The 56,384-nt window shown below is 65.7% G+C and carries 42 protein-coding genes; 17 read left to right on the top strand and 25 right to left on the bottom strand.

The features are described from left to right. Positions 1-257: 257 nt before the first annotated feature. Positions 258-1,136, bottom strand: a complete 879-nt coding sequence (locus AC3WJE_RS17220; RefSeq protein WP_493732045.1) for a LysR family transcriptional regulator — start codon at positions 1,134-1,136, stop codon at positions 258-260. A 102-nt stretch (positions 1,137-1,238) separates the two neighbouring features. On the opposite strand from AC3WJE_RS17220, the gene AC3WJE_RS17215 reads away from it, so the two are divergent. Continuing rightward, positions 1,239-2,444, top strand: coding sequence for an MFS transporter (locus AC3WJE_RS17215; RefSeq protein ID WP_493732044.1), 1,206 nt, complete (start codon positions 1,239-1,241; stop codon positions 2,442-2,444). Positions 2,445-2,520: 76 nt separating this feature from the next. Here AC3WJE_RS17215 and yccS read toward each other — a convergent pair whose 3' ends face one another. The 6 genes from yccS to prmA all read right to left on the bottom strand — a co-directional run bounded on the left by yccS (position 2,521) and on the right by prmA (position 10,109). Beyond that, a complete protein-coding gene (yccS, locus tag AC3WJE_RS17210; protein WP_493732043.1) occupies positions 2,521-4,701 on the bottom strand; it encodes a YccS family putative transporter in 2,181 nt (726 codons plus the stop codon). 126 nt (positions 4,702-4,827) lie between these two features. Continuing rightward, entirely contained in the window at positions 4,828-6,114 is a 1,287-nt protein-coding gene (purD, locus tag AC3WJE_RS17205; RefSeq protein WP_493732042.1) for a phosphoribosylamine--glycine ligase, read from the bottom strand. A gap of 135 nt (positions 6,115-6,249) precedes the next feature. After that, positions 6,250-7,836: a bifunctional phosphoribosylaminoimidazolecarboxamide formyltransferase/IMP cyclohydrolase gene (gene purH / locus AC3WJE_RS17200; RefSeq protein ID WP_493732041.1), complete on the bottom strand. Its 1,587-nt coding sequence runs from the start codon at positions 7,834-7,836 to the stop codon at positions 6,250-6,252. A gap of 146 nt (positions 7,837-7,982) precedes the next feature. Further along, complete coding sequence (gene fis, locus AC3WJE_RS17195; RefSeq protein WP_493732040.1) at positions 7,983-8,255, bottom strand: DNA-binding transcriptional regulator Fis; 273 nt, start codon at positions 8,253-8,255, stop codon at positions 7,983-7,985. Between the two features lie 113 nt (positions 8,256-8,368). Beyond that, the gene (locus tag AC3WJE_RS17190) at positions 8,369-9,139 is read right to left on the bottom strand and encodes a DUF3426 domain-containing protein (protein ID WP_493732039.1); all 771 of its coding nucleotides are present in this window, start codon (positions 9,137-9,139) and stop codon (positions 8,369-8,371) included. A gap of 49 nt (positions 9,140-9,188) precedes the next feature. Continuing rightward, complete coding sequence (gene prmA / locus AC3WJE_RS17185; RefSeq protein WP_493732038.1) at positions 9,189-10,109, bottom strand: 50S ribosomal protein L11 methyltransferase; 921 nt, start codon at positions 10,107-10,109, stop codon at positions 9,189-9,191. A gap of 199 nt (positions 10,110-10,308) precedes the next feature. Between prmA and AC3WJE_RS17180 the strand changes: the two genes are divergently transcribed. Next, the gene (locus tag AC3WJE_RS17180) at positions 10,309-11,250 is read left to right on the top strand and encodes a hypothetical protein (protein WP_493732037.1); all 942 of its coding nucleotides are present in this window, start codon (positions 10,309-10,311) and stop codon (positions 11,248-11,250) included. Then, positions 11,247-11,615, top strand: a complete 369-nt coding sequence (locus tag AC3WJE_RS17175; protein WP_493732036.1) for a hypothetical protein — start codon at positions 11,247-11,249, stop codon at positions 11,613-11,615. The genes AC3WJE_RS17180 and AC3WJE_RS17175 overlap by 4 nt, the downstream gene beginning before the upstream one ends. Before the next feature lie 81 nt (positions 11,616-11,696). On the opposite strand, the gene accC is transcribed toward AC3WJE_RS17175, so the two are convergent. The 5 genes from accC to AC3WJE_RS17150 all read right to left on the bottom strand — a co-directional run bounded on the left by accC (position 11,697) and on the right by AC3WJE_RS17150 (position 15,357). Beyond that, complete coding sequence (gene accC / locus AC3WJE_RS17170; RefSeq protein WP_493732035.1) at positions 11,697-13,064, bottom strand: acetyl-CoA carboxylase biotin carboxylase subunit; 1,368 nt, start codon at positions 13,062-13,064, stop codon at positions 11,697-11,699. Then, positions 13,054-13,488: a four helix bundle protein gene (locus tag AC3WJE_RS17165; protein ID WP_493732034.1), complete on the bottom strand. Its 435-nt coding sequence runs from the start codon at positions 13,486-13,488 to the stop codon at positions 13,054-13,056. Before AC3WJE_RS17165 ends, accC begins: the two co-directional genes overlap by 11 nt. Before the next feature lie 16 nt (positions 13,489-13,504). Beyond that, complete coding sequence (accB, locus tag AC3WJE_RS17160) at positions 13,505-13,987, bottom strand: acetyl-CoA carboxylase biotin carboxyl carrier protein (RefSeq protein ID WP_493732033.1); 483 nt, start codon at positions 13,985-13,987, stop codon at positions 13,505-13,507. Positions 13,988-14,104: 117 nt separating this feature from the next. Further along, the gene (gene aroQ / locus AC3WJE_RS17155; RefSeq protein ID WP_493732032.1) at positions 14,105-14,551 is read right to left on the bottom strand and encodes a type II 3-dehydroquinate dehydratase; all 447 of its coding nucleotides are present in this window, start codon (positions 14,549-14,551) and stop codon (positions 14,105-14,107) included. A gap of 317 nt (positions 14,552-14,868) precedes the next feature. Next, the gene (locus AC3WJE_RS17150) at positions 14,869-15,357 is read right to left on the bottom strand and encodes an RrF2 family transcriptional regulator (RefSeq protein ID WP_493732031.1); all 489 of its coding nucleotides are present in this window, start codon (positions 15,355-15,357) and stop codon (positions 14,869-14,871) included. 147 nt (positions 15,358-15,504) lie between these two features. On the opposite strand from AC3WJE_RS17150, the gene AC3WJE_RS17145 reads away from it, so the two are divergent. Then, the gene (locus tag AC3WJE_RS17145; protein WP_493732030.1) at positions 15,505-16,440 is read left to right on the top strand and encodes an NAD(P)/FAD-dependent oxidoreductase; all 936 of its coding nucleotides are present in this window, start codon (positions 15,505-15,507) and stop codon (positions 16,438-16,440) included. 108 nt (positions 16,441-16,548) lie between these two features. Here the strand turns inward: AC3WJE_RS17145 and AC3WJE_RS17140 are convergent, their stop codons facing one another. Then, complete coding sequence (locus AC3WJE_RS17140; RefSeq protein WP_493732029.1) at positions 16,549-16,917, bottom strand: MerR family transcriptional regulator; 369 nt, start codon at positions 16,915-16,917, stop codon at positions 16,549-16,551. An 82-nt stretch (positions 16,918-16,999) separates the two neighbouring features. Between AC3WJE_RS17140 and AC3WJE_RS17135 the strand changes: the two genes are divergently transcribed. The 3 genes from AC3WJE_RS17135 (at position 17,000) to AC3WJE_RS17125 (ending at position 21,228) form a co-directional block, all read left to right on the top strand. Next, complete coding sequence (locus AC3WJE_RS17135) at positions 17,000-17,851, top strand: aminotransferase class IV family protein (RefSeq protein ID WP_493732028.1); 852 nt, start codon at positions 17,000-17,002, stop codon at positions 17,849-17,851. A 265-nt stretch (positions 17,852-18,116) separates the two neighbouring features. After that, entirely contained in the window at positions 18,117-18,833 is a 717-nt protein-coding gene (locus AC3WJE_RS17130; protein WP_493732027.1) for a response regulator transcription factor, read from the top strand. Positions 18,834-18,909: 76 nt separating this feature from the next. Continuing rightward, on the top strand, positions 18,910-21,228 hold the full coding sequence (locus AC3WJE_RS17125) for a ligand-binding sensor domain-containing protein (protein WP_493732026.1): 2,319 nt from the start codon (positions 18,910-18,912) through the stop codon (positions 21,226-21,228). A gap of 143 nt (positions 21,229-21,371) precedes the next feature. On the opposite strand, the gene AC3WJE_RS17120 is transcribed toward AC3WJE_RS17125, so the two are convergent. Continuing rightward, entirely contained in the window at positions 21,372-22,799 is a 1,428-nt protein-coding gene (locus tag AC3WJE_RS17120; RefSeq protein WP_493732025.1) for a sensor histidine kinase, read from the bottom strand. 584 nt (positions 22,800-23,383) lie between these two features. Here AC3WJE_RS17120 and AC3WJE_RS17115 point away from each other — a divergent pair. From AC3WJE_RS17115 to AC3WJE_RS17100, 4 genes are all read left to right on the top strand, one after another. Beyond that, positions 23,384-23,728, top strand: a complete 345-nt coding sequence (locus tag AC3WJE_RS17115; RefSeq protein WP_493732024.1) for a hypothetical protein — start codon at positions 23,384-23,386, stop codon at positions 23,726-23,728. Positions 23,729-23,763: 35 nt separating this feature from the next. After that, positions 23,764-30,684: a YadA-like family protein gene (locus AC3WJE_RS17110; RefSeq protein WP_493732023.1), complete on the top strand. Its 6,921-nt coding sequence runs from the start codon at positions 23,764-23,766 to the stop codon at positions 30,682-30,684. Positions 30,685-30,748: 64 nt separating this feature from the next. After that, complete coding sequence (locus AC3WJE_RS17105) at positions 30,749-31,564, top strand: OmpA family protein (RefSeq protein ID WP_493732022.1); 816 nt, start codon at positions 30,749-30,751, stop codon at positions 31,562-31,564. A gap of 157 nt (positions 31,565-31,721) precedes the next feature. Continuing rightward, positions 31,722-32,147: a DUF4019 domain-containing protein gene (locus AC3WJE_RS17100; protein WP_493732021.1), complete on the top strand. Its 426-nt coding sequence runs from the start codon at positions 31,722-31,724 to the stop codon at positions 32,145-32,147. Between the two features lie 60 nt (positions 32,148-32,207). On the opposite strand, the gene AC3WJE_RS17095 is transcribed toward AC3WJE_RS17100, so the two are convergent. The 8 genes from AC3WJE_RS17095 to AC3WJE_RS17060 form a co-directional block, all read right to left on the bottom strand. Then, positions 32,208-33,506 carry a malic enzyme-like NAD(P)-binding protein gene (locus tag AC3WJE_RS17095; protein WP_493732020.1) on the bottom strand — a complete coding sequence of 433 codons (1,299 nt, stop codon included), beginning with the start codon at positions 33,504-33,506 and terminating at the stop codon, positions 32,208-32,210. A gap of 32 nt (positions 33,507-33,538) precedes the next feature. Next, complete coding sequence (locus AC3WJE_RS17090) at positions 33,539-33,985, bottom strand: VOC family protein (RefSeq protein WP_493732019.1); 447 nt, start codon at positions 33,983-33,985, stop codon at positions 33,539-33,541. Positions 33,986-34,174: 189 nt separating this feature from the next. Continuing rightward, entirely contained in the window at positions 34,175-35,167 is a 993-nt protein-coding gene (locus tag AC3WJE_RS17085) for a fumarylacetoacetate hydrolase family protein (RefSeq protein ID WP_493732018.1), read from the bottom strand. Positions 35,168-35,649: 482 nt separating this feature from the next. After that, the gene (locus AC3WJE_RS17080) at positions 35,650-36,405 is read right to left on the bottom strand and encodes an SDR family NAD(P)-dependent oxidoreductase (RefSeq protein WP_493732017.1); all 756 of its coding nucleotides are present in this window, start codon (positions 36,403-36,405) and stop codon (positions 35,650-35,652) included. Continuing rightward, positions 36,395-37,687 carry a histidinol dehydrogenase gene (hisD, locus tag AC3WJE_RS17075; RefSeq protein WP_493732016.1) on the bottom strand — a complete coding sequence of 431 codons (1,293 nt, stop codon included), beginning with the start codon at positions 37,685-37,687 and terminating at the stop codon, positions 36,395-36,397. Before hisD ends, AC3WJE_RS17080 begins: the two co-directional genes overlap by 11 nt. A 43-nt stretch (positions 37,688-37,730) precedes the next feature. Continuing rightward, the gene (locus AC3WJE_RS17070) at positions 37,731-38,030 is read right to left on the bottom strand and encodes an antibiotic biosynthesis monooxygenase family protein (protein WP_493732015.1); all 300 of its coding nucleotides are present in this window, start codon (positions 38,028-38,030) and stop codon (positions 37,731-37,733) included. After that, positions 38,027-39,070, bottom strand: coding sequence for an SMP-30/gluconolactonase/LRE family protein (locus AC3WJE_RS17065; protein WP_493732014.1), 1,044 nt, complete (start codon positions 39,068-39,070; stop codon positions 38,027-38,029). The genes AC3WJE_RS17070 and AC3WJE_RS17065 overlap by 4 nt, the downstream gene beginning before the upstream one ends. Continuing rightward, on the bottom strand, positions 39,063-40,013 hold the full coding sequence (locus AC3WJE_RS17060) for an NAD-dependent epimerase/dehydratase family protein (protein ID WP_493732013.1): 951 nt from the start codon (positions 40,011-40,013) through the stop codon (positions 39,063-39,065). Before AC3WJE_RS17060 ends, AC3WJE_RS17065 begins: the two co-directional genes overlap by 8 nt. 248 nt (positions 40,014-40,261) lie before the next feature. Here AC3WJE_RS17060 and AC3WJE_RS17055 point away from each other — a divergent pair, with 248 nt between their 5' ends. Then, a complete protein-coding gene (locus AC3WJE_RS17055; RefSeq protein ID WP_493732012.1) occupies positions 40,262-41,272 on the top strand; it encodes a LysR family transcriptional regulator in 1,011 nt (336 codons plus the stop codon). A 656-nt stretch (positions 41,273-41,928) separates the two neighbouring features. Here the strand turns inward: AC3WJE_RS17055 and AC3WJE_RS17050 are convergent. Next, on the bottom strand, positions 41,929-43,077 hold the full coding sequence (locus AC3WJE_RS17050) for an alpha/beta hydrolase family protein (RefSeq protein ID WP_493732011.1): 1,149 nt from the start codon (positions 43,075-43,077) through the stop codon (positions 41,929-41,931). A 105-nt stretch (positions 43,078-43,182) separates the two neighbouring features. Beyond that, positions 43,183-44,424 (bottom strand): MFS transporter, encoded by a 1,242-nt coding sequence (locus AC3WJE_RS17045; RefSeq protein WP_493732010.1) that lies wholly within the window; start codon positions 44,422-44,424, stop codon positions 43,183-43,185. Positions 44,425-44,881: 457 nt separating this feature from the next. On the opposite strand from AC3WJE_RS17045, the gene AC3WJE_RS17040 reads away from it, so the two are divergent. From AC3WJE_RS17040 to AC3WJE_RS17030, 3 genes are all read left to right on the top strand, one after another. Beyond that, entirely contained in the window at positions 44,882-46,648 is a 1,767-nt protein-coding gene (locus tag AC3WJE_RS17040) for a hypothetical protein (RefSeq protein WP_493732009.1), read from the top strand. A gap of 153 nt (positions 46,649-46,801) precedes the next feature. Then, positions 46,802-48,955, top strand: a complete 2,154-nt coding sequence (locus AC3WJE_RS17035) for a TonB-dependent receptor (protein ID WP_493732008.1) — start codon at positions 46,802-46,804, stop codon at positions 48,953-48,955. A gap of 134 nt (positions 48,956-49,089) precedes the next feature. After that, positions 49,090-51,423: a TonB-dependent receptor gene (locus tag AC3WJE_RS17030; RefSeq protein WP_493732007.1), complete on the top strand. Its 2,334-nt coding sequence runs from the start codon at positions 49,090-49,092 to the stop codon at positions 51,421-51,423. 640 nt (positions 51,424-52,063) lie between these two features. On the opposite strand, the gene AC3WJE_RS17025 is transcribed toward AC3WJE_RS17030, so the two are convergent. After that, the gene (locus AC3WJE_RS17025) at positions 52,064-53,140 is read right to left on the bottom strand and encodes a LacI family DNA-binding transcriptional regulator (RefSeq protein WP_493732006.1); all 1,077 of its coding nucleotides are present in this window, start codon (positions 53,138-53,140) and stop codon (positions 52,064-52,066) included. Positions 53,141-53,639: 499 nt separating this feature from the next. Between AC3WJE_RS17025 and AC3WJE_RS17020 the strand changes: the two genes are divergently transcribed. Together AC3WJE_RS17020 and AC3WJE_RS17015 are read left to right on the top strand one after the other, a co-directional pair. Continuing rightward, positions 53,640-54,071: an EF-hand domain-containing protein gene (locus tag AC3WJE_RS17020; RefSeq protein WP_493732005.1), complete on the top strand. Its 432-nt coding sequence runs from the start codon at positions 53,640-53,642 to the stop codon at positions 54,069-54,071. A gap of 101 nt (positions 54,072-54,172) precedes the next feature. Continuing rightward, a complete protein-coding gene (locus AC3WJE_RS17015) occupies positions 54,173-56,275 on the top strand; it encodes a TonB-dependent receptor (protein WP_493732004.1) in 2,103 nt (700 codons plus the stop codon). Positions 56,276-56,384: the final 109 nt, after the last annotated feature.

Here is a 56,384-nt window from a genome sequence, read left to right as displayed (position 1 = left end):
CGCCCTACGCTTCGCTACGGGTCCGCGGAGCCGACGGGATTTTCTGACGCGACTTCCTGTCGCGGCAGAAAACGACGTGCATCCATGCACGTCGCCCTTCGGGTTTTTCCCGTCGGCTCCGCCGCTGCGGCAGGGGCCCCCGTAAGTCAAAGGCGAAGAGCAACAGCAAAATCACGAGCAACAGCAACAGCAACAGCAACGGCCACAGCAACGGCCACAGCAACCGCAACCGCAACCGCAATGCTTGGCTGTTGGGCCTAAGTCCGTTCGGAACGCTCGCGCAGCAATGTCACGAATGCGCGTGCGGCGGGTGTGGGGTCGCGGCTCCAGCAGGCGTAGGTGAGGAAGCGGAAGGCGGGGGTGAGTTTGATCACCGTTACTTCGGCCATTACTTCGGCCATCGTGCGCGGCACGATCGCGGTGCCCAGGTCTGCGGCGACCAATTGGCGGATCAGGTCGGCGTGGGTCACTTCGTACTGCAGTCGCTGGTGCAGGCCTGCTTCGGCGAAGGCGGCGTCGACGATGCCGCGTACGCCGGCGCCGGGGATCAGTCCGGCCATCGGGGTGTCGTCGAGTTCGCGCAGGGCGACGCTGCGTCGACGTGCGAGGGAGTGGTTCGGCGCGGTGATCAGCGCCAGGCCTTCCTCGTGCAGCAGCAGACGTTGTTCGGGCAGGGCGACATGCGGGCCGACGCCGACCAGGGCGACGTCCAGTCGGCCTTCGGCGAGGTCGTGCAGCAGTGCGTCGCTCATGCCGGTGCGCAGGTGCACGTCGACCTCGGCATGCGCGTGGCGGAACTCGCTCAGCAACGCGGGCACCGAGACCGTCGTCAGCGAGGAAATCTGGCCGATGTTGATGCGCCCTCGTACCACCCCGATGGTCTGGGCCATCTCTTCCTGCAGGCGTTGCGCGGCACGCAGGGTCTGGCGTGCGTTGTGCAGGAACACCTCGCCGGCGGCGGTGACGCGTACGCGCCGGCCGTTGCGGTCGAACAGGCGCGCGCCCAGTTGCTCTTCGAGCTTGGCGATCTGGTGGCTGAGCGCGGACTGCACGGTGTGGCAGCGCGTCGCGGCGGCGGTGAAGCTGCCCTCCTCGGCCACCGCGACGGCGAACTCAAGCTGGCGCAGGCTGAACATGCGATCTCGAAATCAGATGGGTTGTGTGAAAACAATACATTGGAAAGATGGATGCAAGGTGTCCAGACTGCCGCCCATCGAACTTGCTGGTGTGGGTGTTCCATGAATACGTCTTCCTCTCCGCTTTCGCGTGGCCTGGTGCTGCTGATGGCCATGGCGACCGGACTGGCGGTGGCGAGCAATTACTACGCCCAGCCGTTGCTGGAGATCCTGGCGCGCGACTTCGGCATCCCTGTCGGCCGTGCCGGGCTGGTCGTCACCACCGCGCAGTTGGCCTATGCGGCCGGCCTGCTGCTGATCGTGCCGCTGGGCGATCGCCTGGATCGGCGCAAGCTGATCGTCGGCCTGTACGCGCTGAGCGCGGTCGGCCTGCTGATCAGTGCCAGTGCGCATGGTTTTGCGTTGTTGCTGGTGGGCACGTTGCTGACCGGTGCCGCGTCGGTGAGTGCGCAGATCCTGGTGCCGTTCGCGGCGACGCTGGCGGTGCCGCATGAGCGCGGCCGGGTGATCGGTACGGTGATGAGCGGGTTGCTGCTGGGCATCCTGCTGGCGCGGACCGCGTCCGGCCTGCTTGCCGGGCTGGGCGGCTGGCAGACCATCTATTGGGTCGCCGCGGGGCTGATCCTGGTGGTGTCGGGGCTGCTGTGGCGTGGGCTGCCGGCGCATCCGGGCCACGCCACGCTGCCGTATCTGCGGCTGGTGGGGTCGGTGCTGGCGTTGTTGCGCGACGAGCCGGTGCTGCGTGCGCGTTCGGTGCTGGGCGGGCTGCTGTTCGCCGGCTTCAGCATCTTCTGGACCACGCTGGCGTTCCTGCTGTCCGGGCCGGATTACGGCTATGGCACGGCGACGATCGGCATGTTCGGTTTGATCGGTGCGGCCGGTGCGTTGGCCGCGAACCTGTCGGGCAAGTTGTCCGACAACGGGGCCGGGCATTGGGTCACGTGGGGCGGGTTGCTGATGCTGCTGGTGTCCTGGGGGCTGCTGGTGATCGCCCCGCATTCGCTGATCGCACTGATCGTCGGCGTGCTGTTGCTCGACGTGGCGGTGCAGGGTGTGCACATCGGCAACCAGAGCGTGATCTACCGGCTGGATCCGGCGGCGCGTAACCGCATCACCTCGGCTTACATCACCTGCTACTTCATCGGTGGTGCGGTGGGCTCCAGCGTTGGCGCGGCGGCGTATGCGGCTGCGGGTTGGAATGGTGTGGTCGCGGCGGGCGCGGCATTCGCGGTGCTGGCGCTGTTGTGGACGCTGCTGACGATGCGCAATGAGTTCGTCGATGTGGTGCCCGAGGTGAAGCACTCTTAGGGCCGTTTTTCTCTTCGGGGAACTCCGGATGAAGACGGAGCCGGGCAAGCTCGGCTCTACGGCGTTCGCCGCTGGATCACGTCGTCGGGCTGTCCACGACTGCCGAGGCAGCAGCACGCAGCTTGGGCAGCAGCCGCAGCATCAGCGCCAATTGGGTGTTGACCAGTTGCTGCTTGGCCGGCAGTGCGGCGTCGGCGGTTTCCAGGCGTTCGGCCAGGGCGATTTCGGCCGGTTCGTTGCCGATCGGCAGTGGCTGGCGTTGTGACAGTGCCTGGGCGAGGCCTTCGAACATGCGCTGCAGGTAGCCGCCGGCTTCAGCGACGGTGCCGCTGGTGGCGTCTTCGGCCAACTCGCCGCGATGCGCGCCTAGTGCCGAGAGGTAGCCGAGCACAGTGCTCGACAGCGCCAGGAAGCGGAAGCCGGCGTCGAGGTTGCGGCGGTAGCGGCCGGGCTCGCGCAGCATGTTCGACAGCGCCACCGACAGCGCGGCGTCGGCGTTGTGCATGTCGCGCCGCGCGATGCGGTACGGCAGGTCGTCGCGCATGCCGCTGCGGTATTGCTCAAGCACCTGCGCCAGATAACGTGCGCAGGCGGCCAGCACGGTGGACATCACCACGTTCAAGCGCCGGCCCTGCCAGTCCGGCAGGATCAGGAACGAGGCCGCCGCGGCGATCGCGCAGCCGATCACGGTATCGATCATGCGCGGCCAGATCAGCACGAAGCCGTTGCCGATCAGGTTGAAGCAGAACAGCGCCATCACCGTGATCGCGGCGGTGGCGAGCATGTAGCGGTCGGTGCGGGTGATGAAGAACACCAGCGCGCCGAGCAGTGCCAGCAGCAGCTGCAGCTCGGTGCCGGGGAACAGCTGCATCAGCGCCCAGGTGGCGATCAGGCCGAGCAGCGTGCCGGCGATGCGCTGCGCCAGCCGCAATCGGGTCGCGCCGTAGTTGGGCCGACAAACGAAGGCGGTGGTCAGCAGGATCCAGTAGCCGTTGTCGGCGTGGATCAGCTTCATCAGCCCGTAGCCGACCGCCAGCGCGATCGCCATGCGCAGCCCGTAGCGGAACAGCACCGAGGTCGGGGTGAGCTGGCGGCCGATGCGCGTGGCCATCTCGCGCAGCGTGTGCGGCGAGGAGTCGCGCAGGTGGGTATCGACGGTCTCGCCGGAGGTGTCCGTGCGCGAGGCATCGGAGAGCCGGCGCTCGATCGTCTGCAGGTTGGTCACCAGCAGCTCCAGCGAGCCGAGCAGGCGCGTGAGCTTCGCATCGCCGCGCGCGTGCAGGAAGTCCAGCGAGGCGCGCAGGTCGGCGGTGGCCTGCTGGGTCTGCTCGCCGTACTCGAATGTCCGCCGCAGCCGGATCGCCTCGCCGAGCGCGGCGCAGGCTTTGCCCTGCAGCGCGAGCAGGCGCTGGCAGCGATACAGCACGTCGCTGTGGAAGAACGCCTCGGTCAGCGCGTCATAGGGATAGTGCGAGGAACTGGCGCGCTCATGGAATTCCTGCGCCATGTAGTACAGCCGGAAGTACAGGCCGGACTGCACGCCGGGCCGGCCCGAGCGCCCGAAGCGGCTGATGATCGCGTTCTTGGCGGCGTTCAGTGCGGCCACCACCCGCGCGTTCTGCTCGGCCAGCGCCAACCGGTGTGCGTGCAGGTCGCGCTGGTGCACCGGCTCGAACAGGTCGGCCTTCAACTTCAGGAAGCGGCCGAGTTCGAAGAACAGCCGCGCCAACCGCTCGCGCACCGGCCGGTTGGCGAACAGGATCGTCCACAGGATCGACAGCAACCCGTACCAGGTGGCGCCGAGCAGCAGCAGTCCGGCGCCCTGCCAGGCGGCTTCCGGGCTGCGGCTGCCGTGCTGGTCCATGCCGATCATCGCGTAGATCGCCAAGGCCACGGTGGCCTGGGCGATCGAGGCGTAGCGCTCGCCGAGTGCGCCGAGCAGGGTCAGCGCGAAGGTCGACAGCGCCAGGCACAGCACGAACGGCAGCGGATAGGGGAACAGCACCACCACGCTGGCCGCCGCGGCGGCGAAGCACAGCAGCGACAACAGCACCGCCTTGCTGCGACCCAGCCAGTTGTCGTCGGTCTCGGCGATCGCGCTGGCGATGATGCCGAGGAAGATCGCCGGCACCGCATGCAGTTGCTGGCGCTGCCAGCACGTGCCCATCACCACGGCCAGCGCGATGAACACGCGCAGGCCGTAACTGGCTTTCTCGTGGGCCCACAGCAGGCCTAGGCGGGATTCGAACCGGTTCATGCACGCTGCGCAGGGGGATCGGGCGAGATTATCCCGGGCGGCGTCGGCTCGCGTGAAGCGCCGATGCATTTTTGCCAGAGCCAGCCAGCCGGCCCGGACATCGTGTCAGGACCGAACATGCGTCACTCAGCCGCGTTCGCGTTCGATCGCGCGCCAGCCGATGTCATTGCGATGGAACTCGTTGGCCCAGTGGATCCTGGCGACGCCAGCGTAAGCGTTGCGCTGCGCGTCCGACACGCTCTCACCGAGTGCGGCCACGCACAGCACGCGGCCACCGGCGCTGATCACATGGCCTTGCGCATCGAGCGTGGTGCCGGCGTGGAAGACCTTGGCGTTGGCCGGTACCGCCTCGAAGCCGGTGATGACATCGCCGGTGATCGGCGCTTCCGGATACGGACTGGCGGCCATCACCACGCCCAGCGACGGTTGCGGTGTCCACTGTGCTTCGGTTGCGTGCAGCTTGCCGTCGATCGCGGCTTCGACCAGATCGACCAGATCCGATTGCAGGCGCAGCATCACCGGCTGCGTTTCCGGGTCGCCGAAGCGCACGTTGAACTCGATCACCTTCGGCGCGCCGTTCTGATCGATCATCAGGCCCGCATAGAGGAAGCCGGTGAACGGCATGCCGTCGGCGATCATGCCCTGCACGGTCGGCTCGACCACCTCGCGCATCACCCGCGCATGCACCTCGGGCGTGACCACCGGTGCCGGCGAGTAGGCGCCCATGCCACCGGTGTTGGGGCCGGTATCGCCGTCGCCGACGCGCTTGTGATCCTGCGAGGTCGCCATCGGCAGCGCATGCGTGCCGTCGACCATCGAGATGAAGCTGGCTTCCTCGCCGTCGAGGAATTCCTCGATCACCACGCGCGCACCGGCATCGCCGAAGGCATTGCCCGAGAGCATGTCGTGCACCGCAGCCTCGGCCTCGGCCAGCGTCATCGCCACGATCACGCCCTTGCCGGCGGCCAGGCCATCGGCCTTGACCACGATCGGCGCGCCCTTCTCGCGGAGGTAGGCGAGTGCCGCATCCACCTCGGTGTGCACCGCGTAATAAGCCGTCGGGATGTTGTGGCGGGCGAGGAAATCCTTGGCGAACGCCTTGCTGCCTTCCAACTGCGCGGCGGCGGCGGTCGGCCCGAAGATGTGCAGGCCGGCAGCGCGGAAGCGATCGACCACGCCAAGCACCAGCGGCACTTCGGGCCCGACCACGGTCAGCGCCACGGCTTCGTCCTGCGCCAGCTTCAGCAGGCCATCGAGATCGGTGACCTTGATCGCCACGTTGCGGCACTTGGCCTCGGTCGCGGTACCGGCGTTGCCCGGCGCGACGATGACTTCACTGACGCGCGGAGATTGAGCGAGCTTCCAGGCCAGCGCGTGTTCGCGACCGCCGGAACCGATGACCAACACTTTCATAGCAACGTCTCCGAAGGAAAGCCCCCTGAGTCAGGGGGCGATTCGCGCCGAAGGCGCGAATGGGGTGTGGGAGCGCAAGGCCGGGGCCCGTAGTTTGCGCAGCAAACTTCGGGATTGATGCCGGCGCAGCCGGTATCAATGCCTGAAGTGCCGCACGCCAGTGAACACCATCGCGATGCCATGCTCATCGGCTGCGGCGATCACTTCGGCGTCGCGCATCGAGCCGCCCGGCTGGATCACGGCCTTGATGCCGGCGGCCGCGGCTGCGTCGATGCCGTCACGGAACGGGAAGAATGCGTCGGAGGCCATCACCGAGCCTTCCACCACCAGGTTCGCGTCGGCGGCCTTGATGCCGGCGATACGGGCCGAATACACGCGGCTCATCTGGCCGGCGCCGACGCCGATCGTGCGGTTGTCCTTGGCGTAGACGATCGCGTTGGATTTGACGAACTTGGCGACCTTCCAGGCGAACAGCAGGTCGCTGAACTGCGCCTCGGTCGGTGCGAGTTTGGTCACGACCTTCAATTCATCGCGCGTCACCACGCGATCATCGGCGGTCTGCATCAGCAGGCCGGAGCCGACGCGCTTGGTGTCGATGAAGCCCTTCGACGATGCCGCGAGCGGAATGCGCAGCACGCGCACGTTGGCCTTCTTCTTGGCGTATTCCAGCGCGCCGGGCTCGTAGTCCGGCGCGATCAGCACCTCGACGAACTGGCGGTCCAGGATCGCCTGCGCGGTGGCGGTATCGAGCGTGCGGTTGAAGGCGAGGATGCCGCCGAACGCGCTGGTCGGATCGGTCGCATAGGCCAGCTCGTAGGCATCGCCGCAGGCCACGCCGACGGCGACGCCGCAGGGGTTGGCGTGCTTGACGATGACGCAGGCGGGCACGTCGAACTGGCGCACGCATTCCCACGCCGCATCGCTGTCGGCGATGTTGTTGTAGCTCAGCTCCTTGCCCTGCAGTTGCTCGAACGTCGCCAGCGAGCCGGGTGCGGGGTACAGGTCGCGATAGAACGCCGCCTGCTGGTGCGGGTTCTCGCCGTAACGCAGGTCGGCGACCTTGATGAAGCTACCGTTGGCCTGCGCCGAGAATGCAGCGCGCGTGGGCACGTCGCTCGAGGTGTCGGTGATCGCCGACAGATAGTTGCTGATCGCCGCGTCGTACTGCGCGACGCGGTTGAACGCGGCCACCGACAGTGCGAAGCGCTGCGCGGCCGAGAGCTTGCCGTCGTTGCCTTCAAGTTCGGCGAGCAGCGCGGCGTACTGGTCCGGCGAGGTCGCTACCGCCACGCGTGCGAAGTTCTTCGCCGCCGAGCGCAGCATCGCCGGGCCGCCGATGTCGATGTTCTCGACTGCGTCGGCGAGCGTGCAATCACGCTTGGCAGTGACCGATTCGAACGGATACAGGTTCAGCACCAGCAGATCGATCGGTGCGATGCCGTGTTCGGCCATCACCGCATCGTCGGTGCCGGCGCGGCCGAGCAGGCCGCCGTGCACGAGCGGGTGCAGGGTCTTGACCCGTCCGTCCATCATTTCCGGAAAGCCGGTGAGCTCGGACACGTCCTTGACCGGCAGGCCGGCCTCGCGGATCGCCTTGGCGGTGCCGCCGGTGGAGAGCAGTTCGACGCCGCGCGCGGCCAGTGCGCGGGCCAGATCGATCAGGCCGGTCTTGTCGGAAACGGACAGCAATGCCCGACGTACGGGCAGGAAATCAGCGGACATGGGGAACGGGTGGGAGCGGAGCGGGCCGGTATTGTACCGGGCCGGCCAAGCCGCCATGGCCGGTGGGCTCTTTGTAGGAGCGGCTTTAGCCGCGAACGCTTCACCGGTAAAGCCCCATCGCGGCTGAAGCCGCTCCTACAGGGGCGTTACGCCAGCCCGTATTCCTTGAGCTTCTTGCGCAGCGTGGCGCGGTGGATGCCCAGCATCGCCGCGGCGCGGCTCTGGTTGCCCTCGCAGTGGTTGAGCACTTCCACGAACAGCGGAATCTCCATCTCGCGCAGCACGATCTCGTAGACGTCATCGGCCTCGCTGCCGTCCAGGTCGCGCAGATAGCGACGGACGGATTGCGCGACGTGTTCGCGCAACGGCGACTTCGGCGCGCCTCGACTGATGTCAGGACGAGTGGTGGCAGCGTTCAAGGGGGTCCCCGAAAAAACAGTGGATCGGGATGCGGGGGAGCATCACCGGAGGGGGGGTGAGTCTAGCGCGAGCGGCGGGGGCATGCACGCGCACATTCGGCACGACCGCTCGATCAGCGGAACTCGAACCCGAACGCAGCGGTGCTGGCGGCCGGTTCGTGCACGCGGAAGGCGATCTGGGTGCCCTGACCTGGTGCAAGCGTGCCGTCGGGTGGCGCCGGCAGGCCGAGATATTCCTGCGGCGAGAACACGCGGCTGCCGATCACGCGGCCATCGGCATCGGACAGCGACAGCTGCAGCTGCGGCCAGGCCTGTGCCCAGCGCGCGTCATTGCGGAAGCTGGCCTGGACCTGCAGCACGCCGCGCTGGTCGGCGGCCGGGCGCACTTCGCGGTTGAGCATGGTGAAGGCCGTCGGTTCGTGCCACGGCGGCAAGTTGCAACGCAGCGCAGCACACAATGTCGCCAGCACCGGTCGCCAACCGGCATCGGCCGCGAGCCGGGCGCGATCAGCCACCAGCATCTGCATCGCCAGCAGCAGTGCCAGGCCCACCAGTACCGGCCATTGCCAGAACGGTGTCCTGCGCTGCACCGCGCTGGTGCGGGCGGGTCGCATGAAACTCGGTGTGCTTTCCAGCGATGCCGTTGGCCGTTGGGCGATCTGCTCGAGTGTCGGGATCTGCGCGGCGGTTGCCTGCGCATTCCATGCGTCATCGCTGTCGGAAACCGCGTCGTCGTCGACGTCGACGTGCACGGGTGTCGTGTCCACACCCATATCCGCGACGACGACCGCAGGCGTGCCCGCCTCCGGTGGCGCATCGGGCGATGGCGCGGGGCCGCGCAGGAACGCGGCCAGCGAGTGCGGAGACTTTTTCTCGTCGCTCATGCGGGGAAGGCGGTGACCGGCGCGGACAGGACGCTATTCAAACATGGCTTCAGCCACGGCGCCGGCCGTCGATGCGCATCCAGTCGCCATCCTGGGTTGCCTGCAAGTCGTCGAACCAGTTCGCATAGCGCTCCAGCAGTTCGCCCTCCTGGCCGTGCAGGATGCCCGACAGGGCAATCCGGCCACCTGCCGCGACACGCGCGGCCAGGGTCTCGGCGAGGGCATCCAGCGCCGAGGCGAGGATGTTGGCGACCACGACCGGATAGCGACGCACCGGTTCGTCCTGCGGCAGATACACCGCCAGCCGCGCGCCGACCTGGTTGCGCTCGGCATTGTCATGGGTGGCCAGCAACGCCTGCGGATCGTTGTCCACGCCGACCGCGCTGGCGGCGCCGAGCTTCAGTGCGGCCAGCGCGAGGATGCCCGAGCCGCAGCCGAAATCGAGCACGTCGCGGCCCTGCAGTTCGCCTTGTTCGGCGAGTGTGTCGAGCCAGCGCAGGCACAGCGCGGTGGTCGGATGCGTGCCCGAGCCGAACGCCAGGCCCGGATCCAGCCGCACCACCGCGGCATCGGCGCTCTGCGCGTCCTCGGGCAATTCGTGGTTCCACGGCACGATGAAGGTGCGGGCGCCGAACTGCATCGGCTGGAACTGGTCCAGCCAGGCGCGCTCCCAGTCCTCGTCCTCGACCTGACGGAACGCCACCTGTGCCCAGTCCAGGCCGGGATCGAACGCTTCCAGCGCCGCCAGCAATGCCAATGCATCGGTTTCGGCCGGGAACAGCGCGGTCAGCACCAGCGCGTTCCACAGCGGCGTCTCGCCGACGCCCGGTTCCAGGATCGCGTGCTCGTTGCTGGTGTCGGCATCGGCGTCGAGCAGGGTGACCGCCAGCGCGCCGACGTCCTCCAGCGCGTTCTCGAAACGCGGTTGGGTGGCTTCGGTGCAGTGCAGGGTCAGTTCGAGGAACGGCATGGCGGTTTCGCGAGCGGCGAGGGGGTGCACATCGTAGACGACCGCCCGGCCCGCCGCAGGGGGCACAGGCCAGCGGCGGCATCGTGTGGTAGGGTCCGCCGAAGTTCCCGACCTGTTCGGGGATACGTGCTGACCCTAGACTGGGCCCCATTGCCGCGGCGGCTGCTTTCGAAGCCGGGGCGTTTTACGAATCGATCCGATGCCTTCCGTTCGTGCCCGCAACCTGTTGATGTTGCTTGCGCCCGCCGTGCTGCTCGCGGCGGCGTGGTGGCAGCATGGGCTTTCCTCGCATCCGGGTGAGGCGATCGCCGGTGGCGAGGTGCAGATGCCCGTGCAGGATGTGCGCTATCAGGCGCCGCGGCTGCGTGCCGAGCTCCGTCGCGACGTGGCGGTCGGGGCCGGTCTGCCGCTCGATCAGCGCGCGGGCCTGGAAGCGGACGCCGATCTTTATCACTACGCGCAGCAACTGGCCGGGCGAGCGACGGGCGGCGACGCCGATGCCGGCTGGCTGCTGAGCCGGGTTTACGACTACTGCACCGGTTACGCGCTCGATCCGGCCGGTTACCAGGCCGACAGCCAGTGGATCGCGCGGCGTGAGGCCGCCGCGATGAATGCGATGCTGGCCGCGCGGACGCGCCTGGCCGCCCGCTGTGCCGGTTTCACCCCGCGGGACGGGTTGTCAGCGCAGCAGGTGCTGGGGCAACGTATTCAGGCAGCCCAGGCCGGCAGCCTGGCCGCCGAGGCCGCGTTGTTGGCCGCCGGTCAGCCTCTGGACAGCTCCACGGCCTATAAACGCAGTCTGGTCGAACGCGTATTGGCCTCGCGCGACCCGGAGGCCTATCTGGCACTGTCGCCGGCGATGGGCGCACGCGCCAGCGGCGATGACGCCTATCGCGATTACGTCGCAGGCGACCAGTACGCGGAACTGGCCTGGCAGATCGCGGCATGCCGGCTGGGACTGGATTGCGATGCAGGTGGTTCGTTGATGACGAGTTACTGCGCCAATGCCGGGATCTGTTCGCAGGACAGCTCGCAGGATTTCGAGTCTTTCGTTTACGACGCAGCAGTGCCACGGCAAGGGGCGAGCAGGATGGATGAGTTGATCACCTCCTTGGTCAAGGGAGAGGGAGTGAAGTCATGAATTACCGACGCTGGCTCTACGGTGCCAAGTTCTGGTTGATGGTGGGGCTGTTCGCGGCGTATTCGGCCGCGGCGGTGGGTATCGTGATGATCGATACCGCCGATAACCGCTATCGCGATCTTGCGCAGGTGCGGCTGACCAAGGTCGACAGCGACGAGCAGGTCCGGCGCGGTGGCGCGGCGCAGGCGGCGGCGGTGTACCGCGCGCAGAGCGGCCTGCCGTTTTCCTCGCTGCCAACCGGTTCGACCTTCCAGATCGTCTGGCCGGACGGCTCCACCGAGACGATGACGATCGTTGATCCACGCTCGCAGAACGGGATCGTGCCGGTCGTGGGCAGCCAGCAGAAGGCGCCCACGGTGCATTGACGGCACTGATTCGGCAGGCATGAAAAAGGCGGGGAATTCCCCGCCTTTTTCTTTGCCATTTTGCTTGTCTGGCGTTGAGGCTCAGACCAGTGCGATCGACTGGTTCTTGCGTTCGGCCAGGCGCTTTTCCAGGTAGTGGATGTTCTGGCCACCGGCCTGGAAGCCCTTGTCGCGCATGATGCGCTGCTGCAGCGGGATGTTGGTCTTGATGCCGTCCACGACCATCTCGCTCAGGGCCACGCGCATGCGCGCGATCGCGGTCTCGCGATCCGGGCCGTGCACGATCAGCTTGCCGATCATCGAGTCGTAGTTCGGCGGCACCTTGTAGCCGCTGTAGATGTGCGTATCCACGCGCACGCCCGGGCCGCCCGGCGGGTGGAACGCGGTGATCAGGCCCGGGTTGGGCATGAACGTGTCCGGGTCCTCGGCGTTGATGCGGCACTCGATCGCGTGACCGCGCAGCACGATGTCGCTCTGCTTGATGGTCAGCTTGCGGCCGGCGGCGATGCGCAGCTGCTCGCACACCAGATCGATGCCGGTGATGCGCTCGGTCACCGGATGTTCCACCTGGATGCGGGTGTTCATTTCGATGAAGTAGAAGCGGCCGTTCTCGAACAGGAACTCGAACGTGCCGGCGCCGCGATAGCCGATGCGGATGCAGGCTTCCACGCAGACCTTGCCGATCTCGTTGCGCAGTTCCTCGGTGATGCCCGGCGCCGGTGCTTCCTCGACCACCTTCTGGTGGCGACGCTGCATCGAGCAATCGCGCTCACCGAGGTGGATCGCGTTGCCCTGGCCGTCGGCCAGCACCTGGATCTCGATGTGGCGCGGGTTCTCCAGGAACTTCTCCATGTAGACCTGGTCGTTGCTGAAAGCCGCCTTGGCCTCGCTCTTGGTGGTCTCGATCGCGGCCTTCAGCGCGCTCTCGGTGTGCACCACGCGCATGCCGCGCCCGCCGCCGCCGCCCGCCGCCTTGATGATCACCGGATAGCCGATTTCGCGGGCGATCTTGGTGTTGGCGACGATGTCTTCGCCGAGCGGGCCGCCCGAGCCGGGCACGCACGGCACGCCGGCGGCCTTCATCGCGCGGATCGCCTCGACCTTGTCGCCCATCAGGCGGATGGTGTCGGCCTTGGGCCCGATGAAGATGAAGCCGGACTGCTCCACGCGCTCGGCGAAGTCGGCGTTCTCCGACAGGAAGCCGTAGCCGGGGTGGATCGCCTGCGCGTCGGTGACCTCGGCCGCGGCGATCAGCGCCGGGATGTTGAGGTAACTCTCGCTGGACGGCGCCGGGCCGATGCAGACCGACTCGTCGGCCATCGCCACGTGCTTGAGGTTGCGGTCGACGGTGGAGTGCACCGCGACCGTGCGGATGCCCAGCGTATGGCACGCGCGCAGGATGCGCAGCGCGATTTCGCCTCGATTGGCGATGACGACTTTATCTAGCATGGGATTGGGGATTCGGGATTGGGGATTCGTAGACGGCATCGGGCTCGCGGATCGAGCGCGCGTTGTCCAGAGAACGAATCAGGGCGTTGAGTCGGGAGAAGGTTCGATCCATCAGCCCGGTCGGGGCCACGTCGGCAGCAGAAAACTGCAGGCGCACGGCCAGTTGCAGCTGAGTATCCAGTTCCGACAGCGAGCCGCGCGCCATGGACAGAAAGCGCAGGTATTCGGCGGTTGAACGCCGTGCTGCACCTTCTGCGATGTTGGATGGGACGCTGATCGCTGCCCTGCGCATCTGAGCAGTCAGTCCGAACCGTTCGGTATCGGGGAAACCATCCGTGAAGTGGTAGATCGCTTCGACCAACGACATGGCATCGCGCCAGACTTCCAGGCGCTGATGCGGTCGCTGTTGCGAATCCCAAATCACGAATCCCCAATCCCGGTTACTGAATTACAAACAACGGCTGGTCGAACTCGACCGGCTGGCCGCTCTCGCCGAGGATCGCCACGATGGTGCCGGAGGCGTCGGCTTCGATCGGGTTGAACATCTTCATGGCTTCGATGATCGCCAGGGTGTCGCCGGCCTTGACGGTCTGGCCGACGGTGACGAACGCGGGCTTGTCCGGGGAGGGCGAGGCGTAGAACGTGCCGACCATCGGTGCGCGCAGCACGTGGCCTTCGGGCAGGGCATTGCCGGGCTTGGCGCTGCCGCCGGTGGAGGCTTCGGTCGGCGAGGTCATCGGCATGCTGGCCGGCGCCGGCGCGGCAACCGGGGCGGGGAGGTACTGCGGCGCCGGCGCGGCCAGCGTGGTGCCCTTCGGCGTACGCGCCAGGCGGACGCTCTCTTCGCCTTCCTTGATCTCGATCTCGGCGAGATTGGATTCTTCGAGCAGGTCGATCAGTTTCTTGATTTTGCGGAGATCCATGACGGCCTCGTGGTAGGTGCAACGGGAAAGCGGGAGCCGGGTCGCGCGCGTGGCGCGGCGGCTACGGCAGGAAAGGGCAAAGCGGACGCGCGTGGGCGCAGCGCGGGAGCGGACGGATCACGCCTCGCGCCCCAGGCGTGCGATCACGCCGTCCAGCGCCAGCCGGTAGCTGTCGGCGCCGAAGCCGCAGATCACACCCACCGCCTTGTCGCTGAGGTAGCTGTGGTGGCGGAACGGCTCGCGCGCATGCGGGTTGGACAGGTGCAGCTCCACGAACGGCAGGGCGACGCCCAGCAGCGCGTCGCGCAGCGCGACCGAGGTATGGGTGAACGCGCCCGGGTTGATCAGGATGAATGCGGTGCCGTCGGTGCGTGCGGCGTGGATGCGTTCCACCAGCACGTGCTCGGCATTGGACTGCAGCACCATCAGGTCGTGTCCCGCCGCCGCCGCTTGGGCGACCAGGGCGTCATCGATCTGCGCCAGCGTGGCGTGACCGTAGACGTCCGGTTCGCGGGTGCCGAGCAGATTGAGGTTGGGGCCGTGGAGCAGCAGCAGTCGAGCCATGGGGGCGGTCGATTGGAAAGGGCGGAAGTCTGCGCCAACCGGCGGATACTGTCCAGATCGGCGAAGTTAATCGCGTTTGAAGCGTTTGTTTGAATTTTGTGATGCCCGGACGCCACTGAATGGCGGCTATCGACGCGGTGTGTGGCAGCCCGGGTTGGCGTGTCTGGACCTTGGCAAACTCAGGGGGTCAATTCGCGATTGATATATCCGGCACGTGACGACTGTTTGAAGATGCAGCTTCACCGCGTAATGCGACCTCCCGCGAAGTTGCGCGCCGATCGCGGTCTGATCCGGGAGATTGGCTGCGAGACCTCGCGTCAATGCGTCTCTGGCATTGAGCGTGTCGAATCCGCTTGTTCGGCTTGCTCAGAGCCACAGGCTGGCGCTTCGGACGCTGGCCAATGTCCGCCCTTGGCCTCGAAGTCCCGCGCCACGTCTTCCACCGTTATCGTCCCGAACTGCTCAAGCACCGCCTGCTCGGCGGCAGTGAGCGTGGCGTTGATGCGTGCATCTACGGCTTGTTCAACCAGGCAGGGCGAGAACTCGGCCTGCGGGCCGATGTTGAACAACTGCGGGTGACCGATGGCCTCGTAGATATCCAGCAGCGAGATCCGGCTCAGCGGTACGGTGAGCTCCCAGCCGCCGCCGTGGCCCTTGTCGGAACGGACCAGGTCCTTGTCGCGCAGTCCGGCCATCATCCGGCGTACCACTACCGGATTGGTACCCAGCATCTTGGAGAGCTGCTCGGAAGTGGGGCGTTTGACGTGCCGATCCATGTGGATCAGCACATGCAGCATGCGGGACATGCGGGTATCGCGAGGCAAGGCATGACCCCATCGGTTTCAAAACACTGAGCGCATTCTAACTCTCGTAACTTTATGAGGTACGTGGTGTTGAATGCCGGACGTCATTATGTAACATTCAATGTTACTTGATGGCCGGGGTTCGAGATCATGAGCAGCTATGACGTGATGGTGGTGGGCGGCAGTTTTGCCGGACTTGCGGCGGCCACACAGTTGGGCCGGGCGAGAAAAAGGGTGGCCGTCATCGACAGCGGGCTGCCACGCAACCGGTTCTCGCCGCTCGCTCACGGGTTTTTGGGGCAGGACGGCAAGCCGCCGTCGGACATCCTGGCCCAGGCCATGGCTGATCTGGGCAAATACGAGACTGTCGAGTTGCTGCAAGGCATCGCTCACACGGCCAGTGCGGGCGGGGCTGGATTCCGTGTGACCACACAGGACGGTCGCGCCTGGGTGGGGCGGCAGTTGATCCTGACCTACGGCGTTCGCGACATCCTGCCCGACCTGCCTGGGCTGGCCGAGCGATGGGGGCACAGCGTGCTGCATTGTCCTTACTGTCATGGATTCGAGCTTGATCGGCAGCCGATCGGGGTTTTGGCGCGGAACGAGATGGCCTTCCACGGCGGCATGCTGTTGCCGGATTGGGGGCCGACCACGCTGTTCACCCAAGGACTGTTTGAACCCACCGACGAGCAGCGTGCAGCGCTGGTGGCACGTGGCACCCGCATTGAGAGCACACCGATCCGCGCGTTGCTGGGCTGTGCGCCGGGTCTGGACGGGGTCCAGCTTGAAGACGGCCGCGTGATCAGCCTTGCCGGTCTGTTTGTCGCCCCGCTGCTGCAACCATCGGCAGATCTTGCCCAGCAACTGGGTTGCAAGATGGTCACCGGCCCTATGGGCGACAGCGTCGAGGTGGATGCCATGCAGCACACCAGCGTGCCAGGTATCTACGCGGCAGGTGATCTCGCCAATCCGATGGGGAACGTGACGCTGGCCGCGGCTGCTGGCGTCCGCGCTGCCGTCAGTGCGCATTTCGCGCAGGTATTCCCGCCGGCGCGTGAGCCGGCGAGCGCATCAGAAGAGGCGTGACGACCTCTCCCACGCATCACGCCTTTGGGAGGACATGAGTAAGTGCCGCGCTCCCGGTGAGCCCTGCGGCTGAATTCTTTCGCAAATAACCGAAGGGGCCGGATGCGTTCACCGTGGGCCGGATTCGCCGCCCAGATCATGCAGGAAGCCAGCCACCAAGCTGCGGCTGGCGGTGAGGGTGCCCAGCTTCTCGTCCAGTCCGGCCAGTGCCTGGCCGAGCGCGTCGCGGATTTCGTAGCAGGGCTTGAAGGCCGGCCACGGCTCGTCGCGCATGCAGGGCAGCAGCACCCGGATCGTCTCGATCTTCAGCCCGGACGTGCTGAGCAGGCGGATGCGCTGCGCCATCAGCAGTTCGGTCTCGCCGTAATCGCGATAGCCGGCTTCGGTGCGGGCCGGGCTCAGCAGTCCGGCTTGTTCGTAGTAGCGCAGCATCCGCTCGCTGAGGCCGCTGCGGCGTGCCAGTTCGCCGATTTTCATGACAGAAGCGCTCCGCGCTTGACCTTGACAGTGGTGTCAGAGTTTAGCGTCTGCGTCCCGACTTTCTTGTGGAGACGCTTCAATGGATCAGACGTTCAAGGCCCGGCAGTTGCTGGCCATGCCAGCAGCGCAGCCTGTCCGCCGCGTGGTGCTACACGGCGATCGTCCCGCCACTGCCGAGGACCTGGCACCGCTGGCGTTCGCCGGCTATGCACACTTCACCGCGATGCAGGTCCGCGACGGCGGCGTGCGCGGTCTGGATCTGCACCTGCAGCGGCTGCGCGAGGCCTCGCTGGCGCTGTACGGCCATGCCATGGCCGATGCCGAGGTACGTGCGCGATTGCGGCAGGCGCTGGCGCAGTCGCCGCCGGATATCTCGTTGACCGCGACGATGTACCCGCGCACCGGTGAGTTCAGCGCCGCCGATGCGGGTACACCGGAACTGCTGGTGCGCACCGATGCGCCGGCACAGCCGCCGGTCGGGCCGCTGGCGCTGGCGGCGGTCGAGCACCAGCGCGTGCTGGCGCGTCACAAGCACGTGGGTGAAGTCGCCAAGACCTGGTACCTGCGTCAGGCGGTCGCGCAGGGTTTCGACGATGCCGCCTTCATCGATCCGGCCGGGCGCGTGGCCGAGGCGACGATCTGGAATCTGGCGTTCTGGGATGGCTCTGCCGTGGTGTGGCCGGTTGCCGATGTGCTGCCGGGCATCACCATGGGCATTGTCCGACGCCAGTTGCGGCAACTGGGCGTGCCGCAACGCGAGCAGGTGCTGAGGCTGGACGATCTTGCAGCGCTGGCCGGTGCGGTGGCGATGAACTCGTGGTCGCCGGGCGTGGCGGTATCGCGGATCGGTGAGGTGACGCTGCCGCCCGCGCCGGATTTCGTGCAGTGGTTGCACCGGGCTCACGCGACCGAGCCGTTGGTAGTGCCGTGAGTGGTATGGAGGCGGGAGCACGCGCCGCACCGATGCTTCGAGCGATCACTCATCTGGAGCGGATGCGGGGTCAATCCCCGGTGCTGGATCGTGCTTGTGATCGCCAGCACAGGCGATGATTTCGGCGTGATATTGATCACGGAAAACAAGCCTGCCCAGCTCCATCGAAAAGGGGCCGTGCTACTTTGATCCGATGCGGAAAACCTGAAGCGTGCCCGCGTTTTTTTTGGAAGCTGTTCTTGGTTTCCCTGGGGAGAAATAACCAATGGTGGGCGCTGGCTTGATGGCGGCCGCACGTCGGCTGCCCACGCTTGCAGTGGTGGAGGATGATCGCGTCTTCAGGGAAGAGGTGCTTGTACCGGTGTTGGCGCAGTCCGGTTTCTCCGTCGTGGGGATGGCAGCAGCGCTGGATCTGTACAGATCGATGACTCGCCATTCTTATGATCTTGTGCTGCTCGATGTCGGCCTGCCCGACGAAGATGGTTTCAGCATCACCACGCATCTGCGCAGCCTGTCTTCCCGCGTCGGGATCGTGATGTTGACCGGCTACGATTCCGGCCAGGATCGCATGCGCGGCCTGCGCGCCGGAGCCGATGCCTATCTGGCCAAGCCGGTCGACATGGAAGAGGTCGTGGCGACGTTGCGCAACCTGGCCCGCTGGATCGTTCCGGATACACACGAGGCGCCTGTACATGCGAAATGGCGCCTGGACGAGAGAGGCTGGTGCATCTTGACGCCACGCGGTATCGAAATCGAGATGAACCTGGCCGAGCGGCAGATCATGGCGATGCTGACGGCATCGACCGGCACGCCGGTACCGCGCGAGGCGTTGATCGCGCGTCTGGTCAAGAACGCGCACGACTTCGATCCGCATCGGCTGGAAATGCTGATCCATCGCCTGCGCAGGAAATGCCAGCAGCTTGCCGAAGAAGAGCTCCCGCTGCGCGCCGTGCGCGGTGTGGGTTACGTATTGAACTGGTAGCCGGTCACGGCGGCATCCTGCTGATGGCGAGTAAAGCGGTGTGAGAACCCTGGGATGCTGGTCGTGGCGGGGACTGTTGATTGCAGGCCTGCTTGTGCTGTGTGCTCCTGCCTCGGCGCTGCCGGAGGTGGAGGCCGAGCATCGGGTGGGACTGCGGGCTTTCAGCGGCGATGATGGACTTCCGCAGTCGGGCGTGAACGCGGTGGTCCAGACCGGCGACGGTTATCTCTGGATCGGCACCTTCGGTGGCCTGGCACGCTTCGATGGCCTGACGTTCACGGTGTTTCGCGAAAGACCCTCGCCCGACATGCCGGATTCGGAAAGCACGGCGCGATCGGGGCCGGCCAGCGATCGCATCCTGGCGCTGCATGAGGACGACGAGGGCCGGTTGTGGATCGGCACGCAGGACGCCGGGTTGAGCGTGTACGAGCAGGGTGTGTTTCATCACCTGCCGATCTGCGGCGGCGTCTGCCAGGTCAACGACATTCTGCAGGCCCCCGACCGGACACTGTGGATTGCCAGCAGTGCCGGGTTGCTGCATCTGGATCCCGGGCATCGGCGCGAGACCTGGCTTGATGCCGGAGGCACCGGCTATATGCGTCTGGCGCATGACGCGCAGGGGCATGTCCATGTGGGCGGAGACTCGGGTTTCTTCGTCGTGGTCGATCGACGGCTTCGCCGCATTGCGTTGCCCGATGACGGCAGAAAGGTCCGGGTGCTGAAGGCCAGCGGCGACGATCTGCTCGTCGGCACGGAACACGCGCTCTATCGGTACGATCCCCGGCGTGGGCAATGGTGGCCGCTCGGTGTGACCAGTCCGCTGGCGGCCGTGCAGGACCTGGAGGGCCGATGGTGGGTGTCCTTGGCCTCCGGGCAACTGGTCCAGGAGCGTGGTGCCGGGAAATGGCGGGATATCCCGGAACTGTTCGGCATGGGCATCACCAGCCTGGGGCGGGACGATGAAGGCAATCTGTGGGTAGGCAGCGGCAGCAAGGGACTGCTGCGCGTGCGCCAGCCCTTGTTCGGATTGATCCCGGCGCCCATGTCGGGGGTGAACATGGCCGGGCGCGCGACGATCTCGGATGGCGCTGATGGCCTGTGGCTCGGATCGGCGTGTGGTGGGTTGCGTCATTGGCGGCCCGACGGCCGCGCGTCGCGCGTGCCGATCCAGCTGGAGCAGGAGAATAAATGCATTACCAGCCTGGCGCTGGACCAGGAAGCCGCGCTCTGGGTGGGAACGGCGGAGGGACGTCTGATACGCCTGAAGGCGGGCGTATCCAGGCAGGTCGGAGTTTGGCCGGCGGAAGTGCCGATCAACGTGTGGCAGCAGGCGGATGGACGCCTGCTCGTCGGCTCGGGACGTTCCACCTTCGAGATCAAGGTCGATGGCGAAGCACGCATCATCGACCAGCATCGCATCGAGGCCCTGGAGGGCACGACCGTCAACAGTGTGGTGCCGGCTGCGAGCGGGGGCGACTGGTTTGTCGGCGACCATGGCGTGTGGCGGCTGGTTGCCGGCCGGATCGTCGAGCGTTGGACGCCCCGCGAAGGACTGTCCTCGCGCTTTGCACGTGCCGTATACGAGGACAAGGCCACCCGTACGCTCTGGGTAGGAACCTACGGTGGCGGCCTGAACCGCATCCATGACGGTCAGGTGTATCGCTACGACAGCCACAACGGCCTGTTCGACGATACGGTGTCGTGCATCCTGCCGGATGCCAGGGGGCGTTTGTGGCTGGGAGGCAATCGCGGCGTCAGCCTGTTGCCGAAGCCGCGGCAGGCCACGAGCGAGATCGAGTCGATCGGCTATGCGGCAAGCGACGGGCTGATTCCGGCCGAAATCAACGGAGGCCATTCGAGCCCTTGCCATCGCGATACGCGCGGCCGGCTGTGGTTCTCGCTGGTGGAGGGGTTTGCGGTCGTCGATCCCGCTGATGTGCCCGAAGTCCCGCCGGTTCCGCTTCGGCCTCATATCGAAGAGGTGGTGGTGGCAGGGCGCAAGCAGGAGATCGCCGGATCATCGCTGGTGCTGGAGCCATCGGCGCGGAATCTGGAGATCTACTACACCGCCATCAACCTGAGCCGGCCCCGGGACACCCGGTTCCGCTTTCGCCTGCTCGGGTTCGATCAAGCGTGGGTGGAGGCGGGGCAGAACCGCAGCATCCTGTATCCGTCGATCCCCTGGGGAGAGCACGTGTTCGAAGTGCAGGCGCGCATCCAGGGCGGAACGTGGTCTCCGGTTTCGGCCGATCTGAAGATCGTCAATCCGCGACCGTGGTATCTGCGGCCCTGGGTGCTGGTCCTGGTGACCTCATTGAGTCTGCTGGCGCTGGTCGGCGCTACGCAGTTCGGCGCGGGCCAGATGGGCCTACGGCGCGGAGGAGCTTCAGATTGAGCGTTCTGACCGGGGGATTTCTATAGCAAACGTGATGGGTCGCAGGAGCGGCGCCAGCCGCGATCGAGCCCTGCCTGGAAGTCCCATCGCGGCTGACGCCGCTCCTACGAGGGGGCCATCGATCCGAGAGCGCCCTAGCGCGGTCAGGCGTTGGCGACACGTTCTCCGGTGTCGGTCGGCTCGGCGAACAGCAGTGGCTGGGCCATCTTGAAATTGGCGTCGTCCTCGTTGCCGGGCACGACCAACGGCAGTCGGATGTGGATGCGCGTGCCCTGGCCGGGCGCACTGTCTACCCGTATCTGGCCACCGTGATCGGTGACGAAGCGCTGCACGGTGGCCATGCCGATGCCGGTCCCCTTGTCTTTGGGCTTGGTGGTGAAGAACGGCTCGAACAGGCGTGCAAGCACATCCGGTTCCATGCCGGTGCCGGTGTCTTCCAGCGCGAGGACGGCACAGTCCGCATCGGGTTCGATGGACAGCCGGAATCGACCGCCGTGCGGCATCGCATCGCTGGCGTTGCTGGCGATGTTCAGCAACGCCAGCACCAGTTCGTCGCGATCGGCCCTGACCAGCAGGCCGGACGCGGACGTATCCAGCGCGACCTCGATCCCGTGCGGGAACATCGGCTGTATCAGCGGGCGCACCTCGTCGATGGCTTCGGCGAGATCGAACGTGGATATCTGGGGGGTATGCGTGCGGCTGAAGCTGAGCAGGCGCCGGGTGAGCGTGGCGCCGCGCCGCGCCGCCTGACGGATTCCGGGAAGAACGCCATCGATGGAACCGCCGCGCAGGTCCACCGAGGTGGCGTGGCCGAGGATCACGCTGAGGATGGCATTGAAATCGTGGGCGATGCCGGTCGAGAGCCGGCCGATGGTTTCCATTTTCTGCGTCTGCACGAGACGCTCGTAGGCGCGCTCCTTCTCCTCCACCTGCCGCTCGAGTTCCAGGCAGGCCGCACTCAGTGCTTCGCTGCGATGGATGGCCCGTTGCGAGGACAGGATCAGGCGGTCCAGGATCGTCACCAGGACCAGGAAATTCATGCAGGCCAGGAGCAGGGTGGTCAGCGCTTCCGAAGCCTGGCTGGAATCGGTGGCGAGCTGCAGATCCGTGTGCGTGCCGATGGCCAGCACCGCCACGTTGATCAGGGCCGTCCACCATGCTGCCGCTCTGCCCAGCAGCAATCCCGCAAACAGAAGAGGAAGCAGATGGGTGATCTGCAACCCGGATTGCGCCCGCAATCCATAGGCGTGATAGCTGATGCCCATCAAGACCAGACCGCCGGCAACGGTGAGGCCCGCCGACAGCCGGAACAATCCGCTGCGCAGCAGATAGAGGCACGAGCAGGCGTAGGCGCTCACGACCAGCGTCGATCCGTTCTCGATGACGCCCGTCATGCCTGCCGATGTCGCGCAGGAGGCGATCGCCATGATCAGCGTGGTCAGGGCGATGACGGCCAGCAGCGCCTGCAGCGTCAAGGCGTTGTGTCTGTCGCGCGGGGTGTGGGTGGGTACGCGCTTCACCCAGCCGAGGAAGCCATGCCAGGACGACAGGGGCGGTTCGTGGACGGTCATCGATGTGGCTGACACAGGGGAGGGGGACGACACGGAAACAGTCGCGTGTCATTGGACGGCGGTCGAACGTTCCCGGTTGGCGCCTGCACGCCCTGCGAACCGGAGTGGCATGCAGTCCCCTGCACTGATTTGCCACCGGCGGCCACAGTAGCACCACGGTTCGACACACGAGCGGGAAGATTTGTTGCATCGACAGGAAACAGCAAAGTCCATCGCTTTTTTTCCGGATGCCGATCAAGCAAATCGCACGATCTCTCCCATCGAAACCTCACCGTTGGTGAGCATGCAAGGACTTCGCGCGCGTATCGCTTCGTGCCGGCCCGGAGGCAGGTCTTGTCATGGACGGTCTCCGTATCGAGTACCCGGCACGCGCCAACGCGCCGTGGCCGATGAGGTGACCTGGTTGGACGGCGGGTGACCGGTCACCGCGATGGATCGTGACAAGGGGATTGCACGAAATTCTTCGTGAGCAACCGTGCGTGTAATCGCCCAAACCGATCGCTAGTGTTCGCCACGCATGATCAGGTGCGCGGCTACAGACAACGGAACTGCGCGCTTCGGACCGCCACCGGGATGGGCAATGCATGAAGCATTTGATTGAAGAACGCAGCGGTGATTCGTCGGCGCGGATTGGACATTCCGCCTTCCCGTTCCTGCTATCGCGGGCGTTGCAGGTATCGATGCGCCGGGCCGGCGTACCTGCAGGCATCGTCACCCACGCCCCACGTACTTGTGACGCTCGATCGTTTCGAGATGCGATCCGTTCATGCCGCTCGCATGCGGGCGACGCGATCACCCAGGCCACGACACTCGGGGTCGATCTGCCCATCCAGCACGCACTCAAGCACCGCTTGATGCGCGCCGCGCCGGCCATGGCGGCGGCGTGTCATCGAAGGGTCACATGCAGCGCCTTGTCGCTTTCGTTCTGAAGACCACTGCCTGCTCGCCATCGAGGGAATACGCGATGAACAGAATCTACAACGTCGTATGGAGCCGCTCTCTCAACCAGCTTGTGGTCGTTTCCGAGTTGGCCTCGCCTCGCGGCAAGACAGCGGGACGCGGAAACAAGGCCTTGCGCGCGCTGCTCACGGTGCCGCTGCTGGCGGCGGTCTGGATGGGGTGGGCCTCGTCGGCGCAGGCGCAGACGGTGAACTGCAATGCGTCGCCCTACAACTTCTACAACAGCGCCACCTCGTGCATGGGCTTCAATTCCACGGCATCCGGTCTCGGCGCCACCGCGCTGGGCGGCAATGCACGTGCCGATCTTCTGGGTGGCGTCGCAGTGGGCTATGCCTCCTATAGCGCTGGGCAGAACGCCGTCTCCGTGGGTTTCCAGGCGTATACCACGGGCACCAACTCCGTCTATGTGGGCGCACGCAGCCTCGGCGGCACAGGCGCGCTGGCCGACAGCGCCATTGCCGTCGGCCAGGACGTGACCGCCGGCGGGGCCAGCGCCGTGGCCATCGGCACCCAGGCGGTTGCCAACAGCACCAACGCGGTCGCGCTTGGTGCGGCCACCCAGGCCACCGGTGCCGGATCCGTCGCCTTGGGTACTTTCAGCACGGCTACCGGCGCAAATTCCACGGCGGTCGGCAACGCCGCGGCCAGCGGCGACCGCGCCTTCGCCGGTGGTCGCTCGGCGACCGCCGCCGGTGTGGATTCGCTGGCCATCGGCACGTCGGCCAGTGCGGGTGCGCTGCGCACCATCGCGCTCGGCAACCTGGCCAGTGCGAGCGTGCTGGATGCCATCGCGCAAGGTACCCGTGCCAGCGCGGGCGCCCAGAATGCCGTCGCCATCGGCTTCCAGTCGATCGCATCCCAGTTGAACTCGGTCTATCTGGGTTCGCGCACCGTGACCGGGAGCGGTGCCACGGGGCTGGGCTCCATCGCCATCGGCACGGATGTGACTGCTTCCCAGCAATACGCCGTTGCGGTCGGCCGCCTGAGTCAGGCGACCGCAACGGATGCCGTCGCCGTGGGGCCGAGTGCGGCTTCGACCGACCAGAGCGCCATTGCGATCGGCCGCAACAGCACCTCCGGCGCGGTCAACGCGATCACGCTGGGCGCCGATACCGATGCCACCGCCACCAATGCCGTGGCGATCTCGGCCCAGGCCCAGGCGACAGGCGTCAATGCGGTCGCGATCGGGACCAGCGCCAATGCCAGCGCCGACCATGCCACGGCGCTGGGCCGTGGGACTGCGGCGACCGGCCTGGCATCGGCCGCGGTCGGCAATCTGGCCCAGGCACAAGGGGATTACACGCTCGCACTCGGATCGGGCGCCGTGGGCGTCGGCCAGGCGGCGGTGGCGGTCGGACAGGGCGCGGGCGCTGGTTCGACCACAGGCAATACCAATTCCATCGCGTTGGGCGTCGCCGCCGGCGGTGTCGTCAGTGGTGCCCAGAACACCGCCATTGGTGGCGGCATCGCCGGTGTCATGAGGGGCGCGGGGTCGGGGACCAGCGGAACGCGCAATGTCGCACTCGGCGTCGGCGACGGCACGGTTGCTTACGACGGCACGCTCCAGGCGGCGGCGGGCAGCTTGGTGACGGGCGACGACAACATCGCGATCGGCACCAATGCAGGCATTGGCGTCGCCAGCAACGCCACTACGTCGATCGGTCACAACGCGAAAGCGAGTGCGGCCAATGCGATCGCGATGGGCACCAGTACCGTCGCCGACGCCGAGGACGCGGTTGCGATCGGCAACGGATCGACCGCGACCGGCGGCAAGGCCGTCGCACTCGGCTCCGGCAACGTTGCCAGCGGCGATGGTGCGGTCGCGATCGGTGATCCCAACACGGCCACGGGCGATGGCGCGGTGGCGAGCGGCAAGGACAACACCGCCACCGGCAATGGCTCGGTGGCGATGGGCAATACCAACATGGTCGGCGGCGGTGGGCAGGCGGTCGGCACGGCCGGCACCGCCGCGCAGGGTGCGGTGGGTATCGGCTACCAGAACACCGTGGTCGGGCAGGGCAGCGTTGCGATCGGCAATACCAGCAGTGCGCTGGCGGCGGGTGCGCTGGCCTTCGGTGATACCGCAGTCGCCAACAATGCCGGCGATGTGGCACTGGGTTCGGGTTCGGTGACTGCGGCAGCGGTGGCGACGCCGAGTACGACGATCAATGGCACGACCTACAACTTCGCCGGAACGACACCGGCTTCGACGGTCAGCGTGGGTGCAGGCGGTGCCGAGCGGACGATCACCAACGTGGCCGCCGGCAGGATTTCGAACGGTTCGACAGATGCGATCAACGGATCGCAATTGTTCGCGACCAATCAGGCGGTGGAAACGCTGGGTGGTGGTTGGACGGTAAGCGCTGCAGGCACCAACGCCACCCATGTCGGCGTGAACAGCACGACCGGCAACAGCGTCGACATGAGCAATACCGACGGCAATCTGGTCGTATCGAAGAGCACCACGAGCAACGATGTGACCTTCGATCTGGCCGACGACATCAGCGTGAACAGCGTAACCGTGGGCGGCACGGTGCTGAACACCAACGGCCTGACCATCACGGGTGGCCCGAGCGTGACCACCACCGGTATCGATGCAGGCAACCTGACGATCACCAACGTGGCGGCGGGTACCAACCCGACCGACGCGGTCAACGTCAGCCAGCTCGACGCGGTCGAAGGGCAACTGACGCATTACTACAGCGTCAACGACGGTGGCACGCAGGGCAGCAACTACGCCAACGATGGTGCGACCGGCGTCAACTCGCTTGCTGCGGGCGTGGCGGCCAGTTCCACTGGCGCCCAGGCGGTGGCGGTAGGCAGCAACACCGTCGCGAATGGCGCGCAGGCCACCGCCCTGGGCGCCGGTGCGACCGCCAGCGACGCAGGAAGCGTCGCGCTGGGCTCGGGTTCGGTGACTGCGGCGGCGGTCGCGACTTCAAACACGACCATCAACGGTACGACCTACAACTTCGCCGGAACGACGCCGGCTTCAACGGTGAGTGTGGGTGCAGTCGGTGCCGAACGGACGATCACCAACGTGGCCGCCGGCAGGATTTCGAACAGTTCGACCGATGCGATCAATGGTTCGCAACTGTTCGCGACCAACCAGTCGATCGAGGATCTCAGCAACGTCGTCGATGCGAGTGCAACGCACTACTACAGCGTCAACGATGGCGGTGTGCAAGGCGGCAACTATGCCAACGATGGTGCAACCGGGAACAATTCGCTCGCTGCGGGCGTTGGTGCTGGTTCCAGCGGTGCACAAGCGGTGGCAGTGGGTAACAGCGCGATCGCGAACGGCGCCCAGGCCACCGCACTGGGTGCCGGTGCGACCGCCAACGACGCAGGGAGCGTCGCGCTGGGCTCGGGTTCGGTGACCGCGGCAGCAGTCGCGACGCCGAGTACAACCATCAATGGCACAACTTACGCTTTCGCGGGCACGACGCCGGCTTCAACGGTCAGCGTGGGCGCAGTCGGTGCCGAACGGACGATCACCAACGTGGCGGCCGGCAGGATTTCGAACAGCTCGACTGATGCGATCAATGGTTCGCAACTGTTCGCGACCAACCAGTCGATCGAGGATCTCAGCGACGTCGTCGATGCGAGTGCAACGCACTACTACAGCGTCAACGACGGTGGCACGCAGGGCAGCAACTACGCCAACGATGGCGCGACCGGCGTCAACTCGCTTGCTGCGGGCGTGGCGGCCAGTTCCACTGGCGCACAGGCGGTGGCGGTAGGCAGCAACACCGTCGCGAATGGCGCGCAGGCCACCGCGCTGGGTGCCGGTGCGACCGCCAACGACGCAGGAAGCGTCGCGCTGGGCTCGGGTTCGGTGACCGCGGCGGCGGTCGCGACTTCAAGCACGACCCTCAACGGTACGACCTACAACTTCGCGGGCACGACACCGGCTTCGACGGTGAGCGTGGGTGCAGTCGGCGCCGAACGGACGATCACCAACGTGGCCGCAGGCAGGATTTCGAACAGCTCGACCGATGCCATCAACGGATCGCAATTGTTCGCGACCAACCAGGCGGTCGGAACACTGGGTCAAGGCTGGACAGTCAGCGCCAGCGGCACCAATGCCACCCGCGTCGGCGTCAACAGCGCGACCGGCAACAGCGTCGACATGAGCAATACCGACGGCAACCTGGTCGTGTCGAAGAGCACCACGAGCAACGATGTGACCTTCGACCTGGCCAACGACATCAGCGTGAACAGCGTGACCGCCGGCGGCACGGTGCTGAACACCAACGGACTGACCATCACGGGCGGCCCGAGCGTGACCACCACGGGTATCGATGCCGGCAACCTGACGATCACCAACGTGGCAGCAGGCGTGAATCCGACCGACGTGGTCAACGTCAGCCAGCTCGACGCGGTCGAAGGGCAACTGACGCATTACTACAGTGTCAACGACGGTGGCACGCAGGGCAACAACTACGCCAACGATGGTGCGACCGGGACCAACTCGCTGGCTGCCGGCGTAGCGGCCAGTTCCACCGGTGCACAGGCGATTGCGGTGGGCAACAACGCAGCCGCGCAGGCGGCGCAGGGCGTCGCCATCGGCTCGGACACCAGCGTGGCAACGAGTGGTGCGGTGGCGCTGGGTGCGGGCTCGGTGTCCGATCGTGTGCTCGCGCCGCAGTCGGGCGGCATCATCTCCGGCACCGGGCTGATCCCGTACAACACCACCGACAAGAGCCTGCTGGGTGCTGTGTCGGTCGGCAACGCCACTTCCTATCGGCAGATCACCAATGTCGCCGACGGTACCGAAGACCAGGATGCAGTGACGCTGCGCCAGCTGAAGGGCTCGCTGAGTTCGTTCGCGGTGACGCCGACGATGTACTTCCACGCCAACTCGACGGCGGCGGATTCGCTGGCGGCCGGTGCCGAGTCGGTGGCGATTGGTCCGCGCACGACGGTCAATGGCGACAACGGCATCGGCATGGGCAACGGCGCCATCGTGCAGATGACGGCGCCGGGCGGTATCGCGATCGGCCAGGATTCGACGGTCAATTTTGCCGACGGGATCGCGCTCGGTACCGGCTCCACTGTCAACGGCATCCAGGGTGTCGCGCTGGGCGCCGGCAGCATCGCCAACGAGCCGGGCAGCGTCGCCCTCGGCGCGGGATCGGTGACGGCGGCTGCGGTTGGCACGTCGAGCGTGGTGATCGGCGGCACGACCTACAGCTTTGCCGGTACCACGCCGGGCAGCACGATCAGTGTCGGTGCGGTGGGTGCCGAACGCACTCTCACCAACGTGGCGGCCGGCAGGATCTCGGGCACCTCGACCGACGCCATCAACGGCTCGCAGCTGTTCGCGACCAACCAGTCGATCGAAAATCTCAGCAACGTCGTCGATGCCACCGCAACGCACTACTACAGCATCAACGATGGTGGCGTGGCGAGCGGGAACTACAACAACGACGGTGCCACCGGGATCAACTCGCTGGCGGCGGGCGTGAACACGTCCGCCAGCGGCGATGGCGCGGTGGCGCTTGGCTTCGGGGCCACGGCCGCCGACGCCAACAGCGTGGCGTTGGGTGCGAACGCGGTGACGGCTGCGGCGGTGGGAACATCGAGCGTCATCATCAACGGCGCGGCCTACAACTTTGCCGGTACCGCGCCGGTCGGGAGCGTGAGCGTGGGCGCCCAGGGCGCCGAGCGCACAATCACCAACGTGGCGGCGGGCCGCATCTCGGCCACCAGCACGGATGCGGTCAACGGTTCGCAGCTGTTTGCGACCAATCAGGCGATCGAGAACCTGAGCAACACGGTCAACGCGAGCGCCTCCCACTACTACAGCGTCAACGATGGCGGCGTCCAGGGCGGCAACTACAACAACAATGGCGCCAGCGGCGTGAATGCGATGGCGGCCGGTGTCAATGCGACCGCCAGCGGCCAGGGCGGCGTGGCGATGGGCGCCAACAGCAATGCCACCGGCGCAAGTTCGGTCGCGGTGGGAGCGGCTGCGCAGTCCACGGTGGAAGGCGGTGTCGCGCTGGGTGCCAATTCGGTCTCCAGCACGGCAGCCGGCGTCGCAGGCTATGTGCCCGCAGGTGCGAATGCCGCGCAGACGGCTGCCATCGCGGCGACCACCAGCACTTCCGGCGCGGTCGGTGTCGGCGACGCCGGCAGTGGCCTGTATCGCCAGATCACCGGCGTGGCCGCGGGCACCGCAGGCAGTGATGCGGTCAATGTCGCGCAGTTGCAGGCGGTGCAGAACCAGGTCAGCGCCACGGCGACGCACTATTACAGCGTCAACGACGGTGGCGTGCAGGGCGGCAACTACAACAACGATGGCGCCACCGGCACGAATGCCGTGGCCAGCGGCGTGAGTTCCACCGCCGCTGGCAACAACAGCGTGGCGCTCGGGGCCAACAGCAATGCATCGGCGGCCGATTCCACGGCATTGGGTTCCGGCGCGCAGGCCACGCATGCCAACAGCGTCGCCATCGGCAATGGTTCGGCTACGACCGTCGGTGCGCAGACCAACTACGACGCGGCTTACGTGGGCAGCAGCACTTCGACCGGCGAGGTGAACGTGGGGGGACGCACGATCAGCGGCGTGTCGCCAGGCATCGCGGGCACCGACGCGGTCAACGTCAATCAGTTGAGTTCGGGCGTGAACCAGGCCATCAGCCAGGCCAATCAGTACACCGACTCCCGTTTCCGGCCGATGGAACGGGGTTATCGCGCCGCGACGTCGTCGGCGATGGCCATGGCCGGCCTGCCGCAGGCGTACTTGCCGGGCAAGAGCATGTTGGCGATGGGTTTCGGCGGATATCAGGGCGAATACGGCATGGCTGTCGGTTTGTCGGGCATCACCGACAACGGTCGCTATGTCTACAAGGCGCAGGCCAGCGGCAACACCGAGCGCGATTGGGGCTTCTCGGTAGGTGCCGGGATTCAATGGTAGTTCCCCGGGATGGCAGGCCAGTACCAACGCCGATAACCAGACGACATTGAAGAGGGGACAAGGCATGAACACCAGCAACAACTCCGTGCGAATCACCCGGTTTGTGCTGTGCGTGCTGATCGTGGTGGGCACGCTGACGGCATGCACGCGCCACGTGAGCCGTGGCATCACGCCGGACGCGCAGGCGGACGAGGTGATCTTTCCGTCTCTGGACAGGATCGTGCTGAAGGAAGGTACGTTTCCGAGCCTGGACAGCCTGCGCCGGATCGGTCCGGGCGTCACCAGGGACCAACTGTACGACCTGATCGGTCGCCCGCATTTTCGCGAAGGCTTCGCTGCACGCGAGTGGGATTATCTCTTCCACTTTCGCCAGGGCGACAGGATCGTCACCTGCCAGTACAAGGTGATCTTCGACAAGGATTACCACGGCCAGACGTTCTATTGGGCGCCGGCCGGATGTGCCGATCAGCTCAAGCCCGATGCCGCGCGCGTCGCCGGGCCGAAGCGCTTCGAGCTTTCCGCCGATGCATTGTTCGCTTTCGCGGGCTCGGAGCTGAAGGACATCCTGCCGCAAGGACGCAACGAACTGGCCGCCATCGCCAGTGAGCTGAAAAGTTCGCCGGATACGGTCATCCAGGTGATCGGGCATACCGACCGGATAGGAAGCGACGCCGATAATCAGGCCTTGTCGCAGCGTCGTGCGCAGACCGTGCGGGAGTTCATGATCCAGAGCGGTGTGGCGGCGGAAGGTCTCAGTGCCTATGGCGTGGGGAAATCGGAACCGGTGAAGCAGTGCCCCGATTCGCTGCCGCACGATGAGTTGGTGGCGTGCCTGCAACCCAATCGCCGCGTTGAGGTGGTCGTCACCGGCTTTCGATGATGATCATGCCGGCCGCCCAAGGGGAGAAAGAGGGTGATGGCCAATACCCGATGTCCATCAGGGGGCGATGGTTCCGCCGTGTTGCTCGCGCTGATGCCTGGAAGATGAATTCAACAAAGGTGTTCCAATGAGAAAGTGTCTCTTCGCAATCGGGATCGTGTCGTTGCTTGCAGCAGGCGCTGCGACCGCGCAGCAGGCGCCCGCCAACAATCGTCCGGCTCCCGGAGCGATCGAACCCAATGCCATCCGTGATGCCGGTTTGCGCGTGGTCATGAGCGTGGATTCGGGGCAGTTGGTGCCGTTATGGAACGAAGCGTCCGCCGTCACCAAGAGGTCGGTGCCGCGCGATGCCTTCATTGCCGGCATAACCAAGTCCCGCCAGGCGCTTGGAAAAACCGTCAGCCGCAACTGGCTTTCGATAAGCCGCCAGTCCGGAGATGGCAAGGTATTGCCATCGGGCCTGTACGCATCGGCCCAGTTCCTGACGGAATTCGCCGGCAAGCCGCCGATACGCGAACTGGTGTCGTTCAGGCTGGACGAAGACGGTGTCTGGCGTTTTGCCGGATATGCGGTGGAACCGTAACGACCGGTGCATGCATGCGACAGGGATCCCCGCACTTCGGGGATCCCTTGATCATATCGCTCAGCCTCGAGCCAGCGACTCGGCGAGGTTGCGCAGCCGGTCGCGGTACTGATCCAGATCGTGCAGCGGACGCGTGGCCACGCCGCTGTCGATGGCGGCCTGTGCCACCGCTGCCGGCAGTTCGACCAGCAGGTTCGCATCGAGCGGGTGCGGGATCAGGCGATCCGGACCGAACAGGCTGCGGCCTTGCGCATCGACGTGATCGCGGGCCAGACGCGCCAGTGCATTCACGCAGGCGATCTTCATCACCTCGTTGATCTGGCTCGCGCCGACATCCAGCGCGCCGCGGAACAGATAGGGGAAGCACAGCACGTTGTTGATCTGGTTCGGGAAGTCCGAGCGGCCGGTGCCGACCAGCGCGTCCGGACGCACCGCGCGCGCGTCGTCCGGGAGGATTTCCGGATACGGATTGGCCAGCGCCAGGATGATCGGCGAGGCCGCCATCGCGGTCAGCATCTCCGGGCTCACCGTGCCCGGACCGGACAGGCCGAGGAAGATGTCGGCGCCTTCCAGCGCATCGGCCAGCGAGCGCTTGTCGGTGTCGCGGGCGTAGGCCGCCTTGCTCGGGTCCAGGTTCGTGCGCGCGCTGTGGATGACGCCGGAGCGATCCACTGCCAGCACGTTGCTGCGCTTCAGGCCGAGCGAGACCAGCATGTCCACGCAGGCCACGCCCGCCGCGCCCATGCCGCACACCACCAGGGTGACGTTCTCGATGGACTTGCCGACGATGTGCAGCGCGTTGGTCACTGCGGCGCCGACCACGATCGCGGTGCCGTGCTGGTCATCGTGGAACACCGGGATCTTCATGCGCTCACGCAGTGTACGCTCGATCGCGAAGCACTCCGGCGCCTTGATGTCTTCCAGGTTGATGCCGCCGAAGGTCGGCTCCATCGCCGCGACGATCTCGATCAGCTTGTCCGGATCGTTCGCGTCGAGTTCGATGTCGAACGCATCCACGCCGGCAAAGCGCTTGAACAGCACGCTCTTGCCTTCCATCACCGGTTTGCCGGCAAGCGGGCCGATGTTGCCCAGGCCGAGCACTGCGGTGCCGTTGGTGATCACGCCGACGAGGTTGCCGCGCGCGGTCAGCGCATGCGCGCGGCCGGGATCATCGACGATCGCCTCGCAGGCGTAACCGACGCCGGGCGAATAGGCCAGGGCGAGATCTTCCTGGGTGGCGACGCGTTTGGTGACGCGGATCTCGATCTTTCCCGGGCGGGAAAATTCGTGATAGTCGAGCGCGGCCTGGCGCTGGTCGGGCGTGGTGCGGGAAGCGGATGAGGTGGGGACAGAAGACATTGAAGAATCGAAGTGTGGGAAAGGGATGCGGCTCAGGTCCAGAGCGAAGGCTCTTCGACGAGTTCGATCAGGTTACCTGCTATGTCGCGCAGGAATATATTCGCACCCCACGGGAATCGTTTCACCCACACGATGTCGACCTGCTGCGCGCGCAGGTGCTCGGCGGCGGCATCGACATCGGGCACGGCGAAGGCAATGTGCTTGTTTCCGTGGGTACGGTTGTCCGAATTGGGCTCGCGGCGCTCATCGGGAAGCGGCTGCGCGCCGGGTACTTCGAATAGTTCGATACGTAACTGTTCCCGACGCAACATTGCGACTTCCGCCGGAATCGCCGGAATCGGGAAGCGTTTTTCGAGTTCGAAGCCGAGCACGCGCGCGTACCAGGCGATCGCCGCGTCCAGGTCGGGCACGCTCATCGCGCCGTGATGGTGCTTGAGGATCGGCAGCGGCGATGCGGGGTCGATCATGGTGGTGGACATGGTTCAACGGTCCTCGGCGTGGTGTGTGCCGACTTGGGTGAAGACGGTGCGCGATGCTGGCTCAGTGGGTGATGGTGTGCAAGGGAGGGCATGGGCAGGGCGCTCTTGCTCGTCATTCCCGCTTGATCAGCCATTCGGCTGCTGAAAAGCGCTTCGCGGGAATGACGGTAGTAGCTTTTTGCGCGCCGTCTAGACATGTGCTGGCGCGGTCGGCACAAAACGCACGTCAATCGCGCCGAACACCGAGGCGCCGCGCTCGTCCAGCACCTCGAAGCGCAGCGATTCGTTGAACTGGATGAAGTCGGTGGTCGAGGCGCCTTGTTCCAGAAACTCGATCGCGCGCCGTTCGGCCAGGCAGGCGGAGCCGACGTGGGCGTAGTCGCGATTGGAAACGGTGCCGGAGCCGAGCACGAAGCCGGCGCCGAGGCGGCGGTTGTAGGCGATGTGCGAGAGGATCTCGCCGAAGCTCCAGTCCATCTCGCGTCCGTTCGGGTGGCCGAACGGTTCGCCGTTGCGGGATACACGCATGTCCAGCGCGACGCGGCCGTCGTGCCAGGCATCGCCGAGTTCGTCGGGTGTCACCGCGACCGGCGCGAAGATCGTCGCCGGCTTGGCCTGGACCAGGCCGAAGCCCATCTGGATCTCGCGGAACAGGTGCTTGCGCATGCTGACGTCATTGATGATCGTCACCAGCCGGATGTGCGATTGCGCTTGTGCAGGAGTAGCGCCCATCGGCACGTCGTCGGTGATCACGGCGAATTCGCCTTCGAAGTCGCATTGGTCGTCGACGGTGGGGAATTCGTAGTCGTCGCGTGGGCCGCGGAAGTCGTCGCCCTGGCGCGGTACCAGGATCGGGATGCCGGGGGTCTTTTTCACTGACAGGTTGTAGGCGCGTTCCATGATGTTGCCGTGGTTGAGGAAGGCGGAGGCGTCTACGAACTGGTGGCTGCGTGGTAGCGGCGCCATGGCTTGGCTGGGGTCGAAGGTGAAGCTTCCGCTGGCGCGGCCGTTTTCCAGTGTTGCTGCGAGTTGGCGTAGGGCGGGTTCGACGGTGGTCCAGTTTTCCAGTGCTTCGCGCAGGGTGGCGGCGATGGGGGCGGCGTCGATGGCGTGGTGGAGGTCGCGGGAGACTATGACCAGGCGGCCGTCGCGGGTGCCGTTGTGGAGGGTGGCTAGTTTCATGAGTGGTGTCTCTTGGTGCGGGTGATTCCCTTCTTCTGCTCGCGGGAGAAGGTGGCCGAAGGGTGGGGAAGCCGCTTTGGGTTTTGAGGTTTCTTGGGAAGCAACTGCAAAGGCTTTCGTGCTCCTTCGGAGCGCGAGTTACTTTTCTTTGCTCGTGCAAAGAAAAGTAACCAAAAGAAAGCACGCCCCAGTCCTCGTGCCCTTCGGGTGCACTCCGCCAGCGGGAATTTTCTGACGCGACGTCCTGTCGCGACAGAAAACGACGTGCATCCATGCACGTCGCCCCTGCGGGGTTTTTGCCCGCCGGCTCCGTCGCTGCGGATGGGGGCCCCGGAAAAGCAGAAGGGCAGGAGCAACAGCACAAGCAGAATCCACAGCAAAAGCACTAGCCACAGCTAAGGAAGAAGCAAAGGCGAAAAGAAGCAGCAACAGCAACAGCAACAGCAAAAATCAAAAACGGCTTGATCGTTAGTGTCTATGTCCTAGCCGAGTGGCCGGCCACCATCCACCGGGATCACACAGCCGGTGGAAAAAGTCAGGTCACGTACGGCGACCACTACAGCACGACCGATTTCCTCAGGTGCGGCGAGGCGGCCCAGCGGGGTCGCGCTGCTCTGGCGATCGCGCCAGGCTACGTCGAGGGATTTGACGAACTCGGTATCGACCAGCCCCGGTGCAACCGACAGTACGCGTATCTGCGGTGCAAGCGCGCGTGCCAGTGACAGGGTTAGGTTATCTAGCGCGGCCTTGGAGGCGCAGTAGGCGATGTTGCTGCCCATGCCGGTGCGGGCGGCGATCGAGCTGATGTTGATCACCACGCCGCCGCCGGGGTGTGTGCTGGCACGCAGCTTCGGTAGCAGTGCGCGGGTCGCGGCGATCGCGCCGCGTACGTTGGTGGTCAGGATCTCGTCGATCAGTGCGTCGTCCAGCGCATCCAGGTCGGCATGCGCGACGAAGCGGGTGGTGCCGGCGCAGTTGACCAGCACATCGCAGCGGTCGAGTTGTGCGGCCAGTGCATGCAGTGATTCGGAATCGGTTACCGAGGCCTGCAGGGCGCGGTGACCTGCGCCGGGCAGCACGGCGGCCAGTGCCTGCGCTGCGCTTTCCGAGCTGCGATAGGCGACCACCAGGCGGAAGCCGGCATCGGCCAGGGCGTGGCAGATCGCCGCGCCCAGTCCGCCGGCGCCGCCGGTGACGACGGCAACCGGTGCTTCGTCGTTGGCGCGCTCAGGCGGCATGTGCTTGCTTGCCGAGCCGGCGCACGCGGATGTCGGCCTGCTCCTTGTGCCCGGAGAAATGCTCGAGCGCACACAGCCGCGAACAGACCTCGCCGATCGCCACGCTGGCGGCGTCGGTGAGGATGCGCTGGTAGGTGTGGGTCTTGATGAACTTGCCGACCCACAAGCCGCCGGTGTAACGGCCGGCGCCCATCGTCGGCAGGGTGTGGTTGGTGCCGATCACCTTGTCGCCATAGGAGACGTTGGTACGATGACCGAGGAACAGGCCGCCGTAGTTGGTCATGCGTTGCAGGAACCACTCCGGATCGCGGGTCATCACCTGCACGTGTTCGGAACACAGCCGTTCGGATTCGGCCAGCATTTCCTCGTCGGTGTCGCACAGGATGATCTCGCCGTAGTCGCGCCAGGACACACTGGCGATCGGGGCGGTATCCAGGCGCGCCAGTACCTTTTCGATCTGTGCCGGCAGTTCCTCGGCGATCTTCTTGCTGGTGGTGATGCAGTAGGCCGGTGAGGTCGGGCCGTGTTCGGCCTGGCCGAGCAGATCGACTGCGACCAGTTCGGCGTCGACGGTGTCGTCACAGATCACCATGGTCTCGGTCGGGCCGGCGAACAGGTCGATGCCGACGCGGCCGAACAACTGGCGCTTGGCCTCGGCGACATAGGCGTTGCCGGGGCCGACGATCATGTCGACCGGGGCGATGTGCTCGGTGCCCAGCGCCATCGCCGCCACGCCCTGCACGCCGCCCATCACGTAGATCTCGTCGGCGCCGGCCAGCGCCATCGCGGCGATGATCTCCGGCGACGGTTTGCCATCGAATGGCGGTGCGCAGGCGATCACGCGCTTGACCCCGGCGACCTTGGCGGTGAGCACGCTCATGTGCGCCGAGGCCAGCAACGGGTACTTGCCGCCGGGGATGTAGCAGCCGACCGAGTTGACCGGGATGTTCTTGTGGCCGAGCACCACGCCAGGCAGCGTCTCGACCTCGACATCGCGCAGCGACAGCAACTGCACCTGCGCGAAGCGGCGGATCTGTGCCTGCGCGAACTTGATGTCCTCGATCGCCTGCGCCGGCAGGCTGTCGATACAGGCCTGGATCTCCTCCGGCGACAGCCGCAGCGACGGCGGATTCCACTTGTCGAACTTCTCCGAGTACTCACGCACCGCGGCTTCGCCGCGTGCTTCGATGTCGGTGATGATCTTCTCGACGGTGTCGCGCACCTGCGCGTTGAGTTCGGCCTTGGCTTCGGCCGGCTTGCCTTGCTTGAGATGGCGGATCATGGCGGCGGTTCCTGTTGCGATCTAGGGGAATGCAAAGCGCGGCTCAGTCGTTGCCGGCGCGCGGAAGGTAGTGGCTCACTTCGGGCGAGTGCTGGAAGTACGCTTGCAGCAGGGCACGCCACTGCGTGAACAGCGCCGAGCCGCGGAAGCCCTCGGTGTGGTCCTCGACCCGCTGCCAGCGCACCAGCAGCACGTACTGCGAAGGCTGTTCGTGCGAACGCAGCAGTTCGTGACCGAGATAGCCGCTCGCCTGGGCGATGACCTCGCGCGCTTGCGCGAAGGCCTGCTCGAAGCCCGCTTCCTGGCCGGGCACGATGTCGAACACGGCGATTTCCAGGATCACCGCGCGCTGCTCCCGCTATGCCAGTGCGGCAGCGCCAGCCCGGCCACCGGCGAGCGGAAACTCGGCAGCGTGGTGCCTTTCAGGCTGCCCAGGTAGACGGTTTTCAGATCCGGGCCGCCGAAGGTCAGGCTCGCCATCAACGGCGCGAGGCTGCCGGCGGTGGCGTCCATCAGATCCGGGGTCACCGTGCCGGCGGCGAAGTGGCGGTCATAGATGGCGACCTGCTCGGGCTTGCCGTCGTCGAGCAAGGTCAGCACTTCGCCTTCGGGCGTGAGGGCGATCAGGCGCTCGGCCAGGATCAGCGTGATCCACAGATTGCCGTAGGCGTCGAAGGCGAAGCCGTCGGGCGTACCACCGAGGTCGGACGGCCCGTAGACCTCGCGATCACGCAGACTGCCATCGGGCTGCACGCGCAGGCGCGAGATCCGGCGTGCGTTGGATTCGACCACGTACAACCACTCTTCCTTGGCATCGAGGCGGATCTCGTTGGTGCCGACGAAACCATCGGCGACGATGCGGATGCCGTGTTCGTCGATCAGACCGACGTAGCCATCGGCGGTCTTCTCGTTGATCGAGCGATTCCACGGCTTCACCCGCGTGGTGACGGTGAACCAGATGCGCCCGCGCGAGTCGGTCAGCACGAAGTTGGTCTTGCCGAGCGGCTGGCCGTCGATCCGGTCGTGCAGCGTGCGCGACTGCCCGTCGCGGGTCATCAGCTCGATCGCATCGGTGCCGAAGTTGGCGATCAGGATGTCGCCGTTGCGATCGAAGGCGATGCCGTTGGGCAGGTTGGCGCCGAGGATCAGATCCTCGGTGGTGCCGTTGTTGACCGCATTGGCCTGAGTGATCAGCTGTTGGCTGCCATCCGCGGCGATCCGCACCACGCCGCCGCGCGCGTCGGCAGTCCACAAGGTGCCATCCGGCTCGGCCAGGATGCACTCGGGCCGTTGCAGATCGACGCCGACGTTGCGGATCCGGGAGCGGTCCACGCTCCAGCCGAGCAACGGGTTGCGCTCGGCGGTATAGCTGATATCAAGCATGCGGGTCTCTCTCCAGATCTGCGGCGAGGGCGCGACGTACGAGTGCAACGGCGTCACCGTCGTGACGGAAGCCGAGCGCGTCGGCGGCGGGGGTCGAAAGCGGGGGATACGCGCCGAACGCCTGTTCCAGGGTGGGGTCAGGCTGGAAGCGCACCAGTGCGGCGGTATCGAGGCCACGATGCTGGCCGACCGCGGCGATCAGTTCGGCGATCGACACGTGCAGCGCCGGCAGCGTCCACGCGCGCGTGGCGCCGGGTGACGGCATGCGTGCGGCGTGCAGCAGGTTGTCGACGATGCGCTCCACCGACATCAGCCACAGCGTGGCCTGCGCCGACACCGGGCAGGTATAGGCGCGGCCGGCGGCGGTCTCGCGAATCAGGTCGCTCATGAAGGCGGACAGCTGACCGGTGCGCGCGGGTGGGCGCATCACGATCCCGGGCAGACGCACTGCACGGCCATCGACCAGCCCGCGCCGGCTGAGGTCCTGCAGCAGGATCTCGCCGATCTGTTTGTGCGCGCCGTAGCTCATGCCCGGTCGCAGTGGCGTGGTGTCGTCGACGGAATCGGGCAACGGTGCGCCGAGTGCGGCGATCGAACTGGCGAACACGAAGGTCGGCGTGTTGCCCTGCACGCCGGCCCGGTGCAGCAGCGCGGCGGTGGCATCGATGTTGACGCGGTAGCCCAGCGCGTAATCGCGCTCGGCCATGCCGCCCGGAATGCTGGCCAGGTGAAATATCGCGTCCACCGGTTCGATGAATGCGCGTTCGAGCACCTGCGGATCGGCGATGTCGCCGGCGATCGCCACGACCCGGGGATCGGCGTGTTCGCCGATGTGCAGATCGAGCAGGGTCAGGCGGGTGGGCTGTGGATCGGTGGCTTCCAGCAGCCGGCGGACCAGGGCCTGGCCGATGAATCCGTTCGCGCCGGTGATGAGCAGGTTCATGGAGTTCCGGAAGAGACGTGGGAAGGCGCCGGCCGCACGCGCCCGGCGCGACCGCCAGTGCGGCGCGCCAGCTCCGGTCGGCGAGGCACGGGTCCATCTTGGTCAGCAGCGTGGCGCGGCGGAAATCGAACCTTTCAATGCCGGGCATCACGATCGACCATGCTGTGCCGCAAGATGTTGGTCGCAGTCGCCAGGGATAGACTCCGGCCACCCCGTTCCGGGGAATGCAGTCCGCAAGAGGTGTCGCCATGCGTTACCAGAAGTTGGACCTGAATCTGCTCTCCGCGTTGAAGGTGCTGCTGGAGAAGAAGAACGTGACCCGCGCCGGCGAGGCGCTGCACGTGACCCAGTCGGCGATGAGCGGGATCCTGGCGCGGCTGCGTGATTACTTCGACGACCCGCTGATCGTGCAGGTCGGACGCAAGATGGAACTGACCCCGCTGGCCGAGAGCTTGATCGAGCCGGTCAACGACGTGCTGCTGCGGATCGACGCGACCATCGCCACGCGCCCGGAGTTCGATCCGGCGGCGATGAGCCGGCACTTCACCTTCGTGGCTTCCGACTATGTATCGGCGGTGTTCCTGTGCGACGTGCTGCGGCGGGTACACCTGGAGGCACCGGGCATCACCTGGAAGTTCCGTCCGCCGAGCGAGCTGGCGCCGAGCGAGCTGGAGAGCGGCGAGGTGGATTTCATCATCCATCCCGAATCGCTGGCCTCGACCACGCAGTCGCGCGAGACCTTGTTCGAGGATTCCTATGTCGTCGCGGTGGCCGAGGAGAACCCCGACATCGGTGACACCATCACGCTGGAGCAGTATCTGGCGAGTGGGCATGTCACTTTCCAGAGCGGCAGTCACGGCCTGCCGATGTTCGAGTCCTGGAGTGCGCGCCGGCATGGCGAGACTGCGCGTCGGGTCGAGGTGACCACCAATTCCTTCCATCTGTTGCCGCAGCTGGTGATCGGCACCCGACGGGTGGCGACGTTGCATGCGCGCATGGCGGGGAGCTTCCTCAAGACCATGCCGATCCGGCTGGTGCGGCCGCTGTTCGAGATGCCGAGGTTGGTGGAGGTGCTGCAGTGGCATCGCTACCGCGATCTGGATCCGGGCAATCAGTGGGTGCGCGAGCGGATCATTTCGATGGCGCAGAACATGCCTTCGTTGGAGTCGGTGTTTCCGGTGGGGTTTCCGGTGCCGGCGCAGGAGGTTGCGCGGGCGCAGGTGGTGCCGTTGCGTGGGGTGCGGGTGGCGCGGACGTAGGTTTTGTGGGTGGGGTGCTGCTGGGGGTAGGTGTTGTTTTCGTAATATCGCTACCGTCTTCTCCGCGAAAGCGGAGAGTCAGCGCCTTCCCGGCCATCCTTCCGTCGTCGTCCCCGTGCAGGCGGGGACCCAGTGCCTTCCGCGCAATTTTCCTATCGTCATCCCCGCGCAGGCGGGGATCCAGTGACTTTCGCGCAGTCTTCCTACCGTCATCCTCGCGAAAGCGGGGATCCAGTGACTTCCGCACAGTCTTCCTACCGTCAGCCCCGCGAACGCGGGGATCCATGGACGTTGCTTGTTGGGTTTGACGTTGCAGTGACGGCAAAGGCAACAGCAACAGCCAAGGCTTTCGCTCCTTCGGAGCGAGTCACCTTTCTTTGCTCGTGCAAAGAAACGTAACCCAAAGAAACACGCCCCAGTCCTCGCGCCCTCCGCTGCGCTACGGGTCCACTGCGCCAGCGGGATTTTCTGACGCGGCATCCATGCCGCGGCAGAAAACGACGTGCATCCATGCACGTCGCCCCTGCGGGGTTTTTCCCGCTGGCTCCGTCGCTGCGGATGGGGGCCCCGGGAAAGTCAAAAGCCAAGAAGCAAAGTCAAAATCACGAGCAACGGCAACGGCAAACTTCGTTCGTCTTGGTCACTGTCGGCATCACTCACAACTCTGCAAACGTCTCCGCGCACCAATCGGCGATGTAGTCACGCATGACGGTGCCGTTGTCGGCGCCGCAGTGTTCGATTTCGAAATCCTGCGTCGTGAATACGCGCAGGTGGCGCTTGGTCGAGTTCACGGCCTGTTCGTAGGAGCGGTAGGCGTTCGCTACCGGGATCTGGCGGTCGCCTTCGCCGTGGGTGACGAGGAAGGGCATGTGCAGTTTTTCGATCTGGCCGTCGAGGGTGACGTTGGGCATGTAGGCCATGAACGCGTCGATGGTCGGTTTGCCCCATACCCACAGCACGTGGTCCCAGTAGTGCGGCACAGGGTTCTCGCCTTCGCGTTCCAGGCGTTCTTTCTGGCGCTGGCCCCAGACGTGGTTGGCGCCCATCACTGCGCACAGGGCGTAACGGGGTTCGTTGGCGGCTATGCGCGGGGCGTAGTAGCCGCCGAGCGAGAGGCCGAACATGCCGATCTTGTCGGGAATTACGTCGACACGGGTCAGTAGATATTCCAAAGCCGGGGTGCCCCAGCGTTCGGCGTCGTGGACGGCGGTCAGTCCGCGTTTGCGTAATGCTTCGCCAGTGCCGGGTTGATCGACGAACAAGGTGTTGATGCCGCGTTCGAGGTTGGACGCGCCGTGGCCGGCCATGTTGACCTGCTCCTTCATCGAATCCAGTCCGTTGCACGACACCAGCGCCGGACGCGGTGTGCCGGAGCCGTCGTGGACGAAGATCGCCGGATAGCTGGTGTCGCCATACGGGATCTCGACGAAATCCACGTGCAGGCCGCGCAACGCCACGCCCTTGCGATACAGCGCCAGACCGCGGTCATAGGCGGCCCAACGCGGCGCGTAGTCGCGGCTCTGCATGCGCTCGGCCGAGAGGTAGTAGCCGGAGGCGCGCAGATACTTGGTGCCGGCTGACAGCAGGTAACCGGCGGCTTCGTCGGCCTCGGCGTTGCGTGCGACCTGGTCGGCGACCGCGATCCAGCTGTCGAACAACTTCGCGGTGCCGGCATCTCCACCGGCCTTGGCGGCCTCGACGATCGGGCGGTTGGCGATGTCGATCTCGCCGTGGTTGCCGCCGCACACCAGCGCCAGGTTGGTCTGCAGGTTCCAGACGTAGTTGCCGGGGAAGGGTTCGAACATGAAGCTCTCCTGATAATGAACATGGCCGCCGGTGAGGGCGGCCAAGCGATCCGATCCGATGGCATCAGGCCGTCGCCGGATCGGATCCTGGAACGAAATGGGTGCTCAGTGCCCCAGCTGCACCATCTTGCCGCCATCGAAGCGGCTGGTGATGAAGCGCGAGAACACCAGCAGCATCACCACGCTGACCGCCGCCACCGCGGCAAACACGCCGAACGCGGCCTGCAGGTCGCTGACCCGCGCCATCACGAACGAGAACGCCAGCGTGCTCAGGAACTGCGCCACGGCGAAGGTGCCCTGCCAGATACCGGTGCCGCGCGCGCGGTTTTCGAAGGTCAGTGGTTGCATGCCCCAGGTCAGCAGGGTCGGCAGCATCAGGCCGGCGCCGATCTGGTTGATGATGCCGGGCACGATGAACACCAGCGGGCTGCTCGCCTTGCACATGCCGTAGAAGCCGATCGCCATCATCGTGAACTCGATCAGCAGCAGCGAGCGGATGCTGAGCCAGCGCTTGATGTAGCCAAAGCCGATCGCACCGACCGGCACGCCCAGGCTGGCGATCGAGATCAGCAGGCCGGTGTTGGTGGCGTTGCTCACGCCCAGCGCTTTCATCGCCGAGGCCATCTGGAACTGCAGGATGTAGAACATCACGCCGCCGACCACGGTGATCACGCACACGGTCAGCATGTGACGCCAGGGGAACGCGCCGGATGGGTTGCTGGCGACGAACGATTCGTCCAGGCCGAAGGCTTCGCTGCGCTTGGGCTCGCGGGTGAACAGCAGCACGCCGATCAGGAACAGCAAGCCACTGCCGTAGATCAGGAACGGCCCGCGCCAGCCCCACAGGTCACCCAGCTTGCCGGCCAGCGGAAACATGCAGAACGCGGTGATCGAGGCCGTGGCGGCCTGGCTGCCTAGCCAGCGGTCGCGTTCGGCCGGAGCGAAGCAATCGCCGATCAGTGCGGTACTGCAGGTCATCACCACGGCTTCGCAGATGCCGACGCCGATGCGGCTGGCGAACAACGCGTTGAAGTTGTCCAGCACCAGCGGCGCCATGCCGCAGAACGAATACACGATCATCGAGGCGATCAGCAGCCGGCGGCGGCCGACGCGATCGGCGAGCGCGCCGACCAGCGGCGAGAACAGTGCGATGCACAGCGCCGGCACCGACAGCAGCGCCGGCACCCAGTAGTTGGCGTTGGGCACGTCGTGGAACTGTTCGAACAGCTTCGGCACGATCGGCGCCAGCAGTACCGCGCCCATCGTGGACAGCGCCACGGGCAGGATGAGGGACAGGCCGGTGGCGGTCCCCGCCTTGCGGGCCGGCGTGTCGATTGGAATTGCCATGGTGTAACGCCCTCCCAGGCGAAACGGAAGATGGAGTGGCGACCGGCGATGCGGCTGCGCTGTCCGGATACTGGAAGCGGCGGGTGAGTGGGACAAATCGATTCGAACGATACCGCCAAGCCGGGAACGTGATGGCCCATGGATGTAGGAGCGGCTTCAGCCGCGATGGGGGCTTTCCTGCAGATCCCTCAGCAGAAGCCGCGCATCCATGCGCGGGGATTTAAAGGGAGAGCGCCATCGCGGCTGACGCCGCTCCTACGGGAGACATCTGCTGCCGATCGTGCGCCGCACAAATCGCCGTCGCCACTGACGGTGATAAGAAATCCCGATTTCCGCCGCCCGGGCGCGCTCCGTAGCATCGTCCACGCTGCGGATGGGAGGAGAGACCGGCGCGGCCAGGATCCATTGCGAAGCGACGCGCCGTCGCCTTCCCCGCACGCCGATAAGGATGATGTAAATGCCCGTATCCCGATTTCTTGTGTCCGTCCCGCGACCGACGTTGATGGCCATCGCGCTGGCGGCAAGCTTTGCCGCGACACCCTGGACGGCCGCCGCGCGACAACCGCCGCAGGCGCCGAGCGTGGTGGAGACCACCACCCGCTACGACGGATTGGTAATCCCGGAAGGCGCCACGATCGCCGCGCCGCCCGGCAAGAACCTGACCATGACCGTGGACGGTGTATCAGTGCCGATACAACCCGGTACATACACCGGCAAGGTGGTGCTCACGCCCAGCGACGACATCCCGGTCAAGTACCACGAGCTGCCGACCCACCATTATCGCGCCGGGGTCTATATCGACGACGGCCGCCATGTCACGTCCAAATCGGTGCCGGCAGCGGTGCGTGCCGGTCGCGTCGGCGATACCGAGGCAACCGGCCTGGTGATCGATTCACGCGAGAAGGAATTCAACGGCATCCTCGTCACCGGCAATTCGAAATACACCATCGATCACCCGGTGATCGACCTCACCGGCAACGGCGGCAATGACTTTGCCGGCTTCGGCGCGGCGATCATGTCCAGCGGCAATGCCGAGGTCACAGTGAAATCGCCGAAGATCCGCACCCGCGGCGCGGTACGCACCGCGATCTTCGTCGGCGGGCACAGCGTGATGCACGTGGACGATGCCGATATCGAGGTCGCCAACGGCACGTTGCCGCCGGACTACACGTTCACCATCGAAGTCGGGCGGATGATGGAAGTGCCGTGGATGCTCGGCCTGTCCGGCAATGTGCGCGCCACCAACCTGGTCGATCACGGCACCGTCTACTACAACCGCGCCCACATCCGCGCGCAGGGTTGGGGCGCACTGTCCACCGACGATGCGGCGGTGACGCGGATGTATGTCAAGGACAGCCTGATCGAGACGATCGACAGCGGTTACGGCGCCTATTCGATCGGCGATTCGATCGACTCCTTCAGCCACAGCGTGCTCAACGTCGCCGATGTCGGCCTGATCATGGCCGGGCAGGGTTCGGGCGTGTTCACCGATGGCAGCACGGTCAACTCGCGCCGTCTCGGTGTGATGATGCACAGCGGCAACGGTGGCGGCACGCTGACCATCGACAAGGGCAGCGTGTTCAACACCCGCTCGACCGCGATCCTGGTCAAGAGTCGCGGCGGCAAGGTGCTGATCGACGACGCGCAGGTGCGTCCCGGCAACGGCGTGATCCTGCAGGCAATGGTCAACGACGACCCGTTCATGAAGAAGATGATGGCCGGAGGCCCACCATCCGGTCCGATCATCGGCGAGCAGGCGCCGACGGGCGGCCCGCCGGGTGCTCCGCCCGATGTCGGCCCGGATGTGGACGTGGTGCTGCGCAACGTCAAGCTCGATGGCGATTTCGTCAACACCCGCACCGTCGAGGGTGGCTTGGCGGTGACGCTGGAGCACGCCAGCGTGGCCGGCGCGATCACCACCGGTACGCAGACGCCGGTTGGTGGTCAGGAACCGGACCAGCATACCTACTGGCAGATCGGTGAGGTGATCAACCGCTATGAAGCGACGCCGGGTCCGCATGGTGTGGCGGTGAATGTCGGTGCCGGCTCGCGCTGGGTGGTGACGCGTACCTCCTACCTCAACCAGCTGGAACTGGCTGCCGGTGGCGAGATCGTGGCACCGGCCGGCTACCGGCTGACGCTGCGGGTGGATGGCAAGCCGCAGCGCCTGCAACCGGGCCGCTATACGGGCGCGGCGGTGCTGGAAGTGACCGCGTTGCATTGAGTATCGCCACGTATCGCCGGCGCTGATTGCCGACAACGAAATATCCCATTTCCGCCGATGGCTGGCCGAGAGTAGCGTCCAACCATCGCTCCACGTCCGCGCCTCACGCAGTGCCGCTGCGGACGAACCAGCGATAGACCCTGGGAGGGGAAGATGAAGACACATGACCGTGCGCCCATCATGGGTGCAAGAGGCTTGCTGTGCCTGGCCGTCGGCCTGGCGCTGTCCACGCCGGTGTTGGCAGCGGAAGCCGATGCCGACCAGCAGAGCACCGATCAGGACAAGCGCGACACCACCACGCTGGACACGGTGGTGGTGACCGCGCAGCACCGCTCCGAAGACATCCAGAAGATCCCGACCGCGATCACCGCGGTGATCGCCGAGAAGGTCAAGAACGAAGGCCGGGTGACGCTGCAGGATGCGATCGAGAAAGTACCGGGCGTCGAGTTCCAGCAATCCAACCTGGGCGGCGGCTTCTACATCCGCGGTATCGGCTCGCGCCTGCCGGGCGTGGATTCACCGGTGTCGATCTTCTACGACGGCATGTACCAGTCGCGTTCGGAGCTGACCAATCTGGGATTCCTCGACGTGGACCGCATCGAGGTGTTGCGCGGCCCGCAGGGCACGCTGTACGGCCGCAACAACAGCGGCGGTACGGTCAACGTGATCACCCACGATCCGGTGCTGGGCCAGACCTCCGGCGAGGCCACGCTGCAGCTGGGCAACTACAGCCGGGTCGGCACCGAGGCGGCACTGAACATGCCGCTGAACGACATCACCGCGATCCGTATCGCGATCGGCAGCAACAGCCATTCCGGCTACCTGAGCAACGGATTGCAAGACGAGGACAGCAAGGCCGCACGGGTCAAGCTGCTGGTGCAGCCCAACGACGACCTGCGCCTGCTGCTGACCGGCGAGTACGCCCGCAACGGCGGCAACGGCGCCGGCAACGTCTACCTGCCGGTGTCCGCGCGCAGCGATCCCTGGTCCGCACCGTCGTATTCCACGCTCAGCGGCATCTGCGGCGAGGACGGCGAGCCCAGCTGCGATGCCTGGCAGAAGACCGAGAACAAGGCCGTGCACGCGCAACTCGACTGGAACCTGGGCTGGAGCAAGCTGACCTTCCTGGCCGGCCACCAGCATTACGACAGTTCCTACCAGCAGGTGTATTCGTACCTGCTCGAATACAACCGCACGCCGCTGCGACAGGATTCGGCGGAACTGCGCTTCGCCTCGCCGGATGGTTCCTGGCTCACCTGGGTGGGCGGCCTGTACTGGCTGCGCGATGATCTGTCCGGAAGCTACACCCACAACTACACCTTCGACAGCACCTCGATCACCAACAAGAACCTCAACACCTCGGCAGCGGTGTTCGGCCAGGTCACCATCCCGTTCAGCGACACCTGGCGCGGCATCGTCGGCGGCCGCTACACCCGCGACAAGTTCGACAGCGATACCGTCAGCAGCGGCACCGAGCTTGCCGCCAGCGACACGATGTCCAAGTTCACCTACAAGCTCGGCGCCGAGCATGACCTGGGTGCCAGCGCGATGCTGTTCGCCGATATTTCCACCGGCTACAGGCAAGGCGGTGTCGGCGTCGGCTCGGTCACCGGCAGCGTCTACGCCTACGGCCCGGAGACCGTCACTGCCTACGAGCTGGGGCTGAAGAGCAAGTTCCTCGACAATACCCTGCTGCTCAACACCGACCTGTTCTGGTATCGCTACGAGGGCTATCAGCTCTCGGCGAGCTACTACCCCACCGCCGGTTCGGAGGAGTTCGAGACCCGCACCCTCAACGTGCCGGGCACCTCGCTGATCGGCGGCGTGGAAGTGGAAGGGCGCTGGCTGGTCACCGCCCATGACAACATCGGTTTCTCGGCCGCCTACAGCTACAACGACTACGCCAAGGCCGAGGTGACCCTGGACGGCACCAGCTACGACATGAGTGGCCGCGAGATGGCGCGGATGCCGAAGTGGAAGGCGTCGCTGGACTACAGCCACATCTGGGAGCTGGCCAGCGGCACGCTGACCGCCCGCGCCGGCGCGCGTTACTCCACCAAGTACGCCACCGACCTGATGTACTTCACCTACAACGCACCGGAGCGCTTCATCCAGGGGGCCTACACCCTCTACGACGCGAGCGTGAGCTACGACGTGCTGGACGGCCGCTACACCGTCAGCGTGTTCGGCAACAACCTCAGCAACGAGCCGGTGATCACCCAGGCCAATCCGACCGGCCCGGTCAACACGATGGGCGTGCTGAACGCACCACGTACCTACGGCGTCAGCTTCACCGGCCGCTTCTGAACCGCCGTCGCCCGGCCTTCGGGCCGGGCGTGTGAGACGCCCGCTCAATCCGCATGGCAGGAACGCAGACCGAACGCATCACATCTAGAAAAAACCAGCAGATCGACAAGCCAATATTTTGGAGGGATGAGGACATGTCGTGGAATAACCGCAACCATGCAACACGGGGGCGTCAGCGCCTGGCACTGGCGATCGCCGCGGCGATGGCGCTGCCGGCCGCTGCACAGCAAGCAGACAGCACCAGCGCGCCGACGGAGACGAACAAGGGGTTGCACACGCTCGACGAAGTGGTGGTGACCGCGCAGAAGCGCACCGAGCGCCTGCAGGACACGCCCGTGGCGGCGGCAGTGGTATCGGAGAAGGCGCTGGAGAACGCCAATGTCAGCGACATCGCCGATCTCAACCAGCTGGTGCCGGCGATACAGCTCAAGGGCACCTTCAACGGCCGCGTGCCGATCTCGATGCGCGGCATCTCCACCAATGCCAACGAGGCCACCATCGGCCTGACCTCCGGTGTGCTGGTGATGATCGATGGCGTGCCGGTGTCGTCCGACGCGATGGGCGCCAACGAACTGCAGGATCTGCAGCGCGTCGAGGTGCTCAAGGGCCCGCAGGCGACACTGGGTGGCCGCGCCGCCTCGGCTGGCGTCATCAATCTGGTGACTCGCAAGCCTTCGTTCGACTGGACCGGCTCGTTCAGCGCGATGGCCACCGACGATGGCGAGTACAAGGCCAGCGCATTCCTGTCCGGTCCGCTTTCACAGGGCGCGGCATTCAGCCTGTCGGCGTACAAGAACCATCGCGAGTACCCGATCCACAACATCGCCACCGGCAAGGATTCCGAAACCGACAGCCAGGGCGTGCGCGGCAAGCTGCTGCTCACCCCCAGCGACGACCTGGACATCACCCTGACCGCGCGCAGCGTGCGTACCGATTCGGTCGGCGGCAACTTCGTCTACCAGTACCTGGACGCGGACGCGGCGTTGTTCCCCTACATCAACGGCGGTATCCCGCGCGATGTGGCGATGGCCGGTGTCGACGTGCGCTACGGCAACACCGACTACAACTCGCCGGTGACCGCGCACTCCTACACCCAGGGACGCGACTTCAGCCTCAACATCGATTACCGCCTGGGCGACTACACGCTCAGCTCGACCACCGCCTACCAGAGCGAGCGCCAGGACATCCTGCAGGACGTCTCGGTGTCCGCGGTGTACTTCTTCAACGAGCTGACCGGCGGTTTCGCACCGGCGTTCTACAACCAGCAGGCCATCGTGCTCAAGCCGAGCACGCGCTCGCAGGAGTTCAAGATCGTCTCGCCGCAGGATGGCCGGGTCAGCTACGTCGCCGGCCTGTTCTATTCCGACGTGCAGGTGTGGGGCAACTACCTGCGCAGCTTCGTCGCCAATCCGTACGACCATACCGTCTACTCCGACAACAAGACCGTCGATGCGTACGGCCGCATCACCTGGAAGCTCGGCAACGCCTACGACCTGCTGACCGGCTTGCGCTACAACCGCGACACGGTGGGCTACTGGAAGGACGACCGCGCCACCGGCTACGCCAGTCGCAACGAGTTCACCGAGGGCACCTGGGTCGGTGACGTCTCGCTGCGCAAGCAGTTCTCGCGCGACGCGATGGCCTACGCGACCGTTGCGCGCGGCTACAAGCCCGGCGCCTACAACACCGCCGCGGTGCTTTCGTCCAATGAGGCACTGGAGCCGGTGAACAAGGAGCGCATCGATCACTACGAGCTCGGCTTGAAGCTGTCGTTGCTGGATCGTGCGTTGAGCATCAACACCGCGCTGTTCCAGACCACCTACAACGACTACCAGGTGCAGATCTACGAGGTCGCGCCCGGCGCGGTGCTGGCCGACCTGCAGCTGGCCAACGCCGGCGCCGCGCGCACCCGTGGCGTGGAGGTGGATGCCAACTACGCGATCAGCGTTGCCGCGCGCGCCAACGCCAGCCTTGCCTGGACCGATGCCGAGTTCGTGCGTTACCAGGGCGCACCCTGCTATCCGGGACAGACCGAGGCGCAGGGCTGCATCACCACCGATGGCCTCAGTACCCAGGATCTGTCCGGCAAGCGGATGCCGGACGCGCCGCGCCTGAAGGCCAACCTCGGTGCCGAGTACACCTGGTTCGGCAGCCAGCGCCGGCCGTTCGATCTGACGCTGGGCGGGCAGTACGCGTGGCGCAGTGGTGCGCGCATGCAGGCCAACAACAATCCGAAGACCTATCAGCCATCGTTCGGCATCTTCAATCTGTCGCTGACCGGGGCGTGGTCGGATGGGCGCTTCACCACCACGCTGTTCGTCAACAACGTGTTCGACAAGTTCTATCTGGTGAATGCGGAGGACTTCTTTGCGCCGTTGTGGGGGGCGAGCACCAATGCGGTGGTTGGGCAGCCTGCGCGTGATGCCAAGCGGTATGTGGGGGTGCGGGTCAACTGGAATTTTGATTGAGGGTTTTGCGGGGGCTGCTTGTTGATGTCCTATGTGCTCATGCGGGGTCAAGGGCATCTTGGGTTGGTGCTTGCTCCTCAGCTTTGCCGGGATCTATCAAACGTCGTCCCCGCGAAGGCGGGGACCCAGCGACTTCTGCGACATCTCACTACCGTCGCTATCTCTCTACCGTCATCCCCGCGTAGGCGGGGGCGAAGCGCCGCTGCTTGCGAGCCACTGGCTCGCGCGGCGCTGAGCGCCATCGGGCTATGCCCGATGGCCGGGGATCGAAGATCCATGGACGTTGGCTTTCGGAGCTTTCAAGCAACAACTAAAGGCTTTCACGCCCTTTGGGCGCGAGTCACTTTTCTTTGCTTGTGCAAAGAAAAGTAACCAAAAGAAGCGCTTTACAGCAGCCGAATGGCTGATCAAGCACACCCCGCCTACGCGCCCTTCGCTGCGCTACGGGTTCGCGGAGCCGGCAGAAAACGACGCACATCCATGTGCGTCGCCCTTCGGGTTATTCCCGCCGTCTCCGCCGCTGCGGCAGGGGCCCCGGGTGGGTCAAAGTCCAAGGCAACAGCAACGCCAAAATCACGAGCAACAGCAACAGCAACAGCAAGATCAACAACACCAGCCTGGTCGTTGCTGTTGATTCGACTCAGGGATCTTCGGGATGCCAACTGCGGCTACCGTCTGCGGCAGTGCGTACGCCTTGCGTCGGCATCCTTGTCGAGCCACGCACGATCAGTGCGCCGGGTACGGTGGTGTGTACTTCCTTTGGTGGCCGACGCTGCAGCAGCAGGCGCAGGATGCGGATGGTCTCGCTGACCATCAACGGGACGGGTTGCGAATAGGTGGTCAGGTCGAAGCCGGGCCAGCGTGCGATCTCCACGTCATCGAAGCCGGCGATGGAGATTTCCTTTCCTACGTTCAAACCGAACTCACCGCGTGCCACCTGGATCGCGGCGAAGGCCATGTGGTCGTTGGCGCAGAAGATCGCGTCCGGGCGGTCCGTGCGCTTGAGCAGTCTGCGGGTCGCGGCGGCGGCGGCGTCGAAGGTGTACAGGCCCTTCTCGCGCAGCGGCTTGCCCAGGCCCCGTTCGCGCAGGCCGCGCATGAAGCCGCGTTCGCGTTCGCGCGTGGTCGAGGATTCCTCCACGCCGGCGATGAAGGCATAGCGGGTGTGGCCGCCGGCCGCCAGATAGCCGGCGATGGTACGGCCGCCCTGTTCGTTGCTGCCGCACACGCCCGGGATCGTGCCGGCCGCGTCCAGAGTGTTGAACATCACCACCGGCACGCCGACCCGCGCGCATTCGGCAGCCAGGCGCGATGACAGGCTGGTCGAGGCCAGGATCAGTGCATCCACGCGATAGCGCAGCAGTTCTTCCAGCGCCGGATCGGTGTCGCTGCGGCCGTGGGTGATGAACAGCAGTACCCGGTAGCCGGCGTTGCCCAGCTCGTCGGACAGTGCTTGCAGCACCTGCGGGTAGAACTGATTGTCCAGGTAGGTCAGCGCCACCCCGACGATGTAGGAGCGCTGGGTGCTCAGCGAGCGCGCGATGTGATTGGGCGTGTAGTTGAGCTTGGTCGCTGCGGCCAGCACCCGGGTACGGGTTGTTTCCGACACGCTCGCGCCAGGCGTGAAGGTGCGGGACACCGCCGATTGCGAGACCTTTGCCAGCGCTGCGACATCGGTGGCGGTCGCGGGCCGGCGGGGGGCGCTCTTCGCGGTCATGCGCCCGCTTTCCGTTGCGCGCGCAGGGGAGCTTTCCGGTTGCTGATGGCTGCCATCGTCAATATCGATTTCATCGTCTGCTCCCGGCGCCAATATAGTCGCGATCGTGGTATCCGGATGTATGTTTGCATTGGCTTGCATACGTATGCAAACAAAATCTAAGCGAACAGACGCAGCTTGCAGGAACCGCTGGAGAAGGCGCCGGGAACTGCCACGACGAGCGACATGTCGTGACATTCCACCGGATCAACAACGTCATGATTGCCTCGGGAGGGCGGTCGATGTTCAAGCAGCATCCGCGCGCAATGCGCGAACCGTATCGCGCCAACCGCTAGGCGAAGCGGCGTGCCGCCGGCCGACGGCGGTGGATGGGATATCGACGGACCGTGTCGTGGCCGGTATCGACCGGCACAGAGGCGTGCGCAAGGCATGCCGCTGCGGGCCGCGTTGTCCATGGTTTCCGGCATTTGAACCAGACGTGATGTCGATGGGAAATTCGATGAGCACTTCTTTGCGCAACGCAAGATCTTCCGGCGTGACGGCCTTGTGCCTGCTGCTGGCGGCCTGCAGTGGTGCCGAGCCGACGCGGCAAGCCGCTCCGGCCACACCGCCATCGGCTAACGCCGCCGGCGGACCGCCGCCGATGATGGCGCCGCGTTCGCTCGACATCTCGCCGTTCGTGGCCGAGGTCGACGCGGACGGCGATGGCTGCATGAGCTACGAGGAATGGGTGGTAAACGCGGGCGCGCCGTTGTCCGCCTACAACATGCTCAAGAACGATCAGGGCTGCGTCACCTACGCGCGCATGTTCAACGAGTCGGCGCCCGGCGGGATCGATGCCAACGGCGACGGCAAGCTGACCCTGGCCGAGATGAAGGCTTTCGACAAGAAGATGGCGCCGCTGATGCAGGGCAAGCCGCCACCGCGTTGAGCATCAGGGACGGCGAGTCCCGCTACGAAATCCCCCCACATCGACTGCGCCGACGGCGCGGAACAGACAGGTATTGCCGGTCATCCGGCAGCGGAGGAGCGATGAACAGGCACAAGATCCTGGCCACGGCAGTGTTGCTGGGTATGCACGCACCGGCGTTGGCACAGAGCGCCGCGGCAGCAGCGGACAGCACGGACGACAAGGCGATACGCACGCTTGAACAGGTGACCGTCACCGCCGAGCGGCGCGAGCAGAACATCCAGAAGACCGCGTTGGCGATCAGTGCGGTGGATGGCGAGCAGATCCGCGAGCGTGGCCTGACCACGATCGGCGACGTGCTGGCGCAGACACCTGCGGTGGTGATGCAGAACAGCAGCAAGGGCCAGGCGGTGTTCATTCGTGGCGTCGGCTCCACCGGCGATGCGCAGGAGGGCGGCGATCCGGCGGTGAACCTGAGTATCGATGGCGTCTACCAGCAGCAGGCTGTGGTGGCGTTGGCCAATACGCTCGATGTCCAGCGCGTGGAGGTGCTGCGTGGCCCGCAAGGCACGTTGTACGGACGCAATGCCAACGCCGGCAGCATCAACGTGATCAGCAACGATCCCGTGCTCGGCAACTTCTCCGGCAATGCCCAGGTGCAGCTGGGCAACTACGACGCGGTGCGCACCGATGCCGCTGCCAACCTGCCGATCAATGACGTGCTCGCCGCGCGGGTGGCCTACGCCACTTCCAAGCACGATGGTTACCTGTCCAACGGCGCCAACGCCGAGGACAGCACCGCGGCGCGGCTGAAGTTGCTGTACCAGCCCAGCGACGAACTCAAGATCCGCCTGACCGCCGACCATTCGCGCGAGACCGGCACGCCGGCCGCGACCGTGCCGCTGCCGCTGTCCAATGACGATCCATGGAAATCCATTGTCGTCGCCGGCGTGCAGGAGGTGGAGATGTCGCGGCTGTATGCGCAGCTGGACTACAACCTCGGCTTCGCCACGCTGACCTGGCTGCCGGCCTATTCGCACACCCGCCAGTACCAGGATTCGATGCTGCTGCCGGTGGGCGCGGCGGCGCAGGACACCACCGAGTACGCCAAGTCCAACGAGATCCGCCTGGTGTCCAACGGCAGTGCGGTGCAATGGGTAGGTGGGCTGTACTACTACGACTCGCGCAACGCGGTCGATCCGAATCCGAAGATCGCCATCGACGCGACCCATCAGGAGGCTTCGGTCGGCGATGAGGTGCTGCGCCATGCGTACTCCACGTCCTATGCGGCTTACGGGCAGGCCACGTTCCCGCTGAGCGAGCGGCTGCGGCTGGTGACCGGCGCGCGCTACACCGTGGACGAAAAATCCATGGATTTCCTGACCAAGACCGGCGATACCACTTTCGAGCCGGGTACGCACTACGCCGACTCGTGGAACGCCAGCACCTGGAAGGCCGGACTGGAGTACGACGTCGGTCGCGACTCGCTGCTGTACGGCCAGGTCAGCACCGGACTGAAGGCCGGCGGCATCAATACCTACGACGGCTCCATCTACGAGCCGGAGAAGATCACCGCCTTCGAAGTCGGCAGCAAGAACCGCTTCTTCGACAACCGCCTGCAGCTCAACGCCAGTGCGTACTACTACGATTACAGGAACTACCAGGCGCGCTTGCCGTTCGCGGATCCGACCGCCGCCGGTGGCTTCAGCCAGAAGATCCAGAATGCCGCCGGCGCCCGCATCTACGGCAGCGAACTCGAACTGAACTGGATGCCGACCACCCGCGATCGTTTCGATCTGAGCGTGGCCTGGCTGCATGCGCGTTTCGGGACCTTCATCTACACCGATTCCAGCGGCGAGGTGGATCTCAGCGGGCAGACGTTGCCGAATGCGCCGACCTGGTCGGGGCTGGCCAGTTACCAGCATTTCTGGGACATGGCTTCGGGCGCCAGCATCAGTGGTCGCCTGGATGTGCGTTATTCCTCGCGCTACGACTCGAGCATCGACGTGGCGCCGGAAGGCATGGACATCCAGCCCGGCTTCAGCCGCAGCGATGCCTCGCTGAGCTACCTGCCTGCTTCCGGGCGCTGGGGTGTGAGGCTGTACGTACGCAACATCGAGAACCGGGCCCAGCGCCTGTTCTCGCTGGTGCCTGCCGCCACGCTGGCCGCCGCGGAGGTCAGCGATCCGCGCATTTACGGCATCGCCGTCAACCTGAATTTCTAGTGCGCGTCGGATCAGGTGATGACGAGTGCCATGAACGGTAGGAGCGGGTCTACGTGGCCTCGGGCCATCAGCCGCGATGGGGCGTTACCGAGGAATCCCCATCGCGGCT

The organism is Pseudomonas sp. GW821-FHT07E12 (genome assembly GCF_058986605.1).
The sequence above is the reverse complement of the archived record's forward strand: the minus strand, read 5'-3'. Positions and strand labels throughout refer to the sequence as shown.

Bases quoted from the DNA above. Each gene is read 5' to 3' on its own strand.
- AC3WJE_RS17220 (WP_493732045.1), bottom strand. From the start codon at position 1,136: ATGTTCAGCCTGCGCCAGCTTGAGTTCGCCGTCGCGGTGGCCGAGGAG.
- AC3WJE_RS17215 (WP_493732044.1), top strand. From the start codon at position 1,239: ATGAATACGTCTTCCTCTCCGCTTTCGCGTGGCCTGGTGCTGCTGATG.
- yccS (WP_493732043.1), bottom strand. From the start codon at position 4,701: ATGAACCGGTTCGAATCCCGCCTAGGCCTGCTGTGGGCCCACGAGAAA.
- purD (WP_493732042.1), bottom strand. From the start codon at position 6,114: ATGAAAGTGTTGGTCATCGGTTCCGGCGGTCGCGAACACGCGCTGGCC.
- purH (WP_493732041.1), bottom strand. From the start codon at position 7,836: ATGTCCGCTGATTTCCTGCCCGTACGTCGGGCATTGCTGTCCGTTTCC.
- AC3WJE_RS17190 (WP_493732039.1), bottom strand. From the start codon at position 9,139: ATGAGCGACGAGAAAAAGTCTCCGCACTCGCTGGCCGCGTTCCTGCGC.
- prmA (WP_493732038.1), bottom strand. From the start codon at position 10,109: ATGCCGTTCCTCGAACTGACCCTGCACTGCACCGAAGCCACCCAACCG.
- AC3WJE_RS17180 (WP_493732037.1), top strand. From the start codon at position 10,309: ATGCCTTCCGTTCGTGCCCGCAACCTGTTGATGTTGCTTGCGCCCGCC.
- AC3WJE_RS17175 (WP_493732036.1), top strand. From the start codon at position 11,247: ATGAATTACCGACGCTGGCTCTACGGTGCCAAGTTCTGGTTGATGGTG.
- accC (WP_493732035.1), bottom strand. From the start codon at position 13,064: ATGCTAGATAAAGTCGTCATCGCCAATCGAGGCGAAATCGCGCTGCGC.
- accB (WP_493732033.1), bottom strand. From the start codon at position 13,987: ATGGATCTCCGCAAAATCAAGAAACTGATCGACCTGCTCGAAGAATCC.
- aroQ (WP_493732032.1), bottom strand. From the start codon at position 14,551: ATGGCTCGACTGCTGCTGCTCCACGGCCCCAACCTCAATCTGCTCGGC.
- AC3WJE_RS17150 (WP_493732031.1), bottom strand. From the start codon at position 15,357: ATGTCCCGCATGCTGCATGTGCTGATCCACATGGATCGGCACGTCAAA.
- AC3WJE_RS17145 (WP_493732030.1), top strand. From the start codon at position 15,505: ATGAGCAGCTATGACGTGATGGTGGTGGGCGGCAGTTTTGCCGGACTT.
- AC3WJE_RS17140 (WP_493732029.1), bottom strand. From the start codon at position 16,917: ATGAAAATCGGCGAACTGGCACGCCGCAGCGGCCTCAGCGAGCGGATG.
- AC3WJE_RS17135 (WP_493732028.1), top strand. From the start codon at position 17,000: ATGGATCAGACGTTCAAGGCCCGGCAGTTGCTGGCCATGCCAGCAGCG.
- AC3WJE_RS17130 (WP_493732027.1), top strand. From the start codon at position 18,117: ATGGTGGGCGCTGGCTTGATGGCGGCCGCACGTCGGCTGCCCACGCTT.
- AC3WJE_RS17120 (WP_493732025.1), bottom strand. From the start codon at position 22,799: ATGACCGTCCACGAACCGCCCCTGTCGTCCTGGCATGGCTTCCTCGGC.
- AC3WJE_RS17115 (WP_493732024.1), top strand. From the start codon at position 23,384: ATGAAGCATTTGATTGAAGAACGCAGCGGTGATTCGTCGGCGCGGATT.
- AC3WJE_RS17110 (WP_493732023.1), top strand. From the start codon at position 23,764: ATGAACAGAATCTACAACGTCGTATGGAGCCGCTCTCTCAACCAGCTT.
- AC3WJE_RS17105 (WP_493732022.1), top strand. From the start codon at position 30,749: ATGAACACCAGCAACAACTCCGTGCGAATCACCCGGTTTGTGCTGTGC.
- AC3WJE_RS17095 (WP_493732020.1), bottom strand. From the start codon at position 33,506: ATGTCTTCTGTCCCCACCTCATCCGCTTCCCGCACCACGCCCGACCAG.
- AC3WJE_RS17090 (WP_493732019.1), bottom strand. From the start codon at position 33,985: ATGTCCACCACCATGATCGACCCCGCATCGCCGCTGCCGATCCTCAAG.
- AC3WJE_RS17085 (WP_493732018.1), bottom strand. From the start codon at position 35,167: ATGAAACTAGCCACCCTCCACAACGGCACCCGCGACGGCCGCCTGGTC.
- AC3WJE_RS17080 (WP_493732017.1), bottom strand. From the start codon at position 36,405: ATGCCGCCTGAGCGCGCCAACGACGAAGCACCGGTTGCCGTCGTCACC.
- hisD (WP_493732016.1), bottom strand. From the start codon at position 37,687: ATGATCCGCCATCTCAAGCAAGGCAAGCCGGCCGAAGCCAAGGCCGAA.
- AC3WJE_RS17065 (WP_493732014.1), bottom strand. From the start codon at position 39,070: ATGCTTGATATCAGCTATACCGCCGAGCGCAACCCGTTGCTCGGCTGG.
- AC3WJE_RS17060 (WP_493732013.1), bottom strand. From the start codon at position 40,013: ATGAACCTGCTCATCACCGGCGCGAACGGATTCATCGGCCAGGCCCTG.
- AC3WJE_RS17055 (WP_493732012.1), top strand. From the start codon at position 40,262: ATGCGTTACCAGAAGTTGGACCTGAATCTGCTCTCCGCGTTGAAGGTG.
- AC3WJE_RS17050 (WP_493732011.1), bottom strand. From the start codon at position 43,077: ATGTTCGAACCCTTCCCCGGCAACTACGTCTGGAACCTGCAGACCAAC.
- AC3WJE_RS17045 (WP_493732010.1), bottom strand. From the start codon at position 44,424: ATGGCAATTCCAATCGACACGCCGGCCCGCAAGGCGGGGACCGCCACC.
- AC3WJE_RS17040 (WP_493732009.1), top strand. From the start codon at position 44,882: ATGCCCGTATCCCGATTTCTTGTGTCCGTCCCGCGACCGACGTTGATG.
- AC3WJE_RS17035 (WP_493732008.1), top strand. From the start codon at position 46,802: ATGAAGACACATGACCGTGCGCCCATCATGGGTGCAAGAGGCTTGCTG.
- AC3WJE_RS17030 (WP_493732007.1), top strand. From the start codon at position 49,090: ATGTCGTGGAATAACCGCAACCATGCAACACGGGGGCGTCAGCGCCTG.
- AC3WJE_RS17025 (WP_493732006.1), bottom strand. From the start codon at position 53,140: ATGACCGCGAAGAGCGCCCCCCGCCGGCCCGCGACCGCCACCGATGTC.
- AC3WJE_RS17020 (WP_493732005.1), top strand. From the start codon at position 53,640: ATGAGCACTTCTTTGCGCAACGCAAGATCTTCCGGCGTGACGGCCTTG.
- AC3WJE_RS17015 (WP_493732004.1), top strand. From the start codon at position 54,173: ATGAACAGGCACAAGATCCTGGCCACGGCAGTGTTGCTGGGTATGCAC.